Source organism: Propionivibrio sp. (assembly GCF_017995515.1).
Classification (GTDB): Bacteria; Pseudomonadota; Gammaproteobacteria; order Burkholderiales; family Rhodocyclaceae; genus Propionivibrio.
On sequence record NZ_JAGOIT010000004.1, the window covers coordinates 1 to 56,770 of the forward strand.

The 56,770-nt window shown below is 61.8% G+C and carries 53 protein-coding genes, 3 tRNA genes and 1 pseudogene (1 of these 57 cut by a window edge); 29 read left to right on the plus strand and 28 right to left on the minus strand.

All coding sequences use genetic code 11. The features are described 5' to 3' along the window. The 3 genes from KBA32_RS01165 to KBA32_RS01175 form a co-directional block, all read right to left on the minus strand. Positions 1-210, minus strand: a 210-nt coding sequence (locus tag KBA32_RS01165) for a universal stress protein (protein WP_294354019.1), incomplete at its 3' end; no start/stop codon positions are given. Positions 211-377: 167 nt separating this feature from the next. Continuing rightward, positions 378-704 (minus strand): MerR family transcriptional regulator, encoded by a 327-nt coding sequence (locus tag KBA32_RS01170; RefSeq protein ID WP_294354022.1) that lies wholly within the window; start codon positions 702-704, stop codon positions 378-380. 33 nt (positions 705-737) lie between these two features. Then, positions 738-1,700, minus strand: coding sequence for a DnaJ C-terminal domain-containing protein (locus KBA32_RS01175; protein ID WP_294354026.1), 963 nt, complete (start codon positions 1,698-1,700; stop codon positions 738-740). Between the two features lie 185 nt (positions 1,701-1,885). On the opposite strand from KBA32_RS01175, the gene KBA32_RS01180 reads away from it, so the two are divergent. The 3 genes from KBA32_RS01180 to KBA32_RS01190 all read left to right on the plus strand — a co-directional run bounded on the left by KBA32_RS01180 (position 1,886) and on the right by KBA32_RS01190 (position 3,316). Further along, positions 1,886-2,323 carry an Hsp20/alpha crystallin family protein gene (locus KBA32_RS01180; protein ID WP_294354029.1) on the plus strand — a complete coding sequence of 146 codons (438 nt, stop codon included), beginning with the start codon at positions 1,886-1,888 and terminating at the stop codon, positions 2,321-2,323. An 18-nt stretch (positions 2,324-2,341) separates the two neighbouring features. Further along, complete coding sequence (locus KBA32_RS01185) at positions 2,342-2,734, plus strand: Hsp20/alpha crystallin family protein (RefSeq protein ID WP_294354032.1); 393 nt, start codon at positions 2,342-2,344, stop codon at positions 2,732-2,734. Between the two features lie 66 nt (positions 2,735-2,800). Beyond that, on the plus strand, positions 2,801-3,316 hold the full coding sequence (locus tag KBA32_RS01190) for an Hsp20/alpha crystallin family protein (protein WP_294354034.1): 516 nt from the start codon (positions 2,801-2,803) through the stop codon (positions 3,314-3,316). Positions 3,317-3,537: 221 nt separating this feature from the next. Here KBA32_RS01190 and KBA32_RS01195 read toward each other — a convergent pair whose 3' ends face one another. Genes KBA32_RS01195 through KBA32_RS01205 form a run of 3 tightly spaced genes read right to left on the minus strand, consistent with a single transcriptional unit; the run spans position 3,538 to position 5,307 of the window. Further along, positions 3,538-4,116: a YceI family protein gene (locus KBA32_RS01195; protein WP_294354037.1), complete on the minus strand. Its 579-nt coding sequence runs from the start codon at positions 4,114-4,116 to the stop codon at positions 3,538-3,540. Between the two features lie 55 nt (positions 4,117-4,171). Then, complete coding sequence (locus KBA32_RS01200; protein WP_294354040.1) at positions 4,172-4,744, minus strand: YceI family protein; 573 nt, start codon at positions 4,742-4,744, stop codon at positions 4,172-4,174. Between the two features lie 29 nt (positions 4,745-4,773). Further along, positions 4,774-5,307 (minus strand): cytochrome b, encoded by a 534-nt coding sequence (locus tag KBA32_RS01205; protein ID WP_294354044.1) that lies wholly within the window; start codon positions 5,305-5,307, stop codon positions 4,774-4,776. Between the two features lie 128 nt (positions 5,308-5,435). Between KBA32_RS01205 and KBA32_RS01210 the strand changes: the two genes are divergently transcribed. Then, on the plus strand, positions 5,436-6,341 hold the full coding sequence (locus KBA32_RS01210) for a LysR family transcriptional regulator (RefSeq protein ID WP_294354049.1): 906 nt from the start codon (positions 5,436-5,438) through the stop codon (positions 6,339-6,341). Positions 6,342-6,356: 15 nt separating this feature from the next. On the opposite strand, the gene KBA32_RS01215 is transcribed toward KBA32_RS01210, so the two are convergent. From KBA32_RS01215 to KBA32_RS01230, 4 genes are read right to left on the minus strand one after another with little or no spacing between them, the layout of a single operon-like run. Further along, entirely contained in the window at positions 6,357-8,522 is a 2,166-nt protein-coding gene (locus tag KBA32_RS01215) for a dipeptide ABC transporter ATP-binding protein (protein WP_294354051.1), read from the minus strand. After that, positions 8,519-9,937, minus strand: coding sequence for an ABC transporter permease (locus KBA32_RS01220; RefSeq protein WP_294354054.1), 1,419 nt, complete (start codon positions 9,935-9,937; stop codon positions 8,519-8,521). Before KBA32_RS01220 ends, KBA32_RS01215 begins: the two co-directional genes overlap by 4 nt. Beyond that, the gene (locus tag KBA32_RS01225) at positions 9,934-10,914 is read right to left on the minus strand and encodes an ABC transporter permease (RefSeq protein WP_294354057.1); all 981 of its coding nucleotides are present in this window, start codon (positions 10,912-10,914) and stop codon (positions 9,934-9,936) included. Before KBA32_RS01225 ends, KBA32_RS01220 begins: the two co-directional genes overlap by 4 nt. A 3-nt stretch (positions 10,915-10,917) precedes the next feature. Then, the gene (locus KBA32_RS01230; protein WP_294354062.1) at positions 10,918-13,110 is read right to left on the minus strand and encodes an ABC transporter substrate-binding protein; all 2,193 of its coding nucleotides are present in this window, start codon (positions 13,108-13,110) and stop codon (positions 10,918-10,920) included. 77 nt (positions 13,111-13,187) lie between these two features. Here KBA32_RS01230 and KBA32_RS01235 point away from each other — a divergent pair, with 77 nt between their 5' ends. Both KBA32_RS01235 and fabI read left to right on the plus strand, forming a co-directional pair. Next, positions 13,188-14,399, plus strand: a complete 1,212-nt coding sequence (locus KBA32_RS01235; protein WP_294354064.1) for a sugar MFS transporter — start codon at positions 13,188-13,190, stop codon at positions 14,397-14,399. 146 nt (positions 14,400-14,545) lie between these two features. Next, positions 14,546-15,346 carry an enoyl-ACP reductase FabI gene (gene fabI, locus KBA32_RS01240; protein ID WP_294354065.1) on the plus strand — a complete coding sequence of 267 codons (801 nt, stop codon included), beginning with the start codon at positions 14,546-14,548 and terminating at the stop codon, positions 15,344-15,346. A 73-nt stretch (positions 15,347-15,419) separates the two neighbouring features. Here fabI and KBA32_RS01245 read toward each other — a convergent pair whose 3' ends face one another. From KBA32_RS01245 to KBA32_RS01280, 8 genes are all read right to left on the minus strand, one after another. Further along, positions 15,420-17,324: a SurA N-terminal domain-containing protein gene (locus KBA32_RS01245; protein ID WP_294354074.1), complete on the minus strand. Its 1,905-nt coding sequence runs from the start codon at positions 17,322-17,324 to the stop codon at positions 15,420-15,422. Positions 17,325-17,399: 75 nt separating this feature from the next. Beyond that, positions 17,400-17,476: transfer RNA gene (locus KBA32_RS01250), tRNA-Asp, on the minus strand. Positions 17,477-17,526: 50 nt separating this feature from the next. After that, positions 17,527-17,602, minus strand: a tRNA-Val gene (locus KBA32_RS01255). Positions 17,603-17,714: 112 nt separating this feature from the next. After that, entirely contained in the window at positions 17,715-20,129 is a 2,415-nt protein-coding gene (gene lon / locus KBA32_RS01260) for an endopeptidase La (RefSeq protein WP_294354077.1), read from the minus strand. Between the two features lie 93 nt (positions 20,130-20,222). Then, positions 20,223-21,494 carry an ATP-dependent Clp protease ATP-binding subunit ClpX gene (clpX, locus tag KBA32_RS01265; protein WP_294354080.1) on the minus strand — a complete coding sequence of 424 codons (1,272 nt, stop codon included), beginning with the start codon at positions 21,492-21,494 and terminating at the stop codon, positions 20,223-20,225. Positions 21,495-21,539: 45 nt separating this feature from the next. Then, positions 21,540-22,178: an ATP-dependent Clp endopeptidase proteolytic subunit ClpP gene (gene clpP / locus KBA32_RS01270; RefSeq protein ID WP_294354083.1), complete on the minus strand. Its 639-nt coding sequence runs from the start codon at positions 22,176-22,178 to the stop codon at positions 21,540-21,542. Between the two features lie 46 nt (positions 22,179-22,224). Then, entirely contained in the window at positions 22,225-23,562 is a 1,338-nt protein-coding gene (gene tig, locus KBA32_RS01275) for a trigger factor (RefSeq protein WP_294354086.1), read from the minus strand. Between the two features lie 80 nt (positions 23,563-23,642). Further along, a tRNA-Leu gene (locus KBA32_RS01280) sits at positions 23,643-23,727 on the minus strand. Between the two features lie 88 nt (positions 23,728-23,815). Here KBA32_RS01280 and hpnC point away from each other — a divergent pair. The 3 genes from hpnC to hpnE are packed head-to-tail and all read left to right on the plus strand — an operon-like array spanning position 23,816 to position 26,798. Next, entirely contained in the window at positions 23,816-24,625 is an 810-nt protein-coding gene (gene hpnC / locus KBA32_RS01285; protein WP_294354089.1) for a squalene synthase HpnC, read from the plus strand. Between the two features lie 41 nt (positions 24,626-24,666). After that, the gene (hpnD, locus tag KBA32_RS01290; RefSeq protein WP_294354092.1) at positions 24,667-25,500 is read left to right on the plus strand and encodes a presqualene diphosphate synthase HpnD; all 834 of its coding nucleotides are present in this window, start codon (positions 24,667-24,669) and stop codon (positions 25,498-25,500) included. Beyond that, positions 25,497-26,798, plus strand: a complete 1,302-nt coding sequence (gene hpnE, locus KBA32_RS01295; protein ID WP_294354095.1) for a hydroxysqualene dehydroxylase HpnE — start codon at positions 25,497-25,499, stop codon at positions 26,796-26,798. The genes hpnD and hpnE overlap by 4 nt, the downstream gene beginning before the upstream one ends. Before the next feature lie 9 nt (positions 26,799-26,807). Here the strand turns inward: hpnE and KBA32_RS01300 are convergent, their stop codons facing one another. The 4 genes from KBA32_RS01300 to KBA32_RS01315 all read right to left on the minus strand — a co-directional run bounded on the left by KBA32_RS01300 (position 26,808) and on the right by KBA32_RS01315 (position 30,212). Beyond that, positions 26,808-27,332, minus strand: a complete 525-nt coding sequence (locus KBA32_RS01300; protein ID WP_294354098.1) for a YMGG-like glycine zipper-containing protein — start codon at positions 27,330-27,332, stop codon at positions 26,808-26,810. Positions 27,333-27,361: 29 nt separating this feature from the next. After that, a complete protein-coding gene (locus KBA32_RS01305) occupies positions 27,362-27,745 on the minus strand; it encodes a hypothetical protein (protein ID WP_294354103.1) in 384 nt (127 codons plus the stop codon). A gap of 79 nt (positions 27,746-27,824) precedes the next feature. After that, a complete protein-coding gene (locus KBA32_RS01310) occupies positions 27,825-29,435 on the minus strand; it encodes a DUF342 domain-containing protein (protein WP_294354106.1) in 1,611 nt (536 codons plus the stop codon). Positions 29,436-29,519: 84 nt separating this feature from the next. After that, entirely contained in the window at positions 29,520-30,212 is a 693-nt protein-coding gene (locus tag KBA32_RS01315) for an ABC transporter ATP-binding protein (RefSeq protein ID WP_294354109.1), read from the minus strand. Here KBA32_RS01315 and KBA32_RS01320 point away from each other — a divergent pair. The 13 genes from KBA32_RS01320 (at position 30,211) to KBA32_RS01380 (ending at position 45,981) form a co-directional block, all read left to right on the plus strand. After that, positions 30,211-30,849 (plus strand): arylesterase, encoded by a 639-nt coding sequence (locus tag KBA32_RS01320; RefSeq protein WP_294354112.1) that lies wholly within the window; start codon positions 30,211-30,213, stop codon positions 30,847-30,849. The genes KBA32_RS01315 and KBA32_RS01320 overlap by 2 nt on opposite strands. Positions 30,850-30,868: 19 nt before the next feature. Further along, positions 30,869-31,939, plus strand: coding sequence for a tRNA 2-selenouridine(34) synthase MnmH (gene mnmH / locus KBA32_RS01325; RefSeq protein ID WP_294354115.1), 1,071 nt, complete (start codon positions 30,869-30,871; stop codon positions 31,937-31,939). Between the two features lie 5 nt (positions 31,940-31,944). Then, complete coding sequence (locus tag KBA32_RS01330) at positions 31,945-32,370, plus strand: OsmC family protein (RefSeq protein ID WP_294354117.1); 426 nt, start codon at positions 31,945-31,947, stop codon at positions 32,368-32,370. Between the two features lie 64 nt (positions 32,371-32,434). Further along, the gene (locus KBA32_RS01335; RefSeq protein ID WP_294354119.1) at positions 32,435-35,125 is read left to right on the plus strand and encodes a GNAT family N-acetyltransferase; all 2,691 of its coding nucleotides are present in this window, start codon (positions 32,435-32,437) and stop codon (positions 35,123-35,125) included. Between the two features lie 343 nt (positions 35,126-35,468). Further along, on the plus strand, positions 35,469-36,014 hold the full coding sequence (locus tag KBA32_RS17055) for a transposase (protein ID WP_367113729.1): 546 nt from the start codon (positions 35,469-35,471) through the stop codon (positions 36,012-36,014). Further along, positions 35,918-38,005, plus strand: coding sequence for an N-6 DNA methylase (locus KBA32_RS01345; protein WP_294354124.1), 2,088 nt, complete (start codon positions 35,918-35,920; stop codon positions 38,003-38,005). The genes KBA32_RS17055 and KBA32_RS01345 overlap by 97 nt, the downstream gene beginning before the upstream one ends. Next, entirely contained in the window at positions 37,995-39,086 is a 1,092-nt protein-coding gene (locus KBA32_RS01350; RefSeq protein ID WP_294354127.1) for a PDDEXK nuclease domain-containing protein, read from the plus strand. Before KBA32_RS01345 ends, KBA32_RS01350 begins: the two co-directional genes overlap by 11 nt. Continuing rightward, a complete protein-coding gene (locus KBA32_RS01355; RefSeq protein ID WP_294354130.1) occupies positions 39,083-40,315 on the plus strand; it encodes a restriction endonuclease subunit S in 1,233 nt (410 codons plus the stop codon). The genes KBA32_RS01350 and KBA32_RS01355 overlap by 4 nt, the downstream gene beginning before the upstream one ends. A gap of 53 nt (positions 40,316-40,368) precedes the next feature. After that, positions 40,369-41,553, plus strand: coding sequence for an AAA family ATPase (locus KBA32_RS01360; protein WP_294354133.1), 1,185 nt, complete (start codon positions 40,369-40,371; stop codon positions 41,551-41,553). 11 nt (positions 41,554-41,564) lie between these two features. Beyond that, a complete protein-coding gene (locus KBA32_RS01365) occupies positions 41,565-42,134 on the plus strand; it encodes a DUF4276 family protein (protein ID WP_294354136.1) in 570 nt (189 codons plus the stop codon). A gap of 220 nt (positions 42,135-42,354) precedes the next feature. Then, entirely contained in the window at positions 42,355-43,428 is a 1,074-nt protein-coding gene (locus tag KBA32_RS01370; protein WP_294354139.1) for a Fic family protein, read from the plus strand. Positions 43,429-43,433: 5 nt separating this feature from the next. Further along, positions 43,434-45,593 (plus strand): HsdR family type I site-specific deoxyribonuclease, encoded by a 2,160-nt coding sequence (locus tag KBA32_RS01375; RefSeq protein ID WP_294354214.1) that lies wholly within the window; start codon positions 43,434-43,436, stop codon positions 45,591-45,593. A gap of 157 nt (positions 45,594-45,750) precedes the next feature. Beyond that, positions 45,751-45,981 (plus strand): hypothetical protein, encoded by a 231-nt coding sequence (locus tag KBA32_RS01380; protein ID WP_294354217.1) that lies wholly within the window; start codon positions 45,751-45,753, stop codon positions 45,979-45,981. A 117-nt stretch (positions 45,982-46,098) separates the two neighbouring features. Here the strand turns inward: KBA32_RS01380 and KBA32_RS01385 are convergent, their stop codons facing one another. From KBA32_RS01385 to KBA32_RS01395, 3 genes are all read right to left on the minus strand, one after another. Next, complete coding sequence (locus KBA32_RS01385) at positions 46,099-46,425, minus strand: XRE family transcriptional regulator (RefSeq protein ID WP_294354141.1); 327 nt, start codon at positions 46,423-46,425, stop codon at positions 46,099-46,101. Continuing rightward, the gene (locus KBA32_RS01390; RefSeq protein ID WP_294354144.1) at positions 46,418-46,783 is read right to left on the minus strand and encodes a type II toxin-antitoxin system RelE/ParE family toxin; all 366 of its coding nucleotides are present in this window, start codon (positions 46,781-46,783) and stop codon (positions 46,418-46,420) included. Before KBA32_RS01390 ends, KBA32_RS01385 begins: the two co-directional genes overlap by 8 nt. Positions 46,784-47,033: 250 nt before the next feature. Next, positions 47,034-47,429, minus strand: coding sequence for a hypothetical protein (locus KBA32_RS01395; protein WP_294354150.1), 396 nt, complete (start codon positions 47,427-47,429; stop codon positions 47,034-47,036). Positions 47,430-47,742: 313 nt separating this feature from the next. Here KBA32_RS01395 and KBA32_RS17060 point away from each other — a divergent pair. Beyond that, positions 47,743-47,877: pseudogene (locus KBA32_RS17060) on the plus strand (GGGtGRT protein); the annotation flags it as partial. Between the two features lie 31 nt (positions 47,878-47,908). Continuing rightward, positions 47,909-49,102, plus strand: coding sequence for an MFS transporter (locus KBA32_RS01405; RefSeq protein ID WP_294354157.1), 1,194 nt, complete (start codon positions 47,909-47,911; stop codon positions 49,100-49,102). 78 nt (positions 49,103-49,180) lie between these two features. On the opposite strand, the gene ppk2 is transcribed toward KBA32_RS01405, so the two are convergent. Continuing rightward, entirely contained in the window at positions 49,181-50,110 is a 930-nt protein-coding gene (gene ppk2, locus KBA32_RS01410) for a polyphosphate kinase 2 (protein WP_294354160.1), read from the minus strand. A 249-nt stretch (positions 50,111-50,359) separates the two neighbouring features. On the opposite strand from ppk2, the gene KBA32_RS01415 reads away from it, so the two are divergent. Together KBA32_RS01415 and KBA32_RS01420 are read left to right on the plus strand one after the other, a co-directional pair. Further along, complete coding sequence (locus KBA32_RS01415; protein WP_294354162.1) at positions 50,360-50,638, plus strand: hypothetical protein; 279 nt, start codon at positions 50,360-50,362, stop codon at positions 50,636-50,638. Between the two features lie 75 nt (positions 50,639-50,713). After that, on the plus strand, positions 50,714-51,049 hold the full coding sequence (locus KBA32_RS01420) for a hypothetical protein (RefSeq protein ID WP_294354166.1): 336 nt from the start codon (positions 50,714-50,716) through the stop codon (positions 51,047-51,049). 45 nt (positions 51,050-51,094) lie between these two features. Here KBA32_RS01420 and KBA32_RS01425 read toward each other — a convergent pair whose 3' ends face one another. Then, on the minus strand, positions 51,095-52,156 hold the full coding sequence (locus KBA32_RS01425; protein ID WP_294354169.1) for an EAL domain-containing protein: 1,062 nt from the start codon (positions 52,154-52,156) through the stop codon (positions 51,095-51,097). 357 nt (positions 52,157-52,513) lie between these two features. Here KBA32_RS01425 and nosP point away from each other — a divergent pair, with 357 nt between their 5' ends. Together nosP and KBA32_RS01435 are read left to right on the plus strand one after the other, a co-directional pair. Next, the gene (nosP, locus tag KBA32_RS01430; RefSeq protein WP_294354173.1) at positions 52,514-53,668 is read left to right on the plus strand and encodes a nitric oxide-sensing protein NosP; all 1,155 of its coding nucleotides are present in this window, start codon (positions 52,514-52,516) and stop codon (positions 53,666-53,668) included. Continuing rightward, positions 53,661-54,815, plus strand: coding sequence for a histidine kinase (locus KBA32_RS01435; protein ID WP_294354179.1), 1,155 nt, complete (start codon positions 53,661-53,663; stop codon positions 54,813-54,815). Before nosP ends, KBA32_RS01435 begins: the two co-directional genes overlap by 8 nt. A 39-nt stretch (positions 54,816-54,854) precedes the next feature. Here the strand turns inward: KBA32_RS01435 and KBA32_RS01440 are convergent, their stop codons facing one another. After that, positions 54,855-55,868: an aldo/keto reductase gene (locus KBA32_RS01440; protein ID WP_294354181.1), complete on the minus strand. Its 1,014-nt coding sequence runs from the start codon at positions 55,866-55,868 to the stop codon at positions 54,855-54,857. 228 nt (positions 55,869-56,096) lie between these two features. Here KBA32_RS01440 and KBA32_RS01445 point away from each other — a divergent pair, with 228 nt between their 5' ends. After that, positions 56,097-56,770: the 5' portion of a universal stress protein gene (locus KBA32_RS01445; protein ID WP_294354185.1), read on the plus strand. 211 nt of this gene lie beyond the right edge of the window; 674 of the gene's 885 nt are visible here — the first part of the coding sequence; it begins with the start codon at positions 56,097-56,099; the stop codon falls past the right edge of the window.

Consider the following 56,770-nt stretch of genomic DNA (forward strand, 5'->3'; position numbering starts at 1 on the left):
GCGCGCCTCTTCGCCGGACAGGCGAGCGCACTCGTTCCACATGTCGTTTTCGATGCGGATGTATTCGTCGTAGAACGGCATCCGCAACTCCGGCCGAGCATGGAACACCGTCAGCCGCGCACGATTTTCCCGCGCCAGGATCGCCGCGTTGCGGATCGCTTTTTGCGATAATTCCGAACCATCGGTCGGAACGAGAATGTGTTTGAACAATGAACCTCCTATTTCTTGTAGCGCGGCCGCACGGTCGCCACGACTTGTCTGAGCCCGGTTCTACTGGGCGAATGGGCGATCTCGTTACCTGATACGCCGTTATCGCGCAGCGAGCTGCGCTCCTACTTGTCCAGTTCCTCTGCATACGTGCCCATCTGCTTGCAGCATCAACCCGACGACCCGCGCAGGCGGGCCAGCTCGTCCTGCAGATCAAGGACCAGCGCGGCGAGTTCGGGCATGGCGTTGAAGTCGCGTTCGAGCGCGTTGATCTGGCGGGCGCGGCGGATCTCGCGGCCGGCGAATTGCCAGTGCGCGGGTTCGTCGCCGGACACGTCGAAGACGCCGGCCTCGACATGCACGCTTACCCAGTCGAGCGTGACGCCGCAGACGGCGGCGAACTCTCCTCTGTCGAACCACTGCTCGTCGACGACGACGGCGGTAATCGGATCGCCCTGAGGAACTTCGTTGTTTGCAGAGTCGTCGGAAACAATCATCTCGCGTCTTTCCTCATCAAGGCTCATCAAGGCTTACCACGCGGCACGCGGATTGAAGGCCAGTTCGCGCTGCATCGTTTCATAGAACTGGCGAGCCTTTGCATTACTTGCATCGGGCAGCACCACCTCGACGGTCAGGAAGAGGTCGCCCGGCGGATCGCCCGGAATGCCCTTGCCGCGCACGCGCATTGCGCGCCCGCTCTGCGCGCCTTCGGGGATGCGTACCTTCACCTGCTGGCCGGCCGGCAGCGCGATGGCGATCGTCGCACCCAGCGCCGCTTCCCAAGGTGCGACGGGCAGCATGAGATGCAGGTCGCGCCCCTCGACACGGAAGCGCCGATGCGGCGCGAAATGCACTTCGAGATAGAGATCGCCAGCCTTGCCACCGGCCATGCCCGGCGCGCCCTGCCCGGCCAGCCGGATCAGCTGGCCTTCGCGCACGCCTTGCGGAATCCTGACGTTGAGCGTGCGCGTGGCGAGCGTGATCCGCCCGCCCGCGCCGACCTGCGGAACGCGCAGGCTGATCTGGCGCGTGCTGCCGGTCCACGCATCGTCGAGATCGATAACGACGCGTGCGTGGTGATCCTGGCCGCGCGCCTCGTAGCCGCCCGTTCCGCCCATCCCGCCCGTCGCACGAGGACCACGAGCGCCGCCAATGTGACTGAACAGTTCGGCGAAGAAGTCGCTGAAGTCGGCGGCGTTCTCGGGCGGAATGCCGTGGCCGGAGAACTCGAAACCGGCGTCCCAGTCGGGCGGCGGGCGGAAATCCTGGCCGGACTGGTATTCGCGCCCCAACTGGTCATAGGCAGCGCGCCGCTCGGGGTCCGAGAGCACGGCGTAGGCTTCGTTGACTTCCTTCATGCGCGCATCGGCATCCGGTTCTTTCGAGACGTCCGGATGGTATTTGCGCGCCAGCTTGCGGTACTGCTTTTTGATTTCGTCGGCGCCCGCCGAGCGCTCGACGCCAAGTATCTGGTAGTAATCCCGGAATTTCATTGAGGACCTCGTTCCAATACCTGTACGGCTTCTGCCTTGAACATAGGTGCACGCCTGGCCGATTTCAAGGGGTCAGTTTCGGGGTCTTGAAATGCGGCGGGAGCAACCCTATCTTGAATTCAAGCCCGCTGAAGTCTCCCTTTCGGCGGGTATCTATCCAAGCGTCCCAGCGAAAGGAGAGCACTATGTACCGAACCCTGTTTCCCAGTGACATCTTCGCCAACCTGGACCGCCTGCAGCGCGAGTTCCAGCGCTATTCCGGTCCGGCGAGCAGCATTCGCGGCTTTGGTCGCGGCGGTTTCCCGGCGTTGAATGTCGGCACCACGCCCGAATCGATCGAAATCTTTGCCTTTGCGCCGGGGCTCGATCCGGCCACCGTGGACGTAACGATCGATCGCGGCGTCCTTACTCTCTCGGGTGAGCGCAAGAGCGGGTTGCCGGGCGATGGCGCCAAGTCGGCCGTGCATATCAACGAACGCTTTGCCGGCAGCTTCCGCCGCGTGGTCAGTTTGTCGGACGACGTCGATCCGGACAGCACGAAGGCGACCTACAGCGACGGCGTGCTGGCCATCAGCATCAAGCGCCGTACCGCCGCCCAGAGCCGTCGTATCAACATTCAGTAATCGCTTGAGGAGACCGAGATGAGTGACACCAATGTTGCCAAGACCGATGCAAGGAGCACTGAAGCCGAACGCACGGAAACGGGCGTCATGCTGCCGCCGGTCGATGTGATCGAGGATGCGCTGGGCATCACGCTCTACGCCGACCTGCCGGGTGTGCCGAAGGACAAGCTGCACGTGCGCATCGACGCCGACGCGCTGACCATCGAAGGCGAAGTGAGCCTGCCGCTGGCCGGCAATCTGGAACCCAGCCACGTGGAAGTGCAAATGCCGCGTTACCAGCGCACCTTCACGCTCGGCAAGGAACTCGACAGCGAGAAGGTGGCCGCCGAGTTCCGCCACGGTGTGCTCAAACTGAGCATTCCCAAGGTCGAGCACGCCAAACCGCGCAAGATCGAAGTTCAGGTGGCTTGATACCCTTGGGCCGGTTCGACGAGCCGGCCCATCGGCATTCCATTCGAATCCTGGAGGAATGACATCATGAAACTGGACGAACTGAAAGAGGGACTGAACAGTGCCTGGAACACGGTCACCGAAGGCGTGACCGAGGGCTGGCAGCGGTTGCGCAAGTCGGTTGGCGCAATCACGCACTTCAAGTCGAGCGAGGACAGCAAACTGCCCGCCAGCAAGGATGTGGATGATGAAGCCTATTGGCCGAGAACGGCCTGGGCGATGCTCGCCGGCAACGTTTTCGAGGACGACGCCAAGATCGTCGTGCGCCTCGAAATCCCCGGCATGCAGAAGGACAACTTCACCGTCGAAGTGCAGAACGGCGCCTTGATCGTCTCGGGTGAAAAGCGCTTCGAAAGCGAAACGACCGAAGGCCGCTACCGCAGCTTCCAGTGCGCCTACGGTTCTTTCCGGCGCAGCGTGCAACTACCGGCCACGGTCATCGCCGACCGGGCGCAGGCCAGCTACAAGGACGGCATCCTGAGGATCGAACTACCGAAGGAGACGCCGGCCAGGCCGCGGATGATCGAGGTGAAGATCGAATAGCGCGCCCGCCGCACGCAATAATGGCCCTGGCAAGCGCGCAATCGACGCCGACCAGGGCCGTTTCATAAATGAGGAATGAGAGTGACCGACAGCACTCCACTACCGTTCGCCCTGAGCCTGTCGAAGGGCGGGATGCCCTCATTTCGGGCCCGTTCATGCCCTTCGGCAGGCTCAGGACAGGATTCGACAAGCTCACCACGAACGGAAAAGGCGCGCTCTTCCTATTCCTTGATCGCCTCAACCGCCAGATCGATCGTCACTTCATCGCCGACGTTCGGCGCGTACTTGCCGGCGCCGAACTCGGTGCGGCTGATCCTGGTCGTTGCGTTGGCGCCGATCGCGTCCTTCTTCAGCATCGGGTGCGGTTGCAGGATGAAGGAGGTCAAGGTGAGCGTTACTGGCTTGGTAACGCCCTTGATCGTCAGATCGCCTTCGACGGCGACGGGCTTGTCGCCTTCAAAACGCACTTTGGTCGACTTGAACGTCGCGCTCGGGAATTTCTCGGTACTCAGGAAATCTTCGCCCTGGATGTGACCGTTGAAGACGTCGAAACCGGTATCAACCGACGTGGTGTCGATGACGACGTCGACCGAGCCGGTCTTCGCCTCGCGGTCGAGCACGATCTTGCCGCTCGTCTTGTTGAAGCGGCTCAGCTGCGTCGAGAAGCCGAAGTGGCTGTAGGAGAAGCGCGGGAAGGTGTGCGAACCGTCAATGATGAAGGTTTCGGGCGCGGCCAGCACGGCACCACTGAAAGTGGCGATGACTGCTGCGGCCAGGGTGAGGCGGGTTTTCTTGTTCATGGCGATGCTCCTGATTGAATAGAGGTGGAACAGGGTCTTGAGGGTGATACAGCTGCTACTTCCCGCCTGATGCGAGGACTTTGAACTTCACTTGAATCTCGTTGGCGACGACGCTGAAGTCGGCCCAGTCGCCTTCGCCGATGGCGAAATCCGCGCGCTTGATGACGAAGCTGCCGTCGAACGTCGCCTGGTCGCCCTGCACCGTCACCGTCGTCGGCGCGACGACCGGCTGCGTCTTGCCCTTGATCGTCAGCTGACCCGCGACTTCGTAGCGATTGCCGCCGAGCGCCTTGACCGACGTCGAGATGAACTTGGCCGTCGGGAAATCCTTGGTGTTGAACCACGGCTTGCCGGCAACCTCGGTATTGCCGTCGGACGTCCCGGTGTCGATGCTCACCAGGTCGACGTCGAGGCTGACCTTGGCGTTCGCGGCGTTGGCCGGGTCGAAGGCAAGCTGCGTGCTGAACTTCTTGAAATGCCCGTCCATGCCGACGTTCATCTGCTTGAAGGTGAAGTTGATCGCGCTCTTGTCGGCGAGCACGGTCTTGAACTCGACGGCCTGCGCAAAGGCCGGCAAGCCCAGCGCGGCGACAAGGCCGAGAATACGGATGAGGCGTGCGTTGTTCATTGCTATTTCCTTTTATTCGATGCGGAATGTCAGGTGTTCTTCGAAGGCAACATGCGCGTGAGCACATCGTCGCGATCGAGGAAGTGGTGTTTTAGCGCCGCCGCGACGTGGCCGATGACGACGGCGGCGAGCAGCATGTTCAAGGCCCAGTGCGCGGTCTGCAGCAGCTTGGCGAGTTCATCGTTCTTGGCCAGCAGGTCGGGAATCGGCCACACGCCAAAGTAGACCGTCTGGATGCCCTTGGCCGAGCTCATCAGCCAGCCCGAGAGCGGCACGGCGATCATCAGCAGGTAGAGCGCCGCGTGGCCGGCGTGCGCGACGAACCGCTCGCCGCGCGACATGTGCACCGGCAGTTCCGGCGGACGATGCGTCGCGCGCCAGACGATGCGGAAGGCGAGCAACGCAAAGAGCGTCACCCCGGCCCACTTGTGCCACGAGTAATACTTGAGCTTGGCCGGCGACACCGGCAGGTCGGCCATGTAGCGGCCGAACAAGAAGATGCCGACGATGCCGGCGGCCATCGCCCAATGCACGACGATCGCAGTTGCGGTGTATTTCTTCATCCCGTCTCCCGAAAACATGGCGCCACTTTAGTGCTTAAGCCTGGAGCGAAATAGGAGACAATCGGGAAAATATTGTTCCTCGATCGGCAACAATAAACCGGAAACCAATCGTCCGCGGGGAGGTCAGGATGGATCGTCTCGATGCGATGCGGCTCTTTGTACGCGTCGCCGAACTTGGCAGTTTCTCGGCCGTCGCGCTGCAACTCGGCGCCGCGCGTTCCGTCGTCACGCGGCAAATCGCCGCACTGGAAAGCCATCTCGGCACCAAGCTGCTCGCACGCAGCACACGCCGCCTGTCTCTCACCTCGGCCGGTACGGCTTACCTTGAGAAGTGCCGGGAAATCCTCAATCTCGTCGAAATCGCCGAGACCGGGCTCGCCGAGGAACGCCAGACGCCGCGCGGCCCGATTCGCCTGAGCCTGCCGCTCGTTTACAGTCTGCGTCACCTCGCGCCGCTGCTGATCGAGTTCTCGCGCCGCTACCCGGAGGTCGAACTCGACATGGATTTCTCGGACCGGCGCTCAAACCTGATCCAGGAAGGCATCGACCTCGCCGTGCGCATCACGCCCCGGCTCGAACCGGGCGACGTCGCGCGCCGTCTCGGCTCCGCGCGCATGGTCGTGCTCGCCTCGTCCGACTATCTGGCGGCGCACGGCGAACCCCTGCACCCGGCAGAACTCATCGACCACCAGTGCCTGGGCTACACCGCCGGACCGTCAAGCCAGCGCTGGAGCTTCCTGGTCGACGACCGGATCGAATCGTTCGGCATCTGGCCCCGCCTGCTTGCCAACAACGGCGACGTGCTGCTCAAAGCCGCAGTCGCCGGCCTCGGCATCGCCCAGCAGCCGACCTTCATCGCCGACGAATTCCTGCACAGCGGGGAACTGCGCGAAATCCTGCAGGATTACCCACTGCCCGAGCTCGGCATCTACGCCGTGCTGCCCGGCAACCGTCACATCCCGCACCGCCTGCGCGTGCTGATGGATTTTCTCGTCGAGCGGCTGGCCGACGGCGAGCGCCCGGCGCCTGCCTGACCGACGCACAAACGCTCACCGGTCGCCGGCGTGAAAGCAGCGCACGATGTGCGTTTCCGTGAGTTGCGTCGCCGCCGGATAGTCGCACCGGCAGGTGGCGTCGGCACGCGGGCAGCGCGGGTGAAAGTGACAGCCGGACGGCGGACTGGCCGGCGACGGCGCTTCGCCGGCCAGCCGGATGACCGGTCGTTCGGCGCCGGCCTGCACGCTCGGCACGGCCGAGAGCAGCGCCTGCGTGTAGGGATGCCGCGGCGTGCGCAAGACCTCGTCGACCGAACCGCGCTCGACGATGCGCCCGAGGTACATCACGGCGACCTCGTGCGCCAGGTATTCAACGACGGCGAAGTTGTGCGTGATGAAGAGGTAAGCGAGCCCGAGATCATCCTGCAGTTGCTTCAGGAGATTGAGGATTTGCGCCTGCACCGACACGTCGAGCGCCGAGGTCGGCTCGTCGCAGACGATGAGTTCCGGCTGGACGGCGAGCGCGCGGGCGATGGCGATGCGCTGGCGCTGCCCGCCGGAGAACTCGTGCGGGTAACGATGCAGCGCCGCGGCGTCGAGGCCGACCTGTCCTAGCAGCGCGGCGATGGCTGCATTGACCGCTGCGCTCCCGGCGCGCGCCTGCACCAGGCCGAGCGCGCCCATGCCCTCGCCGATGATTTCGCCGATCGGCAGGCGCGGATCGAGCGAGGCGAACGGGTCCTGGAAGATCATCTGCAGCCGCCGGCGCAACGGGCGCATCGCCTTGCGCGAGAGGCCGGTCAACTCGCGCCCGTCGAGCTGCACGCGCCCGGTGGTGGGCTGGATGAGTTGCAGGATCGCCTTGCCGACCGTCGTCTTGCCGCACCCCGACTCGCCGACCAGCGCCAGCGTGCGGCCGCGCGCTAGTTCGAGCGAAACGCCATCGACCGCGCGGACGTAGCCGACGGTGTGCTGGAGGATGCCGCGCCGGATGGGGAAGTGGACGGCGAGGTCGGCTACGGCGAGCAGCTTCGGGGTAGTAGACACCGGGATAACCTCGCCCGGCAGCTGGTCGGTTCGCTGCCTTATTGATACGGAGAGGTAATGTTTGAAGTCCGTTCGCCCTGAGCTTGTCGAAGGGGGACGGGCTTCGACAGGCTCAGCCCGAACGGAAATTGAGACTTCTTCGTGCCGGATCAATAGACCCGCGTCGCCTTCTCCGCCACACTCGCGCCCTTCGTCGATCCAATGACAGCGCACCCGATGCCCTTCCCCACAATCGCTCCAGCCGGGCGATTCGACCCGGCACCGCTCGAACGCCTGCGGACAGCGCGCGGCGAAGCGGCAGCCGGTGGGCATTGCTGCCAACGCCGGAACCTGCCCGGCGATCGTTTCCAGCCGGCCGCCGCGCCGCGACAGGTCGGGCAGCGCGGCGAAGAGCTTCAGCGTATAGGGATGGCGCGGCCGCGCGAAGAACGCGTCACGCGGCGCTTGCTCGACGATCTCGCCGGCGTACATCACGCCGACGCGCTGCGCCATGCGCGCGACGACGCCGAGATCGTGCGTGATGAGCAGCATCCCCATCCGGCGCTCGGCCTGCAGGCGCGCGAGCAGATCGAGAATCTGCGCCTGAATCGTCACGTCGAGCGCCGTCGTCGGTTCATCGGCGATCAAGAGTTGCGGATTGCCGGCCAGCGCCATGGCGATCATCACGCGCTGCTTCATGCCGCCGGAAAGCTGGAACGGGTATTCGTCGAGGCGCCGCGGTGCGTCGGCGATTCCGACGGCGGCAAGCAGTTCCAGGGCGACCTTGTGCGCGGCGCCGCCGGACAAGGCGCGGTGGCGTTCAAGCACTTCGCCGATCTGCCGCCCGACCGTGAGCACGGGATTGAGGCTGGTCGCCGGTTCCTGGAAGATCACCGCCATGCCGACGCCGCGCACGTTGCGCATCGCGTACTCGGGCAGGTGCAGCAAATCGTCGCCGTCGAAGCGCACGGCGCCGCCGAGAAAACACCCGGCGGCAGGCAGCAGGCGGAGCAGCGCGAGCGCCGTCACCGACTTGCCGCAGCCCGATTCGCCGAGCAAAGCCAGCGTCTCGCCCGCCGCGACGTCGAACGAGACGCCGGAAACCGCTTCCAGCACGCTCTGGCCGGACGAGAAGCCGACGCGCAGATCGCGCACGGAAAGCAGCGGTTTCGGGTCGGCAGCCGGTGAAGTCATGGCATCCTCGGGTCGAAGGCGTCGCGCAGCGCGTCGGCGAACAGATTGGCGGCGAGCACGAGGACGAACATGAAGGTGAAGGCCGACGCCAGCGACCACCACACCATCGGCTCGCGTGCCAGTTCCATGCGCGCGTTGTTGATCATCATGCCGAAGCTCGTCATCGTTGCATCGACGCCGATGCCGACGTAGGAGAGCACGGCCTCGGCGAGCACCAGCCCGGAGAAATCCATGACCAGCGCGATGACGACGATGTGCATGAGGTTGGGCAGGATGTGGCGCCGGATGATGGCGAGATCCGAGACGCCAAAGGCCTGCGCCGCCTGGATGTAGTCGAGCTCGCGCAGCTTGAGCGTCTCGCCGCGCAGCAGCCTGCAGAGGCCGGTCCAGCTCGTCATGCCGAGGATCAGGCAGAGCGCGAGCAGACGCAGGTCGGCCCGTTCGGCCGCGGTGGAGAACCACTGCGGGTGTGTGTCGATGATCACCTGCATCATCAGCACGGCGGCGGCGATCAGCAGGACGCCGGGAATCGACGACAGCGTCGTGTAGACGTACTGGATCGCGTCATCGACCCAGCCGCGAAAATAGCCGGCCAGGATGCCGAGACCGATGGCCAGCGGCAGCGTGACCAGCGTCGTCACCAGCCCGAGGACGAGCGCGGTGCGGATGCTCTTCAATACCTGATAGAAGACATCCTGCCCGACCTTGTCGGTGCCGAGGACGTGATAGTCGACGCACAGCGCGACGAGCGGCGCGACGACCAGCAGCATGCCGCCAAGCGTGAGCAGCACGGCGTTCCAGGCAAAGCCGGTCTCGCCGCGCCACGCAGCACGCCCCGCCGTGCGTACGTCGCGGCCAGCGCGACGCGCCAGTAGCCGCACGACACCGATGGCGATGCCGGCGAACAGCGCGATCGCCAGCACCTCGGCGGCGAGTACGCGCCGGGCGATATCGCCGGGGCGCAGGCTCTCGTCGTCGCCGAGATGCGCACCGCCGAACTTCAGGCGCGGGAAGTCGCGGACCGGATGGACGCTGCCGTCGGCCGCGCGCGCATCGACGAATTCCTTGGCGTAGGAACGCGTCGCCAGCGGCGCGGAGTACGTTTTCTCGACGCGCGTGCGCAACGGCGTCGCCAGGGCGTCAAGTAGCGAGAGCACCTCGACCGCGTAGGCGGTCGGCTGCCCGGCATCCGCGCTCTCCAGGCGTGACCGGTAATGCAGCGAGTCGAGCAGGGCCACGGCGACGAAGGCGACGAGCACGGTCGCCGCCGCCATGCCCCGCCGGCTCTGCCCCATCCGCCGCCATGCCGCGCGCAGCGGCGGGTTGCGCGACGAGGCGACGCCGAGCGCGATCCCGGCCAGCACGAGCAGCCAGATCAGCAGGTCGGACCAGAGGATGACGGGCAGAAAGGTCATCGCTCGAACCGTATCCGCGGATCGACCACGGTGTAGGAAATGTCGGTGAGAATCAGCCCGACGATGTAGAGCACCGAACCGATGAAAACCATCGCGCGCACGACGGCGAAGTCCTGCGCGGCGATGGCATCGATCGTGTAGCTGCCCAGTCCGGGAATGCCGAAGAACGACTCGGTGAGCAGCGAACCCATGAAGAGCAGCGGGATGACGACCACGATACCGGTCAGGATCGGGATCATCGCGTTCCGCAGGACGTGGCGGAAGAGCACGGTGATCTCCGACAGCCCCTTGGCGCGCGCCGTGCGCACGTAGTCCTTGCCGATCTCTTCGAGAAAGATCGTGCGATACCAGCGCGTCGACGAGCCGATGCCGGAAACCACGCCGATCAGCACCGGCAGGATGAGGAACTTCCACGCGTCGAGCCCGGCGCTGTAGCCCGAAATCGGCACCAGCCGCCACAGCTTGCTGATCAGGTACTGGCCGCCGATGATGTAGAAGAGCCCGGACACCGACATCATGGCGACGCACAGCACAACGCCGGAAAGGTCGAGCGCCGTCGCGCGGAAGAGCACGAGCAGCAAGGCCAGGCAGACGGTGACGAACAGCCCGAGGACGAAGGTCGGCAAAGCGATCGCCAGAGACGGCCCCATGCGATGCGTGATTTCACGGGCGATGTCGCGGCCGTCCTCGGCGCGCCCGAAGTCGCCGACGAACAGGCGCGCGGACTTCGCGAAGAAGATGGTGTCGGTGAGCTTCCCGGTTCCCGATGCTTCGGCGTTGATGAACAGCGGCTTGTCGTAGCCGCGCTCCGCCTTCCACTTTGCGATCGCTTCCGCTGTCACCCGCTTGCCGCCCAGCTGCATGCGCGCCATGTCGTCCGGCGAATTGACGACGAAGAACAGCGCGAAGGTGATCAGATTGACGCCGATCAGGACTGGGATCGCGTAGAACAGGCGGCGGACGATGTAGGCGAGCACGGTCTACGATCCCTGATGACGATCTCGCGCCACGCCGCGTTCCCGCCGCCGATACGCCGCGACGGCGGGAACGACGAGCGCCGCGATCAGCAGCGCAATCAACGCCAACGGCCAGAGCACCGGCGCGTTCCATGCCGCCCGCTGTCGTTCGCGCAAGGCGACGTCAATGCGCTGATACTTGAGCGCATTGTTGCCCACGCCCATCGGCTTGCGGCTTTGCAGCCAGGCGTGCGCCAGCGTGTAGCTCTTGGGGTGAAAGCCGAAGATCCAAGGCGCATCGTGCTGCAGGATGCGGTTCATGCGCGCGATGATCTCCGCGCGCCGCGCACCGTTCGGTCCGTCGCTCTCCATGTTCTTCATCTGGGCAAACAGGCGGTCGAACTCTGGATTCTGGTAGTTTGCCGCGTTCTCGCCACCCGTCGCTACCTTGCCCTCGCTGCCAGACAGCAGGAAGAAGAAATTCTCCGGGTCCGGATAGTCGGCATTCCAGCCGAAAAAGAAGATCTGCACCGCCCCCTTGCGCAGCTTCTCCTGGAAGCGGTTGCCGTCGGTCTGGCGCACGACGAGCTGGATGTCGATCTTGGCAAACTGGCGCGTCAGCCAGTCCATCGTCGCCTTGTCGCCCATGCCGCTTGGCGTATCGAGGTTGAGCACGAGCGGCTCGTTCGTCTTGGCGTCGCGTCCGTTCGGCCAGCCGGCGTCGGCCAGCAACTGCTTTGCCACTGCGATCGGCTTGCGCCGCGGCTGGCCGTTCGCCGCGTCGCCCTCCCTGTCGTAGACGACGGGGTTGATTCCGTCCGCGCCCTCACCGTGGCCGAAGATGCCCGGCGGCACCGGATTCATCGCGGCGATCCCGCGCCCGTTCATGAAGATCGAGATGAACTCCTCCTGGTCGACGGCGATCGACAACGCCTGCCGCAGCTTGCGCGCGCGTTCACCGTTCGGTTCGCCGATCGTCGCATCGAGCATGTTGAAGCCCATGTAGAACAGCGACGGGCGCACGCTGGTCAGCAGTCGGATTCCCCTGGTCTGCATGTCTTCGGTCAGTTGCACCGCGCCACCGGCACCGAAGCTCACCGCCTGATCGAAGCTGTCCGAGGCGATGCCCGACGCGTCGTAGTAGCCCTGCAGGAACTTGTTCCAGTACGGAATGCTCTCGGTCTCGCGCGTAAACACGACGCGATCGATGCGCGGTATCGGCTGGCCACAATCCTCAAGCAATCCCGCCGCCTCGTCCGCCGCTTCGCCTTCGCAGGGATAGGTCTCGCCGTGGAAGTTGGGATTGCGTTCGAGCACCATGCGCCGGTTCGGGTTGTTCTCGGTCAGGCGGTACGGCCCGGTACCGACCGGATACCAGTCGAGCGTCAGGTTCTTCTCGGCCATGCCCGGCTGGCTGTAGAAACGATCGACCTCGCGCGGCACCGGCGCGAAGAAGGGCATCGCCAGCCAGTAGAGGAACTGCGGGTACTTGCCGTTAAGGGTCACGCGGTAGGTGTAGCGATCGACGCGCGTCACGCCTTCAACCGGAAAGCGGTCGAGGTCCAGCCAGACGGCGTCCGGCCCACCCTTCGCTGCTTGCTGCAGCGCTTCGCCGAGCCGCTTCAAGCCGACGATGCGCTCGGACATCATGCCGAAAATCGGCGAGTGCAGGCGCGGATGCGCCAGCCGCTTGATCTGGTAGATGTAGTCGTCGGCGACCAGCTCGCGCGTTCCCGTATGTTCAAAACCAGCCAGCGTATCGATGCCGGCCAGTGCTTTCTTGTCAAGCGCCTGATAGACCGGCTGCCCGGCCGCATCGAGCGCGAACGCCGGGTGCGGCTGGTAGCGGATGCCCGGACGGATACGGACTTCGTAGACGCTGTGCGCGATCGTCTCGGCCGGCGCCGAATCCGGCAACCGCTCGCCCGCCGCGTCGAGGTAATACGGGTGCGGCACCGCTTCCGCTGCCGCCGGAATCAGGGCGTAAGGACGCTTGAGGTAGTGGTACTGCAGCGGTGCTTCGTAAATCTGCGCGGTGAAGACCGATTCGTCCTCGCTGTAGGAGCGCGCCGGATCGAGATGCTTGGGGCGCTCGGTAAATGCCGAGTACAGCGTACTCGTGCCACGCTCGCCGGCCAGGTACGGGTCGTTCTGCGGGTAGCCGCAGGCGGTCAGAAGCAATACCGGAATCAGGCAGGATGGACGGAGAAAACGCATGGGCCAGAGTGTAACTTGAAGCGCTGGCCGAAGATCGGCCTCGTGATCACCCGGACTTTCGCCGTAGAATGGCACCCATGATCGAACGACACCACCGCGCCCTCTTCCTGCTGCTCTTTGCAGTCTTCATCATTTACGGCATGTCGATGACGATCATCGGCGCGACCTTGCCGGTCATCCTCGCCGATTTCCAGTGGAATTACCTGATCGCCGGCTTCGTCCTCGGCGCCGGCGCCGTCGCTTTCTTTCTCTCGACCTTCGCCGGCGGCTACATGGTGCAGCGCTGGGGCGCCAAGCCGACCATCCTCTTCGGACTGGTGCTCGACATCATCGGCCTCGCGTTCTTCGCCATGACGCCGGACCCGCTCACCAACATCCTCCTGAGCGCGCTCATCGGCGTCGGCCAGGGCGCCATCGAGATCACGATCAACTGGGCGACCTTGCGCATCGACGACAAGAACAGCGGTCGCCCGATGAACCTGATGCACGGCGCCTTCGCCATCGGCGCCATCCTCGGACCGATGGCCGTCGGCGCGCTGATCCACAGCGGGCTCGGCTGGACCTACATTTTCCGTGGCATGGCCGCGGTCTTCGTGCTCCTCGCGGTCGTCATGGTATTCACGCCCCTGCCGCTGACCGCGCACGCGAGCGAACAGGAATCCGGGCCGCAGGAGCGGCTGAGCAAGCATCCCGCTTATTGGCTCTCGTTCGTCGCGCTGCTTGTCTATGTTGGCGTCGAGCTCGGCGTCTCCAATTGGGTGGCCGAGTATTTTGTCGCGGTTTTCGCCTACTCGCCTGCAGCCAGCGCTTTCCTCGTCTCCTTGTTCTGGGCCGGCTTGCTCGCCGGACGCTTTGGCGTGCCGCTGCTCTACAAAGGCCCGCGCCAGGATGCGGTCCTCATCGGCTTTTCAGCCTTGGCCGCCGTCGCCGTGATCCTGCTGTCGGTGCTTGGCTATCTCGGTCCGCAACCGCTGACGATCGAAATCGGCCGCGTGCTGGTCTTCTTCGCAGGACTCGGCTGCTCGATCTACTACCCGGCGGTAATCACCCTGCTCGGGAAGTGCTTCCCGCACGCACAGGGGCAGGCCATCGGCTTCGCGGCAACCGGCGGCGGCATCGGTGCTTTCGCCTTCCCCTTTGCAATGTCCGCACTCTCGCAAACCTGGGGAATCCGCGCGGGATTCGCCACCTACGGCGTCTTTGGCGTCGTCATGACCCTGTGCGTCGTCGGCCTGGCGATCAGCGTGAAGCGCGCAGGCCCTCCCGCAGCCCCGGAAAAGCCTCGCTGAACACCCCGGCCTGATATACCCAAGGCATTTTCGCGCTTCCCGCGTGATCGACAGGCGGCTTGGAAGACAGCGATTTGCCCGTATAATGTCCCGTCTTTCAAGGCATCAAGCACTTGGCTCAACCTCTTTTCAAGACGGATCAATCTATGGGATTTCTCGCAGGCAAGCGCATTCTGATCACCGGCCTTCTCTCGAAGCACTCGATTGCCTACGGCATCGCCAAGGCTTGCCATCGTGAAGGCGCGGCACTGGCTTTTACCTATCAAAACGAGCGTTTCCTCGACCGCATCACCAAATTCGCCACCGAATTCGACAGCACGCTGGTCTTCGCGTGTGACGTCGCCGACGACACGCAGATCGACAAGTTGTTCGGCGACCTCGCAACACACTGGGACGGACTCGACGGACTCGTGCATTCGATCGCCTACGCGCCGACCGAAGCAATCGAGGGTGATTTCCTCGACGGCATCTCGCGTGAAGCCTTCCGCATTGCCCACGACGTCTCGGCCTACAGCTACCCGGCACTCGCCAAGGCCGCGCGCCCGCTGCTGCTCAAGGGCAACAAGCCGGCCCTGCTCGCGCTCTCGTATCTTGGCGCAGAACGCACGATGCCCAACTACAACACGATGGGCCTGGCCAAGGCCAGCCTCGAAGCGGCGACGCGCTACCTCGCGTTCTGCCTCGGCCCGCAAGGCATCCGTGCCAACGCCGTTTCCGCCGGCCCGATCAAGACGCTGGCCGCATCCGGCATCGGCAACTTCGGCAAGTTGCTCGCCTACAACTCGCACAATGCGCCTCTGCGCCGTAACGTCACAATCGAAGAAGTCGGCAACGCCGCCGCCTTCCTGCTTTCCGACCTGGCGAGCGGTATCACGGGTGAAATCACCTACGTCGACGGCGGTTTGAACACCACGGCGCTCGGCAACGCCGATCCTCTGCCGCAATAGAATTAGTCTTCAGAAAAGACAAAGCCGACGGCAATCCCGTCGGCTTTGTCTTTTGCAGGCCAGAGTTTGCGAATTACTGACGCTCGCGGCTTTCCAGCAAGCCAGTATTGATCTCGATCTTGTAACGCTGACGCAAACTCGACATGTAAGCTGCGACGTCCTGCTGCGCGACGATCGTCGTGTACTCGTCCTTGAGACTCTTGCGCTTTGCCTCGTCGAGCTTTTCTGGCTGCGTCACCTTGACGATCTTGTAGATCATGTAACTACCACCCAGCTCGGACCCAACGTAGGCTGGCAGCTTCTGCGTGTCAGCCTTGAAGATCGCCTGCAGCGCAGGAATCGGCATGGTCTGGGCTTGCTGACGCGTCATCGTCTTCGTTGCCGACCAGGTCACAGCGTCCTTCTCGCCCTTCTTTAGCTCAGCCAGCTTTTCTTCGCCGGCAGCCTTCGCCATGGCCGTCTGCTTCTGCGCCTTCAGGAGCGCCTCGATCTCGCCCTTGACCATTTCGAATGGCTTGACGCTCGCCGGGGAATGCTCGACAACGCGCGCCGCGAGCAAGGTACTGGGGGCAATCTCGACCGCTTCCGTGTTCCGCTTGTTCTTGACCGAATCTTCAGAGAACAGGGCGGTCATGACTTTCGCGTTCGCCAGCGGTCCGATCTGTGCAGCCATCTTCGAATCCGGATTCTTGGGCACCCAATCGGACTTCTCGATCTTCAACTTGAACTGATCTGCCGCCGGCTGGAGGCTATCGGCCTGCTCATAGACCATGTTGTTGAAGCCCTCGGCCGCTTCGGCAAACTTGCGCGACGCCGCCTGGCGCTTCAACTCGCCTTCAATCTCGGCCTTGATCTCCTCAAGCGGACGAACCTTGGCCGCCTTGATTCCGGTGAGTTTGATGATGTGATAGCCGAACTCGGACTCGACCAGCCCGGACAGATCGCCTTCCTTCTGCTTGAAGACCTCTTCCTCGAACGGCTTGACCATCATGCCGCGCCCGAAGAAGCCGAGGTCGCCGCCCTTCTCTGCCGAGCCAGGATCCTCCGAATACTTCTTCGCCAGATCGGCGAACTTCTGCGGCGACTTCTTCAGTTCCGCCAACACCTCCTCGGCCTTGGCTTTAGCCTTTTCCTTGTCCGAGTCAGGCTTCGCCAGGATCAGGATATGGCTCGCACGACGCTCTTCCGGCACTTCGTAGCGGTCCTTGTGACCGTCGTACCAGGTCTTGACCTCGGCATCGCTGACCGTCACCTGGCTCAATAGCGCATCGAGCGACAGGACCACATATTCCGCCTTGACCTGTTCGGCCACTTCGTACCGGGTCTTGTTGTCGTCGTAGTACTTCTGAACTTCGTCGGCTTCAACCTTCACCTTGTCCGCGTACGGCTCTGAAGCAATCCGCAACTCGTTGAACTGCCGCTCTTCGAGCTGAAGCCGGAGCAAGTTGTCGGCTTGCGTCGTTGAAACGAAAGCCGTTTCGCTCACACCACCGAGCAGTTGCTGAAGTGTCAGGTCCTGGCGCAACCGCGCCTCGAACTGCTGCTGCGACATACCCTTCGAACGCAGTGCCGATTCGTAGCGCGCCATCGAGAACTTGCCATCTTCCTGCAGCCCCGGAATTGCCCGGATGACGTCGCGCAACATGCTGTCGCTGGTCATCAGGTCTTGTTTGCTCGCCTCCAGCATCAACAGGCGCTTGTCGACGAGGGAATTGAGAATACCCAGTCTGACTTCCGGCGTATTCATCACTTCCGGACTGAAACTCTCGCCCATCGTCTGGCGCAGCTGATCCTGCCGTTCGCGCAGGGCCATTTCGAATTCCGGAACGGATATCTTGGAGCCTGCGACACTGGCCATATCCCGACCGGCACCCGCATTCCGGACGTAGGAGTCAACGCCCCAGAAAGCGAACGGAAGCGTAATGAGTCCGAGGAAGATCTGAACGATTCTCTTGTTATTGCGTACGGCGTCGAACATGATAATTGCCCGTTAGTTCATTCAAGTAATCGAAGCACAAACAAAAAAGGCGAACTTTCGTTCGCCTTCAGGGGCTGGCGGAGTGGACGGGACTCGAACCCGCGACCCCCGGCGTGACAGGCCGGTATTCTAACCAACTGAACTACCACTCCTTGGCAACACGTCATTTCAAAGAAACAAAACGCGCCTGTATTTGATTTTCTGGTGGGTGCTGACGGGCTCGAACCGCCGACATCCAGCTTGTAAGGCTAGCGCTCTACCAACTGAGCTAAGCACCCGTCGTTTGCGCGACAAACGAAAGACCGAGAGTTTATAGCATCCTGGATGCCTTTACCAGCACCGGATTGCAGCGTGAAGCGAACACGGACCCGGCGTCACGAACTCGGTCAATCAATGGGTCACGATGGACTGCGTAGCGCCACTGTCGCCCGAGGCCGAAACAACCGGAGAGCCCGATTGCTCCGGCAAAGGTTGCGGCAAGCGCTCCAACGCCAGCTCGAGCACCCGGTCGATCCACTTCACGGGAATGATCTCAAGCTTGCTCTTGATGTTATCCGGGATTTCGGCGAGGTCGCGGACGTTCTCTTCCGGAATCAGGACCCGGGCAAGCCCGCCACGCACGGCAGCCAGGAGCTTTTCCTTCAAACCACCAATCGGCAGGACTTCGCCACGCAGGGTAATTTCACCGGTCATCGCCACATCACAGCGCACGGGAATACCGGTCAGAACCGAAACAAGCGCCGTGCACAAGCCGATACCCGCCGATGGACCATCTTTTGGAATGGCGCCTTCAGGCAAATGGATGTGAATGTCGCTCTTCTGATAGAAGTCGTCCGTAATCCCGAGAGCGCGCGCGCGTTTCCTGACGACAGACAAGGCGGCCTGCACAGACTCCTGCATGACTTCGCCGAGTTTGCCGGTTGTAATCGTCTTGCCTTTACCCGGCAACACGACCGACTCGATCGTCAGCAACTCACCGCCTACCTCGGTCCACGCCAGCCCGGTTACCTGGCCGATCTGGTTTTCACGTTCGGCCACGCCGTAGCTGTAGCGCCGCACGCCGAGGAACTTGTCGAGGTTGCGCGAACTGACCGCGAGCTTGCTCTGGGTCTTCTTGAGCAGCAGCGTCTTCACCACCTTGCGGCAGATCTTCGAAATCTCTCGTTCCAGCGAACGCACGCCGGCTTCACGCGTGTAATAGCGAACGATATCGCGCAGCGCGCTTTCGGCGACGGTCAATTCGTTCTTCTTGAGGCCGTTCGTCTTCATCTGCTTCGGCACGAGATAGCGCTGGGCGATGTTGACCTTCTCGTCTTCCGTGTAGCCGGACAGACGGATGACCTCCATGCGGTCGAGCAGCGGCGCCGGAATGTTCATCGTGTTGGCGGTCGCGACGAACATCACTTCCGAGAGGTCGTATTCAACTTCAACGTAGTGATCGACGAACGTCGAATTCTGTTCCGGATCAAGCACTTCGAGCAGCGCGGAACTGGGGTCGCCGCGGAAGTCCTGCCCCATCTTGTCGACTTCGTCGAGCAGGAAGAGCGGGTTCTTGACCGCGACCTTGGTCATGTTCTGCAGGATCTTGCCCGGCATCGAGCCGATATAGGTCCGTCGGTGGCCACGAATCTCTGCCTCGTCGCGCACGCCGCCCAAACTCATGCGCACGAACTTGCGCCCCGTCGCGGTGGCAATGGATTGGCCGAGCGAGGTCTTGCCGACGCCGGGGGGCCCGACGAGGCAGAGAATCGGCGCTTTCAGGCGATCGACGCGTTGTTGCACGGCCAGATACTCGATGATCCGTTCCTTGACTTTCTCCAGCCCCCAGTGATCCTTGTCGAGCACCTTGCCGGCTTCGGCCAGATCCTTGCTGATGCGCGTCTTCTTGCGCCACGGCAGGTTGATCAGCGTTTCGATGAAGTTGCGCACGACGGTCGCCTCAGCCGACATCGGCGACATCAGCTTGAGCTTCTTGAGTTCGGCTTGCACCTTGGCCATGCCTTCCTTGCTCATACCGGCAGCCTTGGCCTTTTTCTCCAACTCGTCGTAGTCGGCGCCCTCTTCGCCCTCGCCGAGCTCCTTCTGGATGGCTTTCACCTGCTCGTTGAGGTAATACTCGCGCTGGCTCTTTTCCATCTGACGCTTGACGCGCCCGCGGATACGCTTTTCGACCTGGAGGATGTCGATTTCGGTTTCGAGTTGCGAAAGCAGGCGCTCGATGCGCGGACGGATCTCGAACATCTCGAGCACTTCCTGCTTCTGCTCAAGCTTGAGCGGCAGGTGCGCGGCGATGGTATCGGCCAGTCGTCCAGCTTCCTCGATCCCGGCGATCGAGGTCAGGATTTCAGGCGGTATTTTCTTGTTGAGCTTGACGTACTGGTCAAACTGCGAAATCACGGCACGCCGCAACGCTTCGACCTCGTGATCAACCCCATCCTCGGCAACCACCGGCCGTGCCGTAGCGACGAACATCTCGTCACGCGAGTCGATCGAATCGACATGGGCGCGCTGGGTACCCTCGACGAGAACCTTTACGGTCCCGTCCGGGAGTTTCAGCATCTGAAGAATATTGGCAACACAGCCGATGCCGTAAAGATCATCCGCTTCCGGCTCGTCCTTGACGGCCGACTTCTGCGCAACCAGCAGGATGCCCTTGCCGGACTCCATCGCAACTTCAAGGGCTTTGATCGATTTGGGCCGCCCTACGAACAGCGGAATCACCATGTGCGGGAAAACCACCACGTCACGCAAAGGCAACAGCGGCAGTTCAACGGATTCGGCAGGAAGGACTGGATTCGTAGACATCGGTGTGCTCTATCGGTATGGGTTCAGCCACCCATCTGGGGGCACGAAGTCGTATTTCAAGCCGCGCACACGCGCGGCCGGCGACGTCACAAGTTAATTGGAACCGGAAACCTTGGCTTGATCGGCGTAGATCAGCAATGGTTTGGCATCGCTGCTGATCACGTTTTCATCGATGACGACCTTCGCGACATTCTCCATGCCCGGCAGCTCATACATCATATCGAGCAGAACCGACTCAAGAATCGAACGCAGGCCGCGCGCACCGGTCTTGCGATCGAGCGCACGCCTGGCGATGGCGGTCATCGCGGCTGGACGGATTTCCAGTTCGACACCTTCCATCGAGAACAGCTTCTGGTACTGCTTGACCAGCGCATTCTTCGGCTCGATCAGAATCTGTACCAGCGCCTCGGGCGACAGTTCCTCGAGCGTGGCGACCACCGGCAAGCGGCCGATCAACTCGGGAATCAGACCGAATTTGATCAGATCCTCCGGCTCGACGGTGCGCAGGACTTCACCGATCGCCTTCTTGTCATCCTTGCTCTTGACCTCGGCGCCGAATCCCATACCGCCCTTTTCGGAGCGGTTGCGAATGACCTTATCAAGACCATCAAAAGCACCGCCACAGACGAAAAGGATATTGGTCGTATCGACCTGGACGAAATCCTGGTTCGGGTGCTTCCGCCCGCCTTGCGGCGGAACCGAAGCAACGGTCCCTTCGATCAGTTTCAACAGCGCCTGCTGCACGCCCTCACCCGACACATCGCGGGTAATCGACGGGTTATCCGACTTGCGCGAGATCTTGTCGATTTCGTCGATGTAAACGATGCCCTTTTGCGCCTTCTCGGTATCGTAGTCGCACTTCTGCAGCAGCTTCTGGATGATGTTCTCGACGTCCTCGCCGACGTAACCGGCTTCGGTCAGCGTCGTCGCATCAGCCATCACGAATGGCACGTTCAACATGCGTGCCAGCGTCTGTGCAAGCAGCGTCTTGCCCGATCCCGTCGGACCGATGAGCAGAATGTTGCTCTTGGCCAACTCGACGTCATCAGCGGATTTTCCCTGATGCCGCAGACGCTTGTAGTGGTTATAGACCGCGACCGCCAGGATTCGCTTGGCCTGTTCCTGCCCGATCACATACTGATCGAGCAGCGCGGAAATTTCCTTCGGCGTCGGCAGATCGCTCTTCGCGACCTTGCCACCTTCGTCGGCCGATATCTCATCGCGCACGATATCGTTGCAGAGTTCGATGCACTCGTCGCAGATGAACACCGACGGTCCGGCGATGAGCTTCTTGACTTCGTGTTGGCTCTTGCCGCAGAAGGAACAATAGAGCAATTTCTCGCTGCCGCTTTTCTTTTCAGCCATGTCGGCCTACCTCATTCCGTATTGCGTTCGATTGCCGGCCGTGATTCAGACCGCACTGCGATCAGCCAGGACCTTGTCAATCAAACCGTATTCTGCTGCTTCCTGCGCCGAGAGGAAGTTGTCACGATCGGTATCGCGCTCGATGCGCTCGATCGGCTGCCCCGTGTGATGGGACATGATTTCGTTGAGCTTTGCGCGCAAGGACAGAATCTCCTTGGCGTGGATCGCGATGTCCGAGGCTTGGCCCTGGAAACCGCCCATCGGCTGGTGGATCATCACGCGCGAATTGGGCAACGCAAAGCGCTTGCCCTTCGCGCCCGCCGTCAAAAGAAACGCGCCCATGGAACACGCCTGGCCAAGACAAAGCGTCGACACGTCCGGCTTGATGAATTGCATCGTGTCGTAGATCGACAACCCTGCCGAGACCGAACCGCCCGGCGAATTGATGTAGAAGTGAATATCCTTGTCGGGATTTTCGGCTTCAAGAAAGAGAAGCTGGGCGACGACCAGATTGGCCGTCACGTCATTGACCGGTCCGACCAGAAAGACGACGCGCTCCTTGAGCAAACGCGAATAGATGTCGTAAGCGCGCTCGCCCCGGCCGCTTTGCTCGATGACCATCGGCACCATTCCCAGCGCTTGCGGATCCCAGCGGTTTTCTGATTCAAAACGATCCAGACTCATTCCAGCTCCTCTAGTTGCGGGCAAGTATTCTTGCCCGCTCAGGCCTTTAGGCCTTATGTCCCATCAATTCGTCGAAAGCGATCGGCTTTTCGACAACCTTGGACGCCGAAAGCGCCCAGGCAACCACGTTGTCCTCGATGGCAACGCCTTCGACTTCCTGCAGACGTTGCGGCTGGGCGTAGTACCAGCGGATCACTTCTTCCGGGTGCTCGTAGCTCTGAGCAGAGTCCTCAACGATCTTCTTGATCTGATCCGGCTGGGCCTGCAACTTGTTGACCTTGACGATTTCCGACAGGATCAACCCGAGGCTGACGCGGCGCTTGGCCTGGTCAACGAACCATTCGCGCTGCATCGGGAAGTCCTTCATCTTGGCGCCGCCGCGCTGTTCCATGTCCTGACGCGCGGATTGCATCAGACGCTGGATTTCCATTTCGAGGAGCGCGTTCGGCACGTCGATCGGGTTGGTCTTGAGCAGCGCTTCCATCACCTGATCCTTGACCTTTGCCTGCAGGCGCTTGCTCACTTCGCGCTTGAGGTTGGTCTCGATTTCGGCGCGCATCTTCTCGACATCGCCATCCTCGACACCGAGTTCCTTGGCAAAATCAGGGTCGATTTCCGGCAGGATCGGCTCGCGCACTTCCTTGACGGTGATCTCGAACGAAACAGTCTGACCCGCGATTTCCTTCGAAAGGTAGTCGGCCGGGAAGGTCATTTCGAAGGTCTTGCTTTCGCCAGCTTTCAGGCCATAGATGGCATTTTCGAAGTCGGCCAGCATGGAGCCGGCACCGAGCACGAACGGATAGTCCTTGGCTTGTCCGCCGGCGAACGGCTCGCCGTCCTTCTTGCCGAGGAAGTCGATCGTCACGCGATCGTCCTTCGCCGCGCCGCGATCGACCGGCTCGTAACGAACGCGCTGCTTGCGCAGGACCGTCATGGTGCTGTCGATTTCGGCGGCACCCACTTCAAGTGCTGCGCGCTCGATTTCAACGCCGGACAGATCGCCGAGCTTGACTTCCGGATACACCTCGAAGACGGCAGAGAACTCGAGATGCGTCGAGCTATCGGTCGTCTTCGGCTCGATTCTCGGATTGCCGGCAACGCGCAACTCCTGCGACTTGGCGGCTTCGCCGAACGCGCGCTCGAGCGCCTCGTTCAGCGCATCGAAATGCGCCTGCTCGCCATACTGCTGCTTGACGATGTTCGCCGGCACCTTGCCCGGACGAAAACCCGGCATCTTGAAGTTCTTGCCGATGCGCTTCAGGCGCTGGTCGATGTCCTTTTCAAGTTCCTCGATCGCCACCAGCAAGTCCAGGCGACGCTCAAGTGCGTTGGTCAGCTGCGCGGCTTCGGTTTCGGCGTTGGTGGTGGTTGCGTTCGTTTCCATTGAGAGTCCTTGAAGTCTTGTAAATTCGGGCCGAGTGTTCCCCAAGTACCGCTCGGCGCCGCTCAGTTGATCCGTCAATTTGGTGCGAGAGAAGGGACTCGAACCCCCACGCCTTGCGGCGCTGGAACCTAAATCCAGTGCGTCTACCAATTCCGCCACTCTCGCGCAATCCGGCATCTTACCCGAGATCGACCTATACTGTCAGCCGCTCACGTTCATTCGATACGCCGAGCGCCACACAGATCTCGCTCCCATGTCCGTCGACCACTACGAGAACTTTCCTGTCGCTTCGCTGCTGCTGCCCGCCCGCTTGCGTCGTCCGGTGGAAGCAATCTACCGGTTTGCGCGCAGCGCCGACGACATCGCCGACGAGGGAGCGCTTACGAATGCGGAACGGCTGGCCGGACTTGCCGCCTATACGGCCGAGCTCGATCGCATCGAACGCGGCGAGAGCTCGTCGAACACGCTGTTCTGCGACCTCGCGGAAGTCATTCGCACCTGTAAGTTGCCGATAGCCTTGTTCCGCGATCTGCTCGACGCCTTCGCGCAGGACGTCGTCAAAAAACGCTACGACGACTATGCGCAACTGCTCGACTACTGCCGCCGTTCGGCCAACCCGGTGGGACGGCTGATGTTGCATCTCGTCGGACGCACCGCAGACGATGACCTGCGCCGTTCCGACTGCATTTGTTCGGCGCTGCAACTGATCAATTTCTGGCAGGACGTCGTCGTCGACTGGACGAAGAACCGCGTCTATCTGCCACAAACCGATCTTGCGCATTTCGGTGTTGATGAAAAGCAGATCGCCGACGGCCATTGCGACGCCTGCTGGATCGCCCTGCTCGACTTCCAGATCGAACGTACACGCGCGCTCATGCTCGAAGGCGCACCGCTCGTCCGGCGGCTACCCGGACGCATGGGCTGGGAAATCCGGCTGACGGTTCAGGGCGGACTGCGCATCCTTGAACGCATACAGCGCGCCAACGGCGATGTATTCCGGCGCCGCCCGCGCCTCGGACCGGCGGACTGGTTGCTCATGGGCGGCCGCTCGTTGCTGATGTGAGAACTGTGTGAAAATCGCGGCTTCCTGAACGGGCGCACAAGATGACTCCTGAAGAATACTGCCAGCAAAAGGCCGCTTCGAGCGGATCGAGCTTCTACTACAGCTTCATGTTCCTGCCGCCGAACCGGCGACGGGCGATCACCGCGCTCTACGCCTTTTGCCGCGAAGTCGACGACGTCGTCGATGAATGCCAGGATCTGCAGATCGCCAGTACCAAGCTCGCCTGGTGGCGGCAGGAAGTCGCCAAGCTCTACACCGGCAAGCCGGAGCACCCGGTGACGCAGGCGCTGGTGCCGGTCATTGCCGAATTCGCCGTACCGCAGGAGCAGCTCCTGGAGATCATCGACGGCATGGAGATGGATCTGCAGCAGTCGCGTTACCTCGACTTCAAGGCGCTGTCGCTCTATTGCTACCGCGTCGCCAGCGTCGTCGGCCTGCTCGCCGCCGAGATCTTTGGCTATCAGGATCGCAAAACGCTGAAGTACGCGCACGACCTGGGGATGGCCTTCCAGCTGACCAATATCATCCGCGACGTCGGCGAAGACGCGCGGCGCGGACGCGTTTATCTGCCGATGGACGAACTCAAGCGTTTCGAGGTCCCGGTCGCCGATATCCTGAACGCTCGCCACTCGGACAATTTCCGCAAACTGATGGAATTCCAGATCGAGCGCGCCGAGCAGTACTACGCGCAGGCGATGAACATGCTGCCGGCCCTTGACCGCAAGATGCAGCGGCCCGGATTGGTGATGGCCGCGATCTATCGCACGCTGCTCGAAGAAATCAAGAACGATGGTTGCCTCGTACTCAGCCAGCGCACGTCGCTAACGCCGATCCGCAAACTGTGGATCGCCTGGCGCACCTGGATCAAGGGTTGAAGGTCGCGGTCATTGGCGGCGGCTGGGCCGGTCTGACGACCGCGGTCGAACTGGCAGCCAAGGGCATGAACGTCACCGTGTTCGAAGCGGCGCGGCGACTCGGCGGACGCGCGCGAAGCGTCGAAATCAACGGTCTGCACCTCGACAACGGCCAGCACATCCTCATTGGCGCCTATCGCGAAACGCTGCGCCTGATGGAGAAAGTGGGCCGAAATCCGGAAGAACTGCTGCACCGGCTTCCGCTCGAATTGAATCATCCGGCCGGCGGCTTTCTCCTGAAGTTGCCGCGTTTGCCGGCGCCATTCAATCTCGCGCTCGGACTCCTGCGCGCCAAGGGACTCAGCCTTCGCGAAAAGCTCTCGGCGGCGCGCTTCATGCGCTCGCTGCAGTCGGCCGGGTATCGGCTTGACAACGATTGTTCGGTGGCGGCGCTGCTCGATCGGCACCGGCAATCCGGACACTTGCGCCGATTCATGTGGGAACCGCTGTGCATCGCGGCCCTGAACACGGCACCGGCGCATGCCTCGGCCCGGATTTTCGCCAACGTGCTGCGCGACAGCCTGGGCGGTCAGCAGGCCGATACCGACCTTCTGTTGCCGCATAGCGACCTGAGCCGGATTTTTCCGGACGCCGCGGGCCAGTTCATAGAGAAAAGCGGCGGTCGTATCCGCCTTTCTTCCCGCATTGAAACAATCGGTTCAGACCTGACGATTCATGGCGAACAGTTCGATCACCTCGTCCTCGCCGTCGCCCCGCAACACGCAGCGGGTCTTCTCGGGCAGATCGAAAGTACCGCGCCGATTGCCCGCCAACTCGAACAGTACAGCTTCGAGCCGATCGGGACCGTCTACGCCGCGTACTCCGCAAAAGTGTCGCTGCCTTGCCCGATGCTCGGGCTCGATGACGGGAGGAGCGGACGCCTCGGGCAATGGGTATTCAAACGCGCCCCGGAAGGATCGGGCAGTGCAAACGACGCAAACGGCAACCGGACGCTTCTGGCGTTCGTACTGAGCGCCCGCGGCGCGTGGGACGAACAGGACAACGACGCGCTGATGCAAACGTTGCACGGCGAGCTCGAACAAGCGTTGGGGAAACAGTTGCCCCGCCCGACTTGGCACCGCGTCATCCGCGAACGGCGCGCGACGTTCTCATGCCGGCCGAACCTGCCGCGCCCGACCTCTCGAACGCCGATTCGCGGACTCTGGCTGGCCGGTGACTACGTCTGTGCCGATTATCCGGCGACGCTTGAAGGCGCGGTGCGCAGCGGCGTCAGTGCAGCGCGGGCGATTCTGGCATAAGCCGGCAAATCAGCGCGGCACGTAATCGGGCGGCGGCTCGGACGACGGTGGTGGCGGATAGTTTCCGCTGCGCGCGGGAGCGGCCGGCGACTGCGACAGATTTTTCGCGAATTCGGCCGAGACCGGCACCTTGTGTCCGCGCCCGTACATGCACTGGATGTAGGCGTGGTCGTACTGGCGCTGCGTCCCGTAGGTGTATTCCCGGTTGCTGTCAGCCCCGACCGCACTGCCCATCAACAGCCCCGTCCCGGCACCGACCGCTGCACCCTGTTGCCCACCGATGGCCGCACCGGCCGCCGCGCCGACCGCCGTACCGACGACTGCCGACTGCACGCCCGGATCGGTAACGGGCACGGTGATCTGTCGCGACGCATAGAGCCGGCAGTCCTGGTCGTCGGCACGGAACGAGTCGAAGGTCCGGTTGGTACCCGGCAGCGCCAGAATGCTTGGCGCCGTGGGAATCGTCGAGCAGGCGCTCAACGACACGAGTAGCGATGCCGCGAGCGAGCGTCTTGCCAATTTCCTTGTCTGCATGAATCTTCCCTGTCTTCTTTGCCGTATCGTCAGCGCAAATCGCCCGGTTGCGGCTCGATCCGATCCCAACCCGACGGACAACGCTGCACATACGGGTAGTAATTGTTCGATTCCGCGCAGTAGTACCAGTACGCCGGTTGCGGCGCCGGCTGTGGAACGGCCTGCGGCTGTTCGATATAAACGGGCGGCGCTCGCTCGATGATCACCGGCGGATACGGCGTATACGGGTAGTAGGGTGGCCCCCAGAACCACGGATCCCAGCGCGGCGCCACCATAACGCCAACGCCGACGCCGTAGCGCACGCCTCCGTGGCGATGCCGATGGTCGGCCCAGGCATTCGACGCATCCGAAATGGTGCCCGCGACCAGCAACAGTAGCGCGGCGGCCCATTGGATCGATCTACCAAAATTCACTTCATCACTCCTGTACATGCCGGTTTGAACGATTTTGAGCAAAGAACGCGACAAGGGGCGACTCCGTTGACGCGAGCGTTCAAACCGCCGGGGTCGAGTTCCCTTGCGCATCGGTATACATGAACCGCTCGCCTTCGACTGAGAACGTCCCGGTCTGATAGGGCTTGCGCAGGCGCAGCACCTTTTTGCCCAGCGTTACGTCGACCGCGCCCGCCACTTCCATGCCGACCTCGATCCGCGCTCCGGCGATCAGGGCAAGCTGTCGTTCCAGTTCGTCACGCTGCGGCAGCAAGCGGCCCCACGCCTTGACCGCCTGCTCCCACGACGCCTTCGCGCGCTCAAGCAAAGGCGCCTTGTCGCCCTGGCGTGCGAGGTGCTTGACCAGCTTGTCGAGGTTCTGCTCGTCCTCGCGCTGCTTGTCGATCTTGTGCGCCAGCGCCTGATATTCGGCTTCGAGCACCGGATTGACGCCGAGCAAGAGCTTGGTCACGCCGCCGGTCGCCGAGCCGAGAATCGGCGTGCGAATCAGCAGCATCGCGCGCGCGGAACCACCGGCCAGACGGCCGCGCTGCGTCGACTTGAGTCCGACGAGGATCTGGTTGTTGGCCTGCAGTTCGCTCTGCAGCGCCGTATCTTCAATGGCGAGGGTTGTTCCCGCCGTGACCGACGCGTTCTCGACGAAGCGCACGGATACCGAGCCGCCGGCGCGAACGTGCGCCTTGGCAATGACGCCGCCACCGATGCGAATGTCACCGCCGGCGTCGAGCTCGGCGCCGTCAACGACACCGCTGATGATGATGTCGCCGGTGGCGCGCACCTTCATCCCCGGCATGACCTCGCCTTCGACGGTGACCGTCCCGTCAAAGGAGATATTTCCTGACGCCACGTTGACGTTGCGGATGCGCAGCACCTGCTCGACGTTCACCGCGTTGCCGCAATGAACAGGCTGGCCGCTGAAAACGGCACGCAGGAGGTTGGCATCATCCTTCGCCACGCAGGCACCGATCAGCGCCTCTGAGAACCCTTCGTTCTTGCCCGGTGCCGGCTCGAGGACTTCGCCGCGCACGTTGCGGCCGGCGGTTCCGGTCGTCGGCGGAACGCGGCGCATCAGCGCTTCGTCGGCCGATACGGACGGAATCGCGCCAAGATCGCGAAAATCGATCAAGCCCTGCGCATTGACCCTTGGCGAGCGATCACGCGCCTCGGCCACGAGCAGCTCGAATCGCGTGTCATCGCCATTGACCGGCGCCGTACCGGAGGCGATCAGTACGCGCTCGGGATGTTCGAGGGAACAAGCCGCATCCACTGCGGCCGGATCAATGCCGTACGTCACGCCGGCTTCGCCGAGCGCCATGAAAATCGCGTCGGACAGCAAGGGCTTGCCGCCGTGTGCCGGGACGACGCTCAGCCAGACCTGCATCGCATCCTCGGCGATTTCGAGGGAAAAAGTGGCGTCCGAAGACTTCGCCAGTTCAATCTCAAGCTCGGCCGATGCATCGGCATAACGCTCGAGCAGGGTCGCTGTCGCCGTTTCGGACACGGCCCATTTTCCGAAGCCGGCCTCGTGCAGCAGCGCCTTCAGGCCATCCGCGTCGAGCGCGGAACGTTCGGCGACCGGCGTCAGCTTCGCGAGAAGACACTCGCCGTTCTGCACCAGATTCAATCCGGAACTCTCTGCCATTGCGCTCATCGGCTCCCTTTCATGACGTGGGTCACCTACGCTGCACGCTATGCCAAAGGTAATACCTTGGCAAGCGTTATTCGGTATTGCGCTTCAGTCGCCCACGACTTCGGCAATCTCGCCAGCGTGCATGCGCAGGCGCCGTCCACAGCGTGCTGCGATTTCTTCGTCGTGCGTCACCAGAATCAGCGTCGTGCCGCGCTCGGCGTTGATCGCGAACATCAGGTCGATGATCTGATGCCCGGTGGCCGCGTCGAGGTTGCCCGTCGGCTCATCGGCAAAGATCAGGTGCGGCTTGGGCGCGAAGGCACGCGCGATCGCCACGCGCTGCTGCTCGCCGCCGGAGAGGTGTTTCGGGTAGTGACGCAGACGGTGCGCGAGGCCGACGCGCTTCAGCCAGAACTCCGCCTCGGCGCGCGCATTGGCCGTTCCGGCGAGTTCGAGCGGCAACATCACGTTCTCCATCGCGTTCAGCGATGGCAAGAGCTGGAACGACTGGAAGACGAAACCGAGCAGACGGCCGCGCAGCATGGCGCGCGCGTCCTCGTCGAGGTTGGCGAGGTGCTCGCCGGCAAGGCTGACCGAACCGCTCGTCGGCAGGTCAAGCCCGGCCAGCAGGCCAAGCAGCGTCGACTTACCCGAACCGGACGCGCCGACAATCGCGACCGTCTCCCCCGCCGCGACGGAAAAGGAATTCTCGTGCAGAATGGTTAACGGTTCGCCGCCGTTGTCGACACGCTTGGTCAGACGGCTGACCTCGATAACCTTTGATTGATCTGCAACCATGGTGCGTTTTCCTTTTAGTTCGCTCGTTCGATCGCTGATCCAGGTGTTGGTTCTGGCCAGTCTGGCCGCGGCCGCCTCGACGACGTGGGCCGCTCGCAACATCCTCGTCTTCGGCGACTCGCTCTCGGCCGGCTACGGCATCCCGCAGGACGCGGCCTGGCCGAGCCTGCTCGCCAAGCGCCTGAAGCAAGAGCGGCTCGATTATAGCGTCGCCAACGCCAGCATCTCGGGCGAGACCACGAGCGGCGGGCGCACACGCCTTGCGGCCGCGCTGGAGAAGAGCGAACCCGCCGTCGTCGTGATTGCGCTCGGGGCCAACGACGGCCTGCGCGGCCTGCCGGTGAAGACGATGCGCGACAACCTGGCGGCGATGGCTGATGCCGCACAGAAGAAAAATGCGCGCGTGCTGATCGTCGGCCAGCGCCTGCCGCCGAACTACGGCCCTTACGCGACGCAGTTCCATGAGGCGTTCGCGGCCGTCGCCAGGGAAAAGAAGACGGCGCTCGTCGACTTCCTGCTCGACGGCGTCGCCACCCGGCCCGAGCTTTTTCAGGCCGACAACCTGCACCCGACGGCCGAAGCGCAGCCGATGCTGCTCGAAACGGTGTGGCAAGGCCTCGCACCGCTATTGAAATGAATACAAGAACAGCCAACCAATGAGTACCGGAAGACACGGCGTCATCAAGATCGAACGCCTTGAAGAGTTCAGCCAGTTCGACGAAATCATCGACGTACGCACCCCGGCCGAGTTCGCCGAAGACCACATCCCCGGCTCGATCAATTGCCCGGTGCTCGACAACGAACAGCGCATCGAGGTCGGCACGCTGTACAAGCAGGAGTCGCCGTTCGCCGCCAAGAAGATCGGCGCGGCCTACGTCGCCGAGAACATCGCGCACCACTTGCGCCACAGCTTCCGGGACCGGCCGAAGGAATGGACGCCGCTCATCGTCTGCTGGCGCGGCGGACAGCGCAGCGGCTCGATGACGCTGATCTTCCGGCGCGTCGGCTGGGACGCACAGCAGTTGCAGGGCGGCTACAAGGAGTACCGCCAGCTCGTCATCGAGCAGCTGGCCGAACTGCCGCGCCGGCTGACGTTCCGTGTCGTCTGCGGCGCCACCGGCAGCGGCAAGAGTCGCGTCCTGCAGGCCTTGGCACAGGCCGGCGAACCGGTCCTCGACCTGGAGGAGATCGCCTGTCACAAAGGTTCGGTCCTCGGCGTCCTGCCCGGCACCGAGCAGCCGTCACAAAAGATGTTCGAGACGCGCCTGCTCGCGGCCTTGCGCGCGCTCGACCCGACGCGCCCGGTGTTCGTGGAGGCGGAAAGCCGGCGCATCGGCAAGATCCATGTCCCCGACGCCCTGCTCGAAACGATGCGCCAGGGCGAATGCATCAACATCGAGGCGGCGTTTGACGCACGCGTCGACTTCCTGCTGCGCGACTACGACTACTTCCTGCGCGACCCCGAGTGGCTGCGCTCGCGCCTCGATTCCCTGCGCAAGCTGCAAAGCCGGGAAACGATCGAGCGCTGGCTCGGCTACGTCGACAACGGACAGTGGCGCGCGCTCGTTGCCGAACTGCTCGAACTGCATTACGACCCGCTCTACCATCGGTCGCAAAACAGCAACTTCACCGGCCTCGGTTCGCCGACGAGCTTTGCCTGCGACGACCTGACACCGACCGGCGTTGTGCAACTTGCCGAATCAATCCGCCAGACTTTCAAGGAATAGCCACCATGAGCGACAACAATCACGCCTCCCATCTGTCTGTCAGTGAAAACGGTGCCGGTCGTTATCAGCAGAACGTTTTATCCGGCCGACACGTACTGATCGCCGACGAGCCCGTCCACGCGGGCGGCGACGATGCCGGTCTCGCACCTTATGACTTCCTGCTGGCGGCGCTCGGCGCCTGTACGTCGATGACGCTGCGCATGTACGCCGAGCACAAGGAGCTGCCGCTCAAGCGCGTGCACGTCGATCTGCGGCACGAGAAGATTCGCGCGGCGGATCAGCCGCCGGTCGACCGCATCGAACGCATCATCACGCTGGAGGGCGATCTGACGCCCGAACAGCGCCAGCGCATGCTCGAAATCGCCAACAAGTGCCCGGTGTATCGAACGCTGACTTCCAATATACAAATCGAGAGTACGATAACCGCGTAAAAAGCCGGGCCGGACACACGGCCGATCGACGCAAAAAAACTGATTAACCGAGGGGTGAACTCCGATGCTCGAACGCCACTATCTCACCAGTCTTTTTGAGCCAAAAACGGTCGCCGTGATCGGTGCATCGGAACGCGAGAACTCGGTCGGCAGCGTCATTTTCAGGAACATTCTCGATTCAGGCTACAAGGGCCGGCTCTACCCCATCAACCCGAAGCACGAGTCGATCCACGGCATCGCGGCCTACAAGTCGATCGAGGACATCGGCGCGCGCGTCGAACTCGCGGTCATCGCCACCAAGCCCAAAACAGTGCCCGAGATCGTCGAGCAGTGCGGGCGCAGCGGCATCAGGAACATCATCATCATTTCCGCCGGTTTTTCGGAATCCGGCCACACCGGCGCCGCGCTTGAGCGCAAGACGATGGAGATCGCCCGCAGCTACGGCGTGCGCGTGCTGGGCCCCAACTGCCTCGGCATCATCCGCCCGGAAATCGGCCTCAACGCGACCTTTGCCCGCGTCACCGCCAGCGTCGGCAACCTCGCGCTGGTCTCCCAATCCGGCGCCATCTGCTCGGCGGTGCTCGACTGGGCGGCGAGCAACAAGGTCGGCTTTTCGTCGGTCATCTCGCTCGGCAGCACGGCCGACGTCGATTTCGGCGAAATCCTCGACTACCTCGTCTACGACAACCGCTCGCACTACATCCTGCTCTACATCGAAGGCATCCGGAACTCGCGCCGCTTCATGAGCGCGCTGCGCTCGGCCGCGCGCATCAAGCCGATCATCCTGCTCAAGGCCGGCCGCCACGCCGCCGGCTCGGCCGCCGTGCAGGTGCATTCGGGGATGCTCGCCGGCTCGGACATCGTCTTCGATGCGGCGATCCGGCGCTCAGGCGTGGTGCGCGTGAAGACCATCGGCCAGCTCTTCTACGCCTCGAAAGCGCTGGCGTCGAAGTTCCGCCCGCAGGGCAAACGCCTGGCGATCGTCACCAACGGCGGCGGACCGGGCGCAATGGCCGCCGACCGCGCCGGCGACATGGACATCCCGCTCGCCGAGCTGTCGGCCGACACGATGAAGGCGCTGAACAGCAAGCTGTCGACCAACTGGTCGCGCAGCAACCCGGTCGACATCGTCGGCGACGCCACGCCGGACCACTATCGCGACGCAATCCTCAGCGTCGCGCAGGACGACGGCGTCGACGGCGTGCTCGTCATGCTCGCGCCGCAGGCGATGACGCAGCCGACCGAAGTCGCGCAAGCCGTCATCGAGGTCAGCAACGCCACGCCGAAGGCGATCATCGCCTGCTGGATGGGTCAGGAGCACGTCGAGGAAGGCCGGCTGGCGATGGAGAACGCCGGCATCCCGGCCTTCCGCATGCCGGAGACGGCGGTCGAACTCTACTATCACATCTCGACCTACTACCGTAACCAGACGTTGCTGCTGCAAACACCCTACGGCGCGGCGAGCATCTCGCCGCAGGAGACCGAAGGCGCCAAGATGCTGGTCGAGGCCGTGTTGCAGGAGCATCGCAAGGTGCTCTCCGAGATGGAGTCGAAGGCCATCCTGCGCGCCTTCCGCATCCCGGTCGCGCAGACGATGGTCGCGCGCACGCCGACCGAGGCCTTGCTGCTTGCCGAGCAGATCGGCTTCCCGGTCGCCATGAAGGTCGACTCGCCCGACCTCGTGCGCAAGAGCGACGCCGGCGGCGTGCGGCTGAACATCACCAACGCGCCATCGGTACGCAACGCCTACCACGACATCATCGAGGTCGTGCAGAAACGGCACCCGAACGCGCGCATCAACGGCGTCTCGATCGAGCCCTACCTCGCCCGGCCGAACGGCCGCGAGCTGATGATCGGCGTCGAGCGCGACCCGACCTTCGGACCGATCATCACCTTCGGCGCCGGCGGCACCGAGGTCGAGATTTTCAGCGACCGCGCCGTCGCCCTGCCGCCACTGAACCAGTACTTGGCGCAGGATCTCATCCGCTCGACGCGTGCGGCGAAGCTTCTCGGTGAGTTCCGCAACATGCCGCCGATCAACATGGAGGCGCTCGAAGACGTGCTGCTGCATATCTCCGAGATGGTCTGCGAACTGCCGTGGCTGCAGGAACTCGACCTCAACCCGCTGATCGTCGACGAGAATGGCGCCATCGCCGCCGACGCGCGCATCGTCATCGACCACGCGGCAACGAGCGGCGACCGCTACTCGCACATGGCGATCCACCCCTACCCGTCGCACCTCGTACAGGAATGGGAGCAGCCGAACGGGCTGGTCATCACCATCCGCCCGATCCGCCCCGAGGACGCCGAGATGGAACAGGACTTCGTCAAGAACCTCTCGGACGAGAGCAAGTACTACCGCTTCATGGACACCCTGCGCGAACTCACGCAGTCGATGCTCGTGCGCTTCACGCAGATCGACTACGACCGCGAGATGGCGCTCGTCGCCACGTTGCCGGAAAAGGACGGCAAGACGGTGCAGATCGCCGTCGCGCGCTACGTCACCAACCCGGACGGCGAAACGGTGGAGTTCGCCCTCGCCGTCGCCGACGCCTGGCAGAAGCACGGCATCGGCCGCAAGCTGATGAGCGCGCTGATCGAATCGGCACGCATCAAGGGCTATCGCGCGATCGTTGGCGACGTCCTGTCGCAGAACACCAAGATGTTCCGGCTCGTCGGATCGCTCGGCTTCACCATCCACCCGCACCCGGATGATCCGGCGGTGAAGCGGGTGGTTTGCTCGTTGCATTCGTAGTTGATCGAGGAACGTCCGGAATGAGCGATTTCATCGCCTACTGCCAGCAGGAAGATTGAAGCGCGGCTCTACGTGGACTGGACCTGAAAATCTCACCGCAAAGGCGCGAAGTCGCAAAGATCGCAAAGGAAACAACAGGTGGGTCGTACTTGATCATTCACCCCATGGGTGACTACGGAAGATACGCGCCGTTCGCGTAGCGCTTTGATTTTCTTTGCGAACCTTCGCGCCCTTTGCGCCTTTGCGGTGAAGAACTGAGTTTTTCAGGATTATTGACATTTACAATGACCCGACCCGCCCTGTGGTGTGCTTCGACGAAAGTCCGAAGCAACTGATTGGGGAAGTGGGCGAACCGCTGCCGGCTGAACCCGGCAAGCCGGCGCGTCAGGACACCGAGTATCAACGCAACGGCGTGCGCGATCTGATGATGATCTGCGAACCCAAGCGGGGCTGGCGCGATGTCTTGATCATGGAACGGCGCACCAAGGTCGAATTCGCGCACTGCATGCGGCACATCGTCGCCGCCTATCCCGACGCCGAGGTCATTCGCGTCGTACTCGACAACCTGAATACGCACAGGCTTGCTCTCTCGGGGAGGTGTCAAACCCCCTCGATGTATCTGCCACGGAGTATACGCACGTACCCCTCGCTCTTTTTTTTGCAACAACATCGACAACCCACAGCGACAACTTCGACAACTTTCCTGTTGCACGTGCCAGGAGAAAATTGGTTTTCACCGGCACCCGCCTCCCCGGGTCATAATCCGAACTCGCCTCACACAACAACAGAAAAATGCTCGACGACATCAAGAAAACCCTCTGGGCCGCGGCCGACAAGCTGCGCGCCAACATGGACGCCGCCGAATACAAGCACCTTGTCCTCGGCCTGATCTTCCTCAAGTACATCTCCGACACCTTCGCCGCCCGGCAGGCCGAACTCGCCGGCCGCTTCGCCGACCCGGCCGACGAGTACTACCTCGACGATCCCGACCTGCTGGCCGACGAACTCGAAGACCGTGACTACTACACCGCCGTCAACGTCTTCTGGGTGCCCGAAGCCGCGCGCTGGGAAACACTGCGCGCCGCCGCCAAGCAGCCGGACATCGGCAAGCGCATCGACGACGCGCTCGCCGCCATCGAAGCCGAGAACGCCAGGCTGAAAGGCATCCTCGACAAACGCTACGCCCGCGCCCAGCTGCCCGACGGCAAGCTCGGCGAACTCGTCGATCTGATCTCGACCATCGGCTTCGGCGATAACGCCAGTCAGGCCCGCGACGTGCTCGGGCAGGTCTATGAATACTTCCTCGGCCAGTTCGCCAGCGCCGAAGGCAAAAAGGGCGGGCAGTTCTACACGCCGGCCTCCATCGTCAAGACGCTGGTTGCTGTCCTCGCGCCGCACCACGGCAAGGTCTATGACCCCTGCTGCGGCTCAGGCGGCATGTTCGTGCAATCGGAGAAATTCATCGAAGCGCACGGCGGCAAGCTCGGCGACGTATCGATCTACGGGCAGGAATCGAACCCGACGACGTGGCGCCTCGCGGCGATGAACCTCGCCCTGCGCGGCATCGACTTCAACCTCGGACGGGAACCGGCCGACACCTTCACGCGCAACCAGCACCCCGACCTGCGCGCCGACTTCATCCTCGCCAATCCGCCGTTCAACATCAGCGACTGGTGGCACGGCAGCCTTGAAGGCGACCCGCGCTGGGAGTATGGAACGCCGCCCGCCGGCAACGCCAACTACGCGTGGTTGCAGCACATGCTCTACCACCTCAAGCCGACCGGCCGTGCCGGCATCGTCCTGGCCAACGGCTCGATGAGTTCCAGCCAGAACAGCGAAGGCGACATCCGGCGGGCGATGGTCGAGGCTGACGTCGTCGAAGTCATGATCGCGCTCCCCGGCCAGCTCTTCTTCAACACCCAGATTCCCGCCTGCCTGTGGTTCCTCGCCAAGCAGAAACAGACGCGGCAAGGCGAAGTCCTGTTCATCGATGCGCGCAAACTCGGCAGCATGATCAGCCGCGTGCAGTCCGAACTGACCGACGAGGTGATCGAGCGCATCGCCGGTACGGTGGCCGCGTGGCGCGCTGTTTCTCCCCCTCTCCCACCGGGAGAGGGGCCAGGGGTGAGGGAGGAAACGCCACAAAAACCCCGGCTTCCTGAAGACCTCAAAGTCTTCGCCCGAGAACTCCGCCATAAACAAACCGACGCCGAAACCCTTCTCTGGTTCCTGCTGCGGGACCGCCGGCTGGCGGGTGCCAAGTTCCGCCGCCAGCACCCCGTGGAACCCTACGTCCTCGACTTCTATTGCTACGAACACAAACTGGCGGTTGAACTCGACGGCGGGCAACACAATGATGCAAAGGGGCGCGCGCACGATGAACGCCGCTCTGCCTTCCTGAAAGGCAAGGGGATTCGGGTACTCCGTTTCTGGAATGACGAAGCGCTCAAGCAAACCGAAAGCGTGCTGGAAGCCGTCTACAGCGCCCTTGTCGAAGCATCGCCCTCACCCCAACCCTCTCCCGGAGGGAGAGGGAGCCGAGAGCCCGCCGCCCTCCTGGAAACAGGTAGCCATGGTGGAAATGATCAAGGAAACCAGGAACCCTTCTCCCGCCGGGAGAAGGGCTGGGATGAGGGAAGCAGCGCCTACCGTGACATCCCCGGCTACTGCCGCAGCGTCAGCCTCGCCGAAATCGCCGAACACGGGCATGTGCTGACGCCCGGCCGCTACGTCGGCGCTGAAGAAGTCGAGGACGACGACGTAGCCTTCGCCGAGAAGATGCAGAAGCTCACCGAAAAGCTCGGAGAACAGATGGCGAAGGGTGCGGAACTCGACGAGTTGATCCGACAGAAACTGGGAGGGCTGGGGTATGAGTTCTGATTCAATCCAGAGTCAGGCCGAATATCGCACCTGGCTGGTAACGCTAAAGTCGCGTTTTCAGCAGGTGCAACTCAAGGCGGCGGTGAGCGTCAACACTGCCTTGCTCCAGTTTTACTGGGAACTGGGCGCGGATATCGTTTCCCGGCAGGCAGAAGCGGATTGGGGGAGCGGTTTTCTCAAGCAGCTCAGCGCTGATCTGATGCACGATTTCCCGGAAATCGCCGGTTTTTCGCTCCGCAATCTCAAATACATTCGCCAGTGGTACGCGTTCTACGCCGAGTCTCCGGCAATTGGGCAACAGCCTGTTGCCCAAAATGCGCAGCAGCCCGTACTCCCGTTCTTCGGCATCCCCTGGGGCCACCACCTCGCCATCATTACCCGGTGCAAGCAGCACGACGAGGCGCTCTACTACGTGCAGGCCACACAAGCCCACAACTGGAGCCGCAGCGTGCTCGTGCACCAGATCGAAAGCGGCCTGTGGCAGCGCGAGGGGCGCGCTGTCACCAACTTTGGCGACACCTTGCCCGTGCCGCATTCCGATCTCGCCGCGCAAACGCTCAAAGACCCGTATCTCTTCGATTTTCTCTCGCTCACAAAAGAACACAGCGAGCGCGAGTTGGAGTTGGGGCTGACCGAGCACATCAGCCAGTTCCTGCTGGAACTCGGTGCGGGCTTTGCCTATGTCGGTCGGCAAGTTCCCCTGCAAGTAGGGGAGCGCGAGTTTTTCCTCGACCTGCTGTTCTACCACACCCGTCTGCACTGCTACGTGGTGATCGAACTCAAGACCGGCGACTTCGAGCCGGAATACGCCGGCAAGCTCAACTTTTACCTCAAGGCCGTGGACGAACACCTGCGCCACGAAGGCGACCAACCGAGCATTGGCCTCCTGCTCTGCAAGAGCAAGGACCGGCTGGTCGCCGAATACGCCGTGAGCGACATCCACAAACCGATGGGTATCGCCAGCTACGAACTCACTCACGCCCTGCCCGAAGCCCTGCGCGACAAACTGCCGAGCGTTGAGCGGCTCGAACGCGAACTGGGTCTGGACGGGCAGGAGGAAGACGAGAGGGCTGGGGTATGAGTTCTGAGTGGCCGATACTTCCACTTGAAGATTGCCTAGATGCCCTGATTGACTACCGGGGCAAGACTCCCGAGAAAACGGAATTTGGCGTCCCATTGGTGACTGCGAAAGTAATCAAGGGCGGGAGGATCGAAACCCCGACTGAGTTTATCGCCCCTGAGGAATATGATTCGTGGATGCGGAGGGGGATTCCGCTTTCAGGCGACGTGGTAATGACGACAGAAGCTCCATTGGGCGAGGTCGCGCAACTTGGTGGAGAGAAGGTCGCACTTGCTCAACGGGTCATCACCTTGCGCGGGAAAGCCGGCTTTCTCGATAACGCCTACCTGTTGTATGTGTTCCAAACGGAGGAAATGCAAGAACAACTCAAGTCCCGTGCGACTGGAACTACGGTACTGGGGATAAAGCAGAGCGAACTTCGGAAGTTGGGGATTAGGATTCCTCCCTTTGCGTTGCAGCGGTCAGCCACAGGTGTTCTCAAGGCCCTCGACGACCGCATTACCCTCCTGCGTGAAACCAACGCCACGCTCGAAGCCATCGCGCAGGCGCTGTTCAAGTCGTGGTTCGTCGATTTCGACCCTGTCCACGCCAAGCAAGCCGGCCGCGCGCCGGAAGGCATGGACGAGGCGACGGCGGCGCTGTTTCCGGATGAGTTCGAGGAATCGGAATTGGGGGCGGTGCCGAGGGGGTGGTTCGTAAGCAAGCTTGAGAGTCTGACGGAGCTGGCCTACGGAAAAGCTCTGAAGGCAGCCGACCGGGTGGAGGGGCCTGTTCCTGTTTACGGCTCTGGTGGCATCACTGGCTACCACGACAGCTCATTGGCTATTGGTCCCTCGGTTATTGTCGGCCGCAAAGGAACCGTAGGTAGCCTGTACTGGGAAGATCGTCCGTTCTTCCCAATTGATACGGTGTTCTACGTCAAGGCACATAAGCCACTGACCTACTGCTATTACTTGCTGCAAACGCTCGGCCTTGAAAACATGAACACAGATGGAGCGGTGCCCGGGCTCAACCGGAGCAATGTGTACCGGTTGCAGATCGTTACCCCTCCAGATTGCATACTTGGAGCATTCGATAGCATGGTTTCGTTGTTGCGAGAACGGATTTTTTCTGCCTCTCAGCAAGCCCAAACCCTCGCCACCCTCCGCGACACGCTGCTCCCCCGCCTGATTTCCGGCCAACTGCGCTTGCCCGAGGCCGAAGCCATGGTCGCCACTGCCGGAGAATGAAATAATGAACGCCCACATGCCTCATGGCTACGCAGTACCCACGGAGTCTTGCCATGCAGATTGAATCCATCGAGATCAAGAATTACCGCCTGTTTCGTGATACGAAGCTCACTCACATCCCGCGTCTGTGTGTATTGGTCGGCGCCAACGGCACAGGAAAATCGACGCTGTTTGATGTGTTCTCGTTCCTGAAAGATGCGCTAAGCATGAATGTAGGCAAGGCGGTCTCCAAACGGGGCGGGTACAAGGAGTTGGCAAGCCGCGGCTTTGCGCACGAGCCGATCGAGCTGTGTTTGCAGTTCCGCCTGGAGATTACCGGCAAGGAGCGCCTGGTCAGTTACCTGCTGAAAATTGCGCCGGGAGCGGATGGTCGCCCGGTGGTGGAGCGTGAGATTTTGCGCTACAAGCGGGGGGCGTATGGCGCTCCGTTTCACTTTCTGGATTTCTCGAATGGTAGCGGCTATGCAATCACCAACGAGGAAGATTTTTCCAAGCAGGATGAGGAGCTGAACAAGGAGTACAACGAACTTGATGCGCCGGATATTCTGGCGATCAAGGGCTTGGGGCAGTTCGAAAAATTCAAGGCGGCCAGTGCTTTCCGCCTGATGATCGAAAACTGGCATGTCTCGGATTTTCATGTTTCCGAGGCGCGCCCAAGTCAGGAAGACGGCTATGCCGAGCATCTGTCAACGCGCGGCGACAATCTGCCGCTGGTGGCCAATTATCTCTTTGAACATTACCCGGACCGGTTCAAACGGGTACTGACCTCGATGCAGCGTCGTGTACCGGGCGTCTCGCTGGTGGAAGCAAAACCAACCGAAGATGGCCGACTGGTACTGCGCTTTCAGGATGGCAGCTTCAAAGATCCGTTCATTGCGAGGCATGTATCCGATGGCACGATCAAGATGTTTGCCTATCTAGTGCTGTTGAACGACCCCAAGCCCTATCCGCTGCTGGCTGTCGAAGAGCCGGAAAATCAGCTTTACCCGGAGTTGCTGCCGGAGTTGGCCGAAGAATTCCGTGATTATGCCTTGCGTGGTGGGCAGGTCTTTATCTCATCCCACTCGCCGGATTTTCTCAATGCCCTGGCACTTTCGGAGATTTATTGCCTGCGCAAGGCGGCAGGATTTACCCAGATCACCAAGGTCAGCGATTCAGAAACACTGGTGGCGTTGAATGAGGCGGGCGATTTGCCCGGCTATCTCTGGAAGCAGGGTTTGTTCGAGGGACTGAACTGATGCAGGGTCGGATGATTTTTTTGCTGGAAGAACCATCGATGAAGACCTTGTTGGAGGGGCTGCTTCCCAGACTTTTTCCCGGCATGGTGGCCGGTGAACATTTCTTGTGCATCAAGCATGAGGGCAAGAGTGATCTGGACGCCAGCATTCCGCGCAAACTGCAGGCTTGGCGCATTCCGAATGATCGGTTTGTGATCCTGCGCGATAACGATAACGCCGCGTGTGTCGATCTGAAGGCCCGTTTTGTCCGTTTGTGTCAGCAGAGCGGACGGCCGGACACATTGATCCGGCTGGTTTGCCAAGAACTGGAGAGCTGGTACATCGGCGATCTATCGGCACTGGCCGAAGCTTATGGCGATAGCAAATTGAGCTCCCCTGCGTTACAAAAGCGCTTTGTCGATCCGGATGCATGGCAAAAACCATCTGCGGAGCTGGCGCGCTTGATCCCGGGCTTCCAAAAAGGCAGTGCGGCCAGAGCCATGGCCGAATCATTGGTGGCCGACCGAAACACGTCGACGAGCTTCCGGTTTTTTGTGAATGGGGTTCGGTGTTTGGCTGGGGAGATGGGGTACCCGGCATAGGCCCGATCCTTGGATGACATTGATGCAACAGCAAAGCGGGTTGATCATCGGTGCTTTCATCGCCCCGCCCGATCCGGGGCGCTGTTGTTAAAAAACCGCTTTTTTCTATACACGTTGCCACGATATGTATAAAAAATCCCGTTTTCTATAAACATGGCGACTATCATGTAAAGCAGACTTTAATTTGCCTTGCATGACCCGGACCGAAAGGCACCTCGCGATGTTTCCGTTGCTTCCCCTCGACACACTCGACGCCACCCGTTTCGACAGCGCTGCAATCCTCAAGCGCCTGACCACCAGCAGCCGCAAGCTGGCGGAACTCAAAGGCATCGCCGCGTCCATCCCGAATCAGGGCATCCTGATCAATACGCTGGGCCTGCAGGAAGCCAAGGACAGTTCCGAGATCGAGAACATCGTCACCACGCACGACGACCTGTTCCGGGAAGACGTGCTGCCCGAAGCGTCGCAGAACCTCGCCGCCAAGGAAGTGCAGCGCTACCGGCAGGCGCTGATGCTCGGTTACGCCCAAGTGCGGGAAACCGGGCTGATCACCGCCAACCACATCATCGCCATTCAGGCCGAACTCGAACAGAACAACGCCGGCTTCCGCAAGCTGCCGGGCACGGCGCTGAAGAACGGCGCAGGGCAAACGGTCTATACGCCACCGCAGAACCCGGCAGAGATCGTCGCACTGATGGGCGATCTGGAGCGTTTCCTCAACGACGCAGAACACTTCCCCGCCGATCCGCTGATCAAAATGGCCCTCATCCATCACCAGTTCGAGAGCATCCATCCCTTCTACGACGGCAACGGTCGCACCGGGCGCATCCTCAACGTGCTGTACCTCGTCAAGGAAGGCCTGCTCGACGTGCCGGTGCTCTACCTCTCCAGCCATATCGTGCGCACCAAGACTGACTATTACCGGTTGCTGCAAGCCGTACGCGATACCGATGCGTGGGAAGACTGGGTGCTGTACCTGCTGGAGGCTGTAGAAGAAACCGCTGGCCAGACGATCACCACCATCCACGCCATCAAGAGCGCGCTGTTCGACTACAAGCACCGCATCCGCGCCGGCTTCAAGTTCTACAGTCAGGACCTGATCAACAACCTGTTCATGCACCCGTACACCAAGATCGAGTTCGTGCAGCGCGATCTCAAGGTCTCGCGCCTGACCGCCACCAAGTATCTCGACACCTTGGCCGAAGAAGGCTTCGTGCAGAAACACAAGGTCGGGCGCCACAACTACTACGTGAATATCGCGCTGAACCGCATCCTGTCGGGAGCGCAATCGTGACCGTGATGACCGAAGACCAACTCGAACAGGAAACCCTCGGCTGGCTGGCCGATGTCGGCTACACCCACCTCTACGGCCCGGACATCGCCCCGGACGGCCCCAATCCGGAACGTGCCGACTACCGGCAGGTGATCCTGCGCGCCCGCCTGCAAGACGCCATCCACCGCCTGAACCCGAACATCCCGACCGCCGCCAAGGACGACGCGCTCAAGCAGGTTCTCGACCTCGGCATCCCGGCGCTGCTGTCGGCCAACCGTCAGTTCCACAAGCTGCTCGTTTCCGGCGTGCCGGTGCAGTACCAGAAGGACGGGGACGAGTCTGGGTACATTCGCGGCGATTTCGTGCGCCTGATCGATTGGAAGAACCCGGCGAGGAACCGCTGGCTGGCGGTCAATCAGTTCTCGATCAAGGGGCCGCACCACACGCGCCGCCCGGACATCATCCTCTTCGTCAACGGCCTGCCGCTGGTGCTGATGGAGTTGAAGAACCCGGCCGACGAGAACGCTGACATCTGGAAAGCCTACGATCAGATCCAGACCTACAAGGCGCAGATTCCCGACGTCTTCCACTACAACGAGCTGCTGGTGATCTCCGACGGCAGCGACGCCCGCCTCGGCTCGCTCTCAGCGAACAGCGAACGCTTCATGCAGTGGCGCACCATCGACGGCGTCACGCTCGACCCGCTCGGTGAGTTCAACGAACTGGAGACGCTGATTCGCGGGGTGCTGGCGCCGGCCACGCTGCTCGACTATTTGCGCTTCTTCGTCCTGTTTGAAGACGACGGCACGCTGATCAAGAAGGTCGCCGGCTATCACCAGTTCCATGCCGTGCGCTCGGCCATCGACCGCGTCGTCGCCGCCTCGCGCCCTGGCAGCGATGCCGCAACCAAGGGCAAGGGCGGCGGCGTCTGGCACACGCAGGGCAGCGGCAAGAGCATCACCATGACCTGCTTCGCCGCGCGGGTGATGCAGGAAACGGCGATGGAGAACCCGACCATCGTCGTCATCACCGACCGCAACGACCTCGACGGGCAGCTGTTCGGCGTTTTCTCGCTGGCGCAGGATTTGTTGCGCGAACAGCCGGTACAGGCCGAGACGCGGCAGGACTTACGGACAAAACTCGCCAATCGGCCGTCGGGCGGCATCATCTTCGCCACGATCCAGAAGTTCATGCCCGACCCGGGTGAAGACTTCTTCCCACGCCTCTCCGACCGACACAACATCGTGGTCATCGCCGACGAGGCGCACCGGACGCAATACGGGTTTGAGGCGAAGCTGCGCACCTTTACGCCCAAAACACCAACAACCAGCGCCAACGATCCACTGGCATTGCTGGCCGCGGAGCCGACCGCCAGCTATCAGGTCGCGTATCAGGTGGGGTACGCCCAGCACCTGCGCGATGCGCTGCCGAACGCCACCTTCGTCGCCTTTACCGGCACGCCGGTATCGAGCGAAGACCGCGATACGCGCGCCGTGTTCGGCGACTACATCCACATCTACGACATGCAGCAGGCGAAAGAAGACGGCGCGACGGTGGCCATCTACTTCGAGTCCCGCCTCGCCAAGCTGGCGTTGAAAGAGGACGAACTGCCGCACCTCGATGAGGAAGTGGAAGAACTCGCCGAGGACGAGGAGGAAAGCCAGCAAGCCAGGCTGAAAAGCCGGTGGGCGGCGCTGGAGAAGGTCGTCGGCGCGGAGCCGCGCATCGCCCGCGTGGCGGCGGACATCGTCGCCCACTTCGAGGAACGCAATAAAGCGCAGGACGGCAAAGCCATGGTCGTCGCCATGAGCCGCGAAATCTGCGTGCATCTGTACAACGAGATCGTGAAACTGCGCCCCGACTGGCACGACGCCGACCCGGAAAACCGGGGCGACGAACTGGGCCTGTCCGAGGACGAAGTCCGCTTCTACGATGCGCTGGCGAACAACGAATCGGCGGTGCGCGAACTGACCGACGAGACGCTGAAGAAGATCGCCCACGAGCTGACCGACAACCTGCGCAAGAACCTGACGGTGGATTGGTCGAAACGGGAGAACGTGCGCGCCACGCTGCGGCTCATGGTCAAGCGCATTCTGAGGAAGTACAAGTACCCGCCGGATCAACAGGAAGAAGCGATTGAACTGGTGTTGCGGCAGGCGGAAGCGTTGGGGGAGGCGTGGGCGTAGTGCGATCCAAAGCCGAAAAAGAGAAAGCAATCACGATGTCCAGTTCAGAACCGTCGCACGTTCGAACTATTTCGCTGGTACTCGCGCTCGCCGTCGTCCTCGGGGGATGGTTATCCGTTCTTCCAGACTCCGGTAACTGAACATCGCATGCGGGGTCGTGTCCGCCGTCCTCATCTTCTTCAATCTCCTTCCGACAAGGCTGACATTATCTCTTCAGCATCAGGTGGTCGGGGGTTTTGAACATCCTGTTAAACCGCACAAGATCAGCTACTACCTGGAGAAGCGCGATCCCCACTTCGACCGGAAGATGCATGAGGTGCTCATGGTCTACAGCGATGTCTCCCCCGTCGTCTTCCGATGGAAGCAATTCGACCTCGGTACCGCGTAAATTGTGAGTTTTTCATGAAACGAACCAGTAGTTGCGCAGCAGCTTCCATTACGGTCATTCCTTCTGGAATTCTCTCCCGAAGCAATTCGCCTGGATGCGCGGGGTTGCGCATTCTGCTCATGCCTGTCCTGAGGTGGCAATATCGGAGAAGTTACTGATCTTCACAACCCCGTCAGGGAATTTGGCGATGACTTCCAGTTCTCCGCCCATGGCTTCTATGTGGCTGCGCAGGGTCGAGAGATACATGTCCGTACGCTTCTCGATTTTTGCGATTGACGGCTGTTGAACATGCAAGACTTCAGCGAGCATCTTCTGCGAAAGCCCGCGTGCCTGCCGTAGCTCATGGAGTGGCATTTCTGCCAAATGCTTGTCAAAAAGTATGTCTGAGCGTGCGCGCGACGCTGGAGACATCTTTGCCTCAAGATCTGAAAATTTCTTAGCCATCGATCAGCCCTTCCTTCCTAAGTTCTTCCAAATGCTCGTCGTACAAGTCGTCTGCGACAGGAACATTTTCGATATACCAACGATCATTGCCTGTCTTGTCGCCACCTATCAACAGAATGGCGCAGCGTCTTGGGTCGAATGCATAAAGAACGCGGTATGGCTTGCCTCCTTGCTGTATTCGCAGTTCTCGCATGTGGCTGTGCCTTGAACCGGTGATTCCGCTGCTGTGCGGAAAACGGAGGTTTGGGCCGAACTCGCTGAGCAGCTTCACGCTTGCACGAACAGACTCTTGCTCGAAATCAACGAGATTACTCCACCAGTCACCAAACTCGTCGGTGTATTCAATTTCCCAAGACATGATTGACTATATCTCCCGAGGAATATTCCGTCAACGGAATACTACCCCACCTTCGCCGCCAGTTTCTCCGCCTGCGATGGGCGCACCGCTTGAGCATCTGCAACGTTTTGTGCCCGGAAACAGCCGCCATCTCCAGCACTGAGAAATCCCCACGCTCCGCCAACCGAGACAGCGCCTCGTGCCGCAGATCATGCCACCGAAAATCGGACACCCCACCCGATGGTGCCCGGATGGTACCGTCGCCATCGCCTCAGTCGTCCAGTACCCCCATCTCTTCCAGCCGTTCGAGCGACATCCGGCCGATGTCGTTGAAGTCGAACGCTTCGCCATCGTCGTTATCCACGGCTTCGCAGCGCGCATTGCTCATGAAGTTATCGCGCAGCGTGTCGCCGCGAGCTTGCGCGACAAACTCTTCGCGTACGAGCCGGTAGAGAAGCCGCGCACGCGAATCCTCTTCGAGCGCGTTCCAGCGGTTTTCGGCCAAGACGGACCTGTGAATCGCGACTTCGACATCGAACGTGCCGGAGAAGCGGATGTACAGGTCGTCATCGATTTCCTTGATCGCCCGCTTTTTCCATTTGGCAAGCTTGGCCTTGGTCTTCGCGAGTTCGGTTTCCAGTTGGGCCAACGATTTCTTCTTCGACATCCGGGTTCTCCTTGTTCGAAAATTGCATCATGAGCGCGTTCGGCAAACGCCTTGGCCGATCGGTCGTACCTGCCCTCAATGCATGAATTGATCCTGGCGAGTGACTGAAGAAACGGGATCCGGTCAATGGTAAGAACGGCAGATTGCAGAAATGTGACCTGTCAGGATTCGGGCTTTTTGACCTTGTCCGGTCGTTCGCGTAGCCGACCGTGTTGCCACGCGCCGGATTCGGGCGTTGAATCACGGCTTCGTCCTCGCATGGGTCGGCGAGGCCAATATTCGACGGATCGCGATCATCGTTGCCGACAACACTCACTCGGACGCGCAGTTTGCCGGGTCAAGTTCGGTGCCGGCGCACGTCGAAATGATGGGCTTCCTGGGCATGGGCAACAACCCCATGGGTGCCTCAGTAGCGGTCGCCGTGGCGTTGGAACAGGCGCAAAGGTAAGCTCTTTCTTTTTCCGAATCGGGTTTCGACCATGCACTCGTCACGCACCCTCGTACGCATTCCCGCCAGCATCTGGGCCTTGGGGTTTGTCAGTTTGTTGATGGACGTATCGTCGGAGCTGATTCATAGCTTGCTGCCGGTCTTCATGTTTACGGCACTGGGGGTCAGCGTCTTCACCATTGGGCTGATCGAAGGCGCTGCGGAGGCGACGGCACTGATCGTGAAAGTCTTCTCCGGTGCGATCTCCGACTATTTGGGCCGGCGCAAGCCGTTGGCGGTGTTCGGCTACGGCTTAGGCGCGATGTCCAAGCCGTTGTTTGCCATCGCGACGGGCGCCGGCCTGGTGGTGGCCGCACGCTTGATCGACCGCGTTGGCAAAGGTATTCGCGGCGCCCCCCGCGATGCCCTGGTCGCCGACATTGCGCCGCCCGAACTGCGCGGTGCCGCCTTCGGCTTGCGCCAGTCGCTCGATACGGTCGGCGCTTTTCTCGGGCCGATGCTGGCGATGGGACTCATGCTGCTTTGGGCGAACGACTTCCGCGCCGTGTTCTGGGTCGCCATCATCCCGGCTTTCCTTGCCGTTGCGCTGTTGTTTTTTGGCGTGCAGGAACCGGAACGCCATCAGGAAGGCGGGCGCATCAACCCGATTCGCCGCGAGAACCTGCGACGCCTGCCGCGGGCGTACTGGTGGGTCGTCGGCGTCGGCGCGATCTTCACCCTGGCGCGATTCTCCGAAGCATTCCTGGTTCTGCGTGCCCAACAAGGAGGATTGCCGATCGCTTTCACACCGCTGGTGTTGATCGGCATGAACGTCATCTACGCCGCCAGTGCCTACCCGTTCGGCAAACTGTCGGATGCCATGAGTCACGCCACGCTTCTGGCCTGGGGACTGGCTGTGCTGCTGGCCGCGGACGTGGCTTTGGCCTACGGCGACCACTGGATCAGCGTGTGGGCCGGAATTTCGCTGTGGGGCTTGCACATGGGAATAACCCAAGGCTTGCTGGCGACCATGGTGGCGGACACGGCTCCGGCCGACCTACGGGGTACGGCCTTCGGCTTCTTCAACCTGCTGAGCGGCGTGGCGATGCTGGTGTCCAGTTCGCTGGCGGGCCTGCTGTGGGAACGGTTTGGCGCCACCACCACCTTTGTGGCCGGAGGCGTCTTCTGTATCGTGGCCTTGCTGGTCTTGCGATGGCGAAGTTGCGCCCAACCATCTTGGCGATAGCCCTTTCGGTATTCCTGGTTCGCAGAAAAAACGATTTCCTCCCGAACAGCTCGTCATGCTGCAAGGCCGCCTTCGATCTCAATAGATCGCCGGGACGATCATCTCCTTCGGCACCGGATGGCGGAGGTAGTCGGGGTTATGCACGCGATCGGGCAGCACGACCGGTTCGCGCTCGACTTCGGCGTACGGAATCTGGCTCAGCAGGTGGTGGATGCAGTTGAGGCGCGCGCGCTTTTTGTCCACCGCCTCGACGATCCACCACGGCGCTTCGGGGATATGCGTGCGTTCGAGCATCGTCTCCTTGGCCGTCGTGTACTGTTCCCAGCGGCGGCGCGACTCCATGTCCATCGGGCTGAGTTTCCACTGTTTGAGTGGATCGTGGATGCGCATGGTGAAGCGCAGGTTTTGCTCGTCGTCGGTGATCGAGAACCAGTACTTGATGAGAATGATGCCGGAGCGGATAAGCATCTTTTCGAACTCGGGCACGGTGCGGAAGAACTCTTCGTACTCGTCGTCGGTGCAGAATCCCATGACCTTTTCCACGCCCGCGCGGTTGTACCAGCTGCGGTCGAAAAGGACGATCTCCCCGCCGGCCGGCAGGTGCGAGACGTAGCGCTGGAAGTACCACTGGCTGCGTTCGCGCTCACTTGGCGCCGGCAGCGCAGCGATGCGGCAGACGCGCGGATTGAGGCGCTGCGTGATGCGTTTGATGACGCCGCCCTTGCCCGCCGCATCACGCCCTTCGAAGAGGACGACGACCTTGAGCTTCTTGTGCACGACCCAGTCCTGCAATTTGACGAGTTCGCCCTGTAGCCGGAAGAGCTCCTTGAAGTAGAAGCTGCGGCTCAGGCCGCCGCCTTCGACCTCCGAATTCACCACGTCGGCGATCAGCGCGTTCATGCGGTCATCGTCGATTTCCATCTCCAGCTCTTCGTCAAAGCCGTCGAGCATTTCGTCGTAGACGCGGGATTCGTAGTCCTGTTGTTGCGGTGTTTTCTCCGTGCTCATCGCAGTTTTCTTCCTTGTTTTGGCGTCCGATTGTCTGTTGCCGGTTGAGCCGGCACCGCCTCAACGCAGCAAGCGTGCCCGCGGCAAACCCAACCCGTGTTACGAATCTACTCGATTTGTATTACAGACCAGTGACAGGCAAATAGCGACCCCGCGTTCAGCCATCATCCGGATATCCATCGCTGACACATGCCTGTAAGAATCGCGTCCGATGATCGGCACATCGTCGATAGAGCGGATGAGATCACCATGACCGACACGATTTTCTGCTACTCCTGCCGCAAGCATCACGCGAGGGACGAAGTCACCCTCGTGCAATCGAAAGGCGTCAAGCGCTGGCGCTGCCTGAAAAGCATCGCCGAGAGCCGGAAAAGCCGCGATCAGCGCGACCTGTTCGGCAAGGAGACCTCGGCGCTGAACCAGGCGATCCGCCAGCGCCAGTCGGCACACTCACTGCCGCGCCCGGTGCTCGAACTGTTCGGAACCCTGCGCGGCAACGCGCCGCCGCGTGTCGAGAGGTCGATGTAAGAAGGAACGAAAAGAGCAAAGGCGAAGTAGACTATGCGGCCCGCTTCAGCGAAGCGCCGCATGGAAGAACCCACGATGCAAAAAGACGATACGAACGATCTTTCGTCCGAAGAGATTGAACAACTCGCCGATTTCGACGCCGACATCTCACCGGACGAAATCAAGCGCCTCGAAGAAGCGGCGGCCACGCGCGAGCGCCTGCACCAGCACAAGCTCTGCCTCGTCGCCATGTCGTCGAGCGCAGAGATGCTCAAGGAGATCCGGCGCAATTCGCCGCAAGAATTCGACGCCATGCTCGAAATGGTCAACGCCTTCCAGGACTACGCGAAAAGCGTCGCCGAGCTCTCGCAGAAGGCGCTCTATCGAATGCTCGTCATCGGCAGCCTGACGGACGAAGAGATCGAGCGCTGAAAGCGCTTGCAAACAACGGAAACAGCGACCGGCAACAGCGACTGACTACAGCGAATCCGCCGGAATCGGCCGACCGGTCAGGTAGCCCTGGATCAGCACGAAGCCCATTTCGACGCAGGCTTGCGCTTCCTCCTCGTCTTCCACGCCTTCGGCGAGCGGTACCGACCCCGTTGCCAGCACCATCTGCACGAGATCGCGCACGACCTGACGCTTGCGTTCGCTCGCCGTATGGATGCCGTGAATCAGCGACCGATCGAATTTCACGAAATGCGCCGGGACGTCGGCAAGTTCCAGCAGGCGCGCCTGCCCGGCGCCGAAGTCGTCGTAGGCAAAGCGGATATCGAGCTGCAACAGGCGGTTCGCGAGCTTGCGCAATTGCTCAACGTCGGTCACCGCCGATTCGTGAATCTCGACGACGATGCTCATCTCCGGCGAGCGTTGGCGCAGACGCGCCAGCGATTCGATAAAACTGTCGCAGAACGTCTCCTTCGGATGCGCGTTGATGAACAGCGTATTGCCGGCAACGCGCGGCGCCATCTTGCCCAGCCCGAATTCGCGGAAAGCCAGACTCAGATCGACCTCACGCCCCATCGCCTCGGCCAGGCCAAACAGCTCGATCGGGCTCGTCGGTAGCTGCGGATGATTGGCACGACCAAGCAACTCATACCCGACGACCTGGCGCGAACGCGCATCGACAATCGGTTGCACCGCCCCGGAAATGCCCTGCCCCATGAGCAACTCGTCGAACTCGACTTCGTTCGGCGCAAAGTTCTCGGAGAGCGCCATGTTCATCGGGATGATCATGGTATGCATCTGGTCAAACGCCAGCACATCGCTCTGATCAACCAGCACCATGCGCAGCTTGAACTCGGCGCTGGCGAAATGAATGATGTCGTTTTCCCTGAGCAGGCAGTAACCCTCGATCCGTTCGCGGTTGACGAAGGTGCCGTTGGTGCTGTTCTCGTCGATCAGGCGCAGCTGGCCGCTGATGTCGCGCTCCAGCACGGCATGGAAGCGCGAGAGGCCGAGCGCCGGAATCACCAGATCGTTTTCCTTGCTGCGGCCGACCCGGTATGGCAACTGGGCGATGACAAACTCGACCGGCATGCCGTCCGTACCGAAAGACTCCAAAGACCACTGTTTCTCCAAGCGCCCACTCCGCCGAACTAAAATATCATCGATGTATGATATTTTACAACCGAGAACCAACGCGGATTTTTATTGTGCGCTCGGACACAATTTTTTACAAAGCCCCCACAAAGCGTTCGCACGAAGCCATGCGTTACATCGTCCAGAAAGCGTTGAGAACTCGGCCTTCGGGCTGAAAAATGCTGCCACAATCAGCTTCGATCAACCGGATAAGGTAGTCTTGGCGCCATGCGGTACATCGCACTGCCGCGTCAGCTCTCAGACAGAGAACTGCTTGCTTCCCTGATCGACCCGGGTCTTTCGAAAGGAGAGAACATGTCCAGCACCAGACATATTCGCTCGGCGCATTCAACATTGCAGGATGCTCGCGGGGCGGTCCGTGAGTTCCACGCCGCCGTGATGCAGCCGGATACGGCGCTCGTGCTTTTCTTCGCGTCGAGCCGCTACGATCTCGAAGCGCTTGCCGACGAACTTGACGCCTGCTTTGCCGGGATTCCGGTGGTCGGTTGCACAACGGCCGGCGAAATCGGGCCGGCAGGCTATCGCGACCACGGGCTGTCGGGTGTCAGCTTTCCGGCTTCTTCCTTCATCGCAGTCACCGGATTCCTTGGCGATCTGAAGCATTTCAACGTCTCCCAAGGGCAGGCAACCGCCCATGCGTTGCTGCAACGCCTCGAGGCGAGCGCGCCGAATGCGAACGCGAGCAACTCCTTTGGTTTTCTGATGATCGACGGCTTGTCGGTACGCGAGGAGCCGGTCGGCTGGACGCTGCACAACGCGCTGGGCAAGATTCCGCTGGTTGGCGGCTCCGCCGGCGACGATGGCGAGTTCGCACGGACCTGGGTGTTCCATGACGGTGCCTTCCAGACCGACAGCGCGATTCTCGTCCTGATCAGCACCGGGTTTCCGTTCAAGATCTTCAAGACCCAGCATTTCGTCAGCCTCGACGAGCGTCTCGTCGTTACCGAAGCGGACCCGGAGCATCGCATCGTCAAGGAAATCAACGGACGCCCCGCCGCCGAGGAATACGCGCGGGTCATCGGCGTGCCGCCCGACGATCTGTGCACGATACGCTTTGCCAGTTCGCCGGTCGTCGTGGTGATCGACGGTACCGACTACGTCCGCTCGATCCAGAAGGCGAACCCGGACGGCAGCCTGACTTTCTTCTGCGCCATCGAGGAAGGGCTGGTATTCCGCGTGGCGCGCGGCGTCGACCTGATCAAGGGCATGAGCGACGCCCTCGACGAGCTCATCGACGAAGTCGGCCCAACGCAAGCAATCCTGGTTTGCGACTGCATCCTGCGCAAAATGGAACTTGCGGAGCACGCTCAACGCGAGGAAGCCGGTCGCGTACTCATGGCAAACAATGCCGTGGGTTTCAGTACCTATGGAGAGCAGTTCAACGGCATCCACGTCAACCAGACGCTGACGGGTGTTGCGATCGGTCGCGGGGATGAAGCCGATGTCTGAGTCGGGCGCGGATCGACCGGCATCGGACGAGCAGGCGTTTCGCGACGAGATTGCGCGCCTGAACAAGATCGTCACGGCATTGATGAACCGTGCCGAACGCAGCGCGAGCAATCAGCGCTCCGATTTCGGCATGTTCCAGACGACGCTGATGCTGGAAAGCCAGGTCCGCGAGCGTACGGAAGCGCTTGAAGAATCCCTGCATGAGAACGAGAAGATCAATCGTGCGCTGCACAACGCCAAGGCGCAGATGGAGATCGAAATGGAGGAGCGCAAGCGCGCGCTGGTGGCGCTTGAGCACGAGCAGAAAGAACAGCGGATTCTCATCAAGAAACTCGAGGATGCGCATCACCAGTTGCTGCAATCGGAAAAAATGGCCTCGATCGGCCAGTTGGCGGCCGGCGTCGCGCACGAAATCAACAACCCGATCGGATTCGTCGGTTCCAACCTGCGTACGCTCAAGGACTACATCGCCGCGTTGCTGGAACTGGTTTCCGTCTATGAACAGGGTGACAGCCTCATGGCCGACGATACCGCGTTAGCGCAAAGAATCCGTGAACTCCGCCGCGCGGTCGACATCGACTTCCTGCGCGAAGACGCACCAGCGCTGATCAACGAGTCGATCGAGGGAACGGAGCGTGTCCAGCGCATCGTGCAGGATCTGCGCGACTTCTCGCGCCTCGAGAACCCGGACTGGCAGGGGGCAGACCTGCACGCCGGACTGGAAGCCACGCTCAACATCGTGTCGAACGACGTCCGGTTCAAGGCCGATATCGTGCGCGAGCTGGGCGACATTCCGGCCGTCGAGTGCCTGCCGTTCCAGATCAACCAGGTATTCCTGAACATCCTCCTCAACGCCGCACAATCGATCACCGGGCGCGGAACCATCACGCTACGCAGCGGCCGCGTGACCGACGAGGTCTGGATCTCGATCACCGACACCGGCCAGGGGATTCCGCCCGAGCGCATGGCCAGGATCTTCGATCCGTTCTACACGACCAAACCGGTCGGCCAGGGCACCGGCCTCGGCCTCTCCGTATCGTACGGCATCGTCAAGAAGCACGGCGGCCGGATCGACGTGCAAAGTCAGACCGGCGCCGGCACCACGTTCACCATCCGGTTACCGATCAAACGCCCGGCTGCGGCATGAAACACGTCCGCTTGCCGCTGTCGGCGGATCGGCGATCGCCTACGGCTGCAACGGCGAGACGAGGCGGTCGATCTCGGCCAGCACCTCGGTCTCGAACGGTGCGGCCTGCGTCGCCGCCACCGCGTCGAGCACCTGCGACGGACGGCTGGCGCCGATCAGCACCGAGGTCATCGACGCGTGGCGCAAGACCCAGGCCAACGCCATGCGCGCGAGCGACAGCCCGCGCGCCGCGGCGATGTCGTTCAGCTTGCGCACGGCATCGAGGCGTTCCGCCGTCAGCTGCTCGGGCTTGAGGAAGGCGCCGCGCGCGGCGCGCGAGTCTTCGGGAATCGTGCCCTGCAGGTAGCGATCGGTGAGGATGCCTTGCGCCAGCGGCGAAAAGGCGATGCAGCCGATGCCCTGATCGGCCAGCGCCGGCAGGAGCGCGGCCTCGATGCGGCGGTCGAGCATGCTGTAGCGCGGCTGGTGAATGACGCAGGGCGTGCCGAGCTGGCGCAACAGCGCGGCGGCCTCGCGCATCCGCTCGGCCGGATAGTTCGACAGACCGACGTAGAGCGCCCGCCCGCTGCTGACGATGTGCGCCAGCGCGGCCATCGTCTCTTCGAGCGGCGTTTCCGGGTCCGGGCGGTGGTGATAGAAGATATCGACGTAGTCGAGCCCCAGGCGCTTCAGGCTCTGGTCCAGGCTGGCGATCAGGTACTTGCGCGAGCCCCAGTCGCCGTACGGCCCCGGCCACATCGTATAGCCGGCCTTGCTGGAAATGATCAGCTCGTCGCGATACGGTTTGAGGTCGCCGCGCAGCAGGGCGCCAAAGGTTTCCTCGGCCGAGCCGGGCGGCGGACCGTAGTTGTTGGCGAGGTCGAAGTGCGTGATGCCGTGGTCGAACGCCGTGCGCACCACCTCGCGCGCCGTTGCAAAGCGGTCGACGCCGCCGAAGTTGTGCCACAGGCCAAGCGAGACGGCGGGCAGTTTCAGGCCGCTACGGCCACTGCGCCGATAGGAAATGGTCGTGTAACGCTCGGGGTTGGCGGCATAAGGCGTGTGCATGGGCATGAGCGAGGACTTCCTGCGGTGACGGGAATGGCGCATGAGTATGTCGGACCAGCCTTGCCTGGGTCAACGTGGACGCAGCGTTGAAAGCCTTTTCCGGCAATTCGGCCCGTCGGCCTCAAAGGTCTGCATGCAGGGCTTGCGGTATAGTCGGGGTCATACTCATCGTGAGGTCTGGCAAAACGGCCCGCATACAGCTCATTCGTGACATCTTTGATCCGGGAGACAGCCATGAAGAAGTTTTCCAGCATCCTTGCAGTGACCGACTTTTCCGGTCCGGCGCATCATGCAGTCGAGCGTGCGGCAAGGATCTCCAAGGAAACCGGGGCAATGCTAACGCTGTTGCACGTTTTGGAACCACCGCCGATGGAAACGCTCAAGCTGCTGTGGTCCGACAAGCTGCCGCTTTCCACGGCCGAAGCAGTCGAAGCTGCGAGGCAAAAGCTCGACGAACTCGCGGCAAGCCTTCTTGAGCGGCACCAGATCTCCGTCCGCCCCCAAGTCGTCCTGGGCAACTTTTTATCGGAGCTTACGCGGCAGGCCGATGCTGCCGCGGCCGATCTGATCGTCTGCGGGGACTCCGGCGAGAGCGCTGTTCAGCATCTTCTGGTCGGAACAACAGTGGAACGAATCATCGGCCACGCGCGTTGCCCGGTGCTGATCGTCAAGCGGCCTGCCCGCCAAAGCTACGGAAGCGTTCTGGTCGCCGTTGACCTCTCACCGACTTCGTCCCGCTCCATCGATGAAGCCATGGCGCTTGCTCCCAATGCCGAGTACGTGCTTCTTCATGCCTTCGACGCACCGTTCGCCGAAAAACTGAAGAACGCCGAGGTCGGAGAAAAACTGCTGACACACTACCGGGTCGGCGCGCGCAACGACGCGCTCGCGCACATGCACGCCATGAG

Coding starts and splice junctions, on each gene's coding strand:
- KBA32_RS01170 (WP_294354022.1), bottom strand. CDS start 704: ATGATTGTTTCCGACGACTCTGCAAACAACGAAGTTCCTCAGGGCGAT.
- KBA32_RS01175 (WP_294354026.1), bottom strand. CDS start 1,700: ATGAAATTCCGGGATTACTACCAGATACTTGGCGTCGAGCGCTCGGCG.
- KBA32_RS01180 (WP_294354029.1), top strand. CDS start 1,886: ATGTACCGAACCCTGTTTCCCAGTGACATCTTCGCCAACCTGGACCGC.
- KBA32_RS01185 (WP_294354032.1), top strand. CDS start 2,342: ATGAGTGACACCAATGTTGCCAAGACCGATGCAAGGAGCACTGAAGCC.
- KBA32_RS01190 (WP_294354034.1), top strand. CDS start 2,801: ATGAAACTGGACGAACTGAAAGAGGGACTGAACAGTGCCTGGAACACG.
- KBA32_RS01195 (WP_294354037.1), bottom strand. CDS start 4,116: ATGAACAAGAAAACCCGCCTCACCCTGGCCGCAGCAGTCATCGCCACT.
- KBA32_RS01200 (WP_294354040.1), bottom strand. CDS start 4,744: ATGAACAACGCACGCCTCATCCGTATTCTCGGCCTTGTCGCCGCGCTG.
- KBA32_RS01205 (WP_294354044.1), bottom strand. CDS start 5,307: ATGAAGAAATACACCGCAACTGCGATCGTCGTGCATTGGGCGATGGCC.
- KBA32_RS01210 (WP_294354049.1), top strand. CDS start 5,436: ATGGATCGTCTCGATGCGATGCGGCTCTTTGTACGCGTCGCCGAACTT.
- KBA32_RS01215 (WP_294354051.1), bottom strand. CDS start 8,522: ATGACTTCACCGGCTGCCGACCCGAAACCGCTGCTTTCCGTGCGCGAT.
- KBA32_RS01220 (WP_294354054.1), bottom strand. CDS start 9,937: ATGACCTTTCTGCCCGTCATCCTCTGGTCCGACCTGCTGATCTGGCTG.
- KBA32_RS01230 (WP_294354062.1), bottom strand. CDS start 13,110: ATGCGTTTTCTCCGTCCATCCTGCCTGATTCCGGTATTGCTTCTGACC.
- KBA32_RS01235 (WP_294354064.1), top strand. CDS start 13,188: ATGATCGAACGACACCACCGCGCCCTCTTCCTGCTGCTCTTTGCAGTC.
- fabI (WP_294354065.1), top strand. CDS start 14,546: ATGGGATTTCTCGCAGGCAAGCGCATTCTGATCACCGGCCTTCTCTCG.
- KBA32_RS01245 (WP_294354074.1), bottom strand. CDS start 17,324: ATGTTCGACGCCGTACGCAATAACAAGAGAATCGTTCAGATCTTCCTC.
- lon (WP_294354077.1), bottom strand. CDS start 20,129: ATGTCTACGAATCCAGTCCTTCCTGCCGAATCCGTTGAACTGCCGCTG.
- clpX (WP_294354080.1), bottom strand. CDS start 21,494: ATGGCTGAAAAGAAAAGCGGCAGCGAGAAATTGCTCTATTGTTCCTTC.
- clpP (WP_294354083.1), bottom strand. CDS start 22,178: ATGAGTCTGGATCGTTTTGAATCAGAAAACCGCTGGGATCCGCAAGCG.
- tig (WP_294354086.1), bottom strand. CDS start 23,562: ATGGAAACGAACGCAACCACCACCAACGCCGAAACCGAAGCCGCGCAG.
- hpnC (WP_294354089.1), top strand. CDS start 23,816: ATGTCCGTCGACCACTACGAGAACTTTCCTGTCGCTTCGCTGCTGCTG.
- hpnD (WP_294354092.1), top strand. CDS start 24,667: ATGACTCCTGAAGAATACTGCCAGCAAAAGGCCGCTTCGAGCGGATCG.
- KBA32_RS01300 (WP_294354098.1), bottom strand. CDS start 27,332: ATGCAGACAAGGAAATTGGCAAGACGCTCGCTCGCGGCATCGCTACTC.
- KBA32_RS01310 (WP_294354106.1), bottom strand. CDS start 29,435: ATGAGCGCAATGGCAGAGAGTTCCGGATTGAATCTGGTGCAGAACGGC.
- KBA32_RS01320 (WP_294354112.1), top strand. CDS start 30,211: ATGGTGCGTTTTCCTTTTAGTTCGCTCGTTCGATCGCTGATCCAGGTG.
- KBA32_RS01315 (WP_294354109.1), bottom strand. CDS start 30,212: ATGGTTGCAGATCAATCAAAGGTTATCGAGGTCAGCCGTCTGACCAAG.
- mnmH (WP_294354115.1), top strand. CDS start 30,869: ATGAGTACCGGAAGACACGGCGTCATCAAGATCGAACGCCTTGAAGAG.
- KBA32_RS01330 (WP_294354117.1), top strand. CDS start 31,945: ATGAGCGACAACAATCACGCCTCCCATCTGTCTGTCAGTGAAAACGGT.
- KBA32_RS01335 (WP_294354119.1), top strand. CDS start 32,435: ATGCTCGAACGCCACTATCTCACCAGTCTTTTTGAGCCAAAAACGGTC.
- KBA32_RS01345 (WP_294354124.1), top strand. CDS start 35,918: ATGCTCGACGACATCAAGAAAACCCTCTGGGCCGCGGCCGACAAGCTG.
- KBA32_RS01350 (WP_294354127.1), top strand. CDS start 37,995: ATGAGTTCTGATTCAATCCAGAGTCAGGCCGAATATCGCACCTGGCTG.
- KBA32_RS01355 (WP_294354130.1), top strand. CDS start 39,083: ATGAGTTCTGAGTGGCCGATACTTCCACTTGAAGATTGCCTAGATGCC.
- KBA32_RS01360 (WP_294354133.1), top strand. CDS start 40,369: ATGCAGATTGAATCCATCGAGATCAAGAATTACCGCCTGTTTCGTGAT.
- KBA32_RS01365 (WP_294354136.1), top strand. CDS start 41,565: ATGATTTTTTTGCTGGAAGAACCATCGATGAAGACCTTGTTGGAGGGG.
- KBA32_RS01370 (WP_294354139.1), top strand. CDS start 42,355: ATGTTTCCGTTGCTTCCCCTCGACACACTCGACGCCACCCGTTTCGAC.
- KBA32_RS01375 (WP_294354214.1), top strand. CDS start 43,434: ATGACCGAAGACCAACTCGAACAGGAAACCCTCGGCTGGCTGGCCGAT.
- KBA32_RS01385 (WP_294354141.1), bottom strand. CDS start 46,425: ATGGCTAAGAAATTTTCAGATCTTGAGGCAAAGATGTCTCCAGCGTCG.
- KBA32_RS01390 (WP_294354144.1), bottom strand. CDS start 46,783: ATGTCTTGGGAAATTGAATACACCGACGAGTTTGGTGACTGGTGGAGT.
- KBA32_RS01395 (WP_294354150.1), bottom strand. CDS start 47,429: ATGTCGAAGAAGAAATCGTTGGCCCAACTGGAAACCGAACTCGCGAAG.
- KBA32_RS01405 (WP_294354157.1), top strand. CDS start 47,909: ATGCACTCGTCACGCACCCTCGTACGCATTCCCGCCAGCATCTGGGCC.
- ppk2 (WP_294354160.1), bottom strand. CDS start 50,110: ATGAGCACGGAGAAAACACCGCAACAACAGGACTACGAATCCCGCGTC.
- KBA32_RS01415 (WP_294354162.1), top strand. CDS start 50,360: ATGACCGACACGATTTTCTGCTACTCCTGCCGCAAGCATCACGCGAGG.
- KBA32_RS01420 (WP_294354166.1), top strand. CDS start 50,714: ATGCAAAAAGACGATACGAACGATCTTTCGTCCGAAGAGATTGAACAA.
- KBA32_RS01425 (WP_294354169.1), bottom strand. CDS start 52,156: ATGCCGGTCGAGTTTGTCATCGCCCAGTTGCCATACCGGGTCGGCCGC.
- nosP (WP_294354173.1), top strand. CDS start 52,514: ATGTCCAGCACCAGACATATTCGCTCGGCGCATTCAACATTGCAGGAT.
- KBA32_RS01435 (WP_294354179.1), top strand. CDS start 53,661: ATGTCTGAGTCGGGCGCGGATCGACCGGCATCGGACGAGCAGGCGTTT.
- KBA32_RS01440 (WP_294354181.1), bottom strand. CDS start 55,868: ATGCCCATGCACACGCCTTATGCCGCCAACCCCGAGCGTTACACGACC.